General features: G+C 55.5%; 42 protein-coding genes and 1 pseudogene. 18 read left to right on the top strand and 25 right to left on the bottom strand.

The window, feature by feature from the left end:
• Nucleotides 1-68 precede the first annotated feature (68 nt).
• Both H5P30_RS21145 and H5P30_RS21140 read left to right on the top strand, forming a co-directional pair.
• A pseudogene (locus tag H5P30_RS21145) lies at nucleotides 69-1,247 on the top strand (IS4 family transposase).
• Nucleotides 1,248-1,948: 701 nt separating this feature from the next.
• On the top strand, nucleotides 1,949-2,254 hold the full coding sequence (locus H5P30_RS21140; RefSeq protein WP_221774430.1) for a helix-turn-helix domain-containing protein: 306 nt from the start codon (nucleotides 1,949-1,951) through the stop codon (nucleotides 2,252-2,254).
• Between the two features lie 489 nt (nucleotides 2,255-2,743).
• Here H5P30_RS21140 and H5P30_RS21135 read toward each other — a convergent pair whose 3' ends face one another.
• From H5P30_RS21135 to H5P30_RS21120, 4 genes are all read right to left on the bottom strand, one after another.
• Nucleotides 2,744-5,884 (bottom strand): efflux RND transporter permease subunit, encoded by a 3,141-nt coding sequence (locus H5P30_RS21135; protein WP_185694909.1) that lies wholly within the window; start codon nucleotides 5,882-5,884, stop codon nucleotides 2,744-2,746.
• Nucleotides 5,881-7,095 (bottom strand): efflux RND transporter periplasmic adaptor subunit, encoded by a 1,215-nt coding sequence (locus H5P30_RS21130; RefSeq protein ID WP_185694908.1) that lies wholly within the window; start codon nucleotides 7,093-7,095, stop codon nucleotides 5,881-5,883. The genes H5P30_RS21135 and H5P30_RS21130 overlap by 4 nt, the downstream gene beginning before the upstream one ends.
• Nucleotides 7,092-8,540 carry an efflux transporter outer membrane subunit gene (locus tag H5P30_RS21125; protein WP_185694907.1) on the bottom strand — a complete coding sequence of 483 codons (1,449 nt, stop codon included), beginning with the start codon at nucleotides 8,538-8,540 and terminating at the stop codon, nucleotides 7,092-7,094. The genes H5P30_RS21130 and H5P30_RS21125 overlap by 4 nt, the downstream gene beginning before the upstream one ends.
• A gap of 68 nt (nucleotides 8,541-8,608) precedes the next feature.
• Nucleotides 8,609-9,568 carry a transposase gene (locus H5P30_RS21120; RefSeq protein ID WP_185694906.1) on the bottom strand — a complete coding sequence of 320 codons (960 nt, stop codon included), beginning with the start codon at nucleotides 9,566-9,568 and terminating at the stop codon, nucleotides 8,609-8,611.
• A gap of 129 nt (nucleotides 9,569-9,697) precedes the next feature.
• On the opposite strand from H5P30_RS21120, the gene H5P30_RS21115 reads away from it, so the two are divergent.
• The 6 genes from H5P30_RS21115 (at nucleotide 9,698) to H5P30_RS21090 (ending at nucleotide 16,011) form a co-directional block, all read left to right on the top strand.
• Nucleotides 9,698-10,861 (top strand): trans-sulfuration enzyme family protein, encoded by a 1,164-nt coding sequence (locus H5P30_RS21115; protein ID WP_185694905.1) that lies wholly within the window; start codon nucleotides 9,698-9,700, stop codon nucleotides 10,859-10,861.
• 113 nt (nucleotides 10,862-10,974) lie between these two features.
• Complete coding sequence (locus tag H5P30_RS21110; RefSeq protein ID WP_185694904.1) at nucleotides 10,975-11,661, top strand: M14 family metallopeptidase; 687 nt, start codon at nucleotides 10,975-10,977, stop codon at nucleotides 11,659-11,661.
• Nucleotides 11,662-11,703: 42 nt separating this feature from the next.
• On the top strand, nucleotides 11,704-12,615 hold the full coding sequence (locus tag H5P30_RS21105) for a TIGR01777 family oxidoreductase (protein WP_185694903.1): 912 nt from the start codon (nucleotides 11,704-11,706) through the stop codon (nucleotides 12,613-12,615).
• A 15-nt stretch (nucleotides 12,616-12,630) separates the two neighbouring features.
• On the top strand, nucleotides 12,631-13,602 hold the full coding sequence (locus tag H5P30_RS21100; protein ID WP_185694902.1) for an FAD-dependent oxidoreductase: 972 nt from the start codon (nucleotides 12,631-12,633) through the stop codon (nucleotides 13,600-13,602).
• A gap of 4 nt (nucleotides 13,603-13,606) precedes the next feature.
• Nucleotides 13,607-14,500: a DMT family transporter gene (locus H5P30_RS21095; protein WP_185694901.1), complete on the top strand. Its 894-nt coding sequence runs from the start codon at nucleotides 13,607-13,609 to the stop codon at nucleotides 14,498-14,500.
• Nucleotides 14,501-14,523: 23 nt separating this feature from the next.
• Complete coding sequence (locus tag H5P30_RS21090; RefSeq protein ID WP_185694900.1) at nucleotides 14,524-16,011, top strand: phospholipase D-like domain-containing protein; 1,488 nt, start codon at nucleotides 14,524-14,526, stop codon at nucleotides 16,009-16,011.
• A 60-nt stretch (nucleotides 16,012-16,071) separates the two neighbouring features.
• Here H5P30_RS21090 and nadB read toward each other — a convergent pair whose 3' ends face one another.
• Together nadB and panC are read right to left on the bottom strand one after the other, a co-directional pair.
• Nucleotides 16,072-17,676: an L-aspartate oxidase gene (gene nadB, locus H5P30_RS21085; protein WP_185694899.1), complete on the bottom strand. Its 1,605-nt coding sequence runs from the start codon at nucleotides 17,674-17,676 to the stop codon at nucleotides 16,072-16,074.
• A gap of 48 nt (nucleotides 17,677-17,724) precedes the next feature.
• A complete protein-coding gene (gene panC, locus H5P30_RS21080) occupies nucleotides 17,725-18,567 on the bottom strand; it encodes a pantoate--beta-alanine ligase (RefSeq protein ID WP_185694898.1) in 843 nt (280 codons plus the stop codon).
• A gap of 292 nt (nucleotides 18,568-18,859) precedes the next feature.
• Here panC and H5P30_RS21075 point away from each other — a divergent pair, with 292 nt between their 5' ends.
• Nucleotides 18,860-20,110, top strand: a complete 1,251-nt coding sequence (locus H5P30_RS21075; protein WP_185694897.1) for an LL-diaminopimelate aminotransferase — start codon at nucleotides 18,860-18,862, stop codon at nucleotides 20,108-20,110.
• A 109-nt stretch (nucleotides 20,111-20,219) separates the two neighbouring features.
• Here the strand turns inward: H5P30_RS21075 and H5P30_RS21070 are convergent, their stop codons facing one another.
• The 6 genes from H5P30_RS21070 to H5P30_RS21045 all read right to left on the bottom strand — a co-directional run bounded on the left by H5P30_RS21070 (nucleotide 20,220) and on the right by H5P30_RS21045 (nucleotide 27,925).
• A complete protein-coding gene (locus H5P30_RS21070) occupies nucleotides 20,220-22,340 on the bottom strand; it encodes a dynamin family protein (protein ID WP_185694896.1) in 2,121 nt (706 codons plus the stop codon).
• Nucleotides 22,341-22,608: 268 nt separating this feature from the next.
• Nucleotides 22,609-23,769, bottom strand: a complete 1,161-nt coding sequence (locus H5P30_RS21065; RefSeq protein ID WP_185694895.1) for a DegT/DnrJ/EryC1/StrS family aminotransferase — start codon at nucleotides 23,767-23,769, stop codon at nucleotides 22,609-22,611.
• Between the two features lie 2 nt (nucleotides 23,770-23,771).
• Complete coding sequence (locus H5P30_RS21060; RefSeq protein WP_185694894.1) at nucleotides 23,772-24,755, bottom strand: KpsF/GutQ family sugar-phosphate isomerase; 984 nt, start codon at nucleotides 24,753-24,755, stop codon at nucleotides 23,772-23,774.
• The gene (gene ruvX, locus H5P30_RS21055; RefSeq protein ID WP_185694893.1) at nucleotides 24,748-25,230 is read right to left on the bottom strand and encodes a Holliday junction resolvase RuvX; all 483 of its coding nucleotides are present in this window, start codon (nucleotides 25,228-25,230) and stop codon (nucleotides 24,748-24,750) included. The genes H5P30_RS21060 and ruvX overlap by 8 nt, the downstream gene beginning before the upstream one ends.
• A complete protein-coding gene (locus H5P30_RS21050) occupies nucleotides 25,230-26,309 on the bottom strand; it encodes a mannose-1-phosphate guanylyltransferase (protein ID WP_185694892.1) in 1,080 nt (359 codons plus the stop codon). Before H5P30_RS21050 ends, ruvX begins: the two co-directional genes overlap by 1 nt.
• A 182-nt stretch (nucleotides 26,310-26,491) precedes the next feature.
• Nucleotides 26,492-27,925 (bottom strand): excinuclease ABC subunit UvrC, encoded by a 1,434-nt coding sequence (locus H5P30_RS21045; RefSeq protein WP_185694891.1) that lies wholly within the window; start codon nucleotides 27,923-27,925, stop codon nucleotides 26,492-26,494.
• A 137-nt stretch (nucleotides 27,926-28,062) separates the two neighbouring features.
• Here H5P30_RS21045 and H5P30_RS21040 point away from each other — a divergent pair, with 137 nt between their 5' ends.
• A complete protein-coding gene (locus tag H5P30_RS21040) occupies nucleotides 28,063-29,346 on the top strand; it encodes a CinA family nicotinamide mononucleotide deamidase-related protein (RefSeq protein ID WP_185694890.1) in 1,284 nt (427 codons plus the stop codon).
• Between the two features lie 22 nt (nucleotides 29,347-29,368).
• Here H5P30_RS21040 and H5P30_RS21035 read toward each other — a convergent pair whose 3' ends face one another.
• Complete coding sequence (locus H5P30_RS21035; RefSeq protein WP_185694889.1) at nucleotides 29,369-30,328, bottom strand: transposase; 960 nt, start codon at nucleotides 30,326-30,328, stop codon at nucleotides 29,369-29,371.
• Between the two features lie 113 nt (nucleotides 30,329-30,441).
• The gene (gene glgB / locus H5P30_RS21030; protein WP_246460071.1) at nucleotides 30,442-32,661 is read right to left on the bottom strand and encodes a 1,4-alpha-glucan branching protein GlgB; all 2,220 of its coding nucleotides are present in this window, start codon (nucleotides 32,659-32,661) and stop codon (nucleotides 30,442-30,444) included.
• Between the two features lie 118 nt (nucleotides 32,662-32,779).
• Between glgB and H5P30_RS21025 the strand changes: the two genes are divergently transcribed.
• Complete coding sequence (locus H5P30_RS21025; protein ID WP_185694888.1) at nucleotides 32,780-35,074, top strand: LPS-assembly protein LptD; 2,295 nt, start codon at nucleotides 32,780-32,782, stop codon at nucleotides 35,072-35,074.
• 101 nt (nucleotides 35,075-35,175) lie between these two features.
• On the opposite strand, the gene H5P30_RS21020 is transcribed toward H5P30_RS21025, so the two are convergent.
• From H5P30_RS21020 to H5P30_RS20990, 7 genes are all read right to left on the bottom strand, one after another.
• A complete protein-coding gene (locus H5P30_RS21020) occupies nucleotides 35,176-36,408 on the bottom strand; it encodes an ABC transporter permease (protein WP_185694887.1) in 1,233 nt (410 codons plus the stop codon).
• A complete protein-coding gene (locus tag H5P30_RS21015) occupies nucleotides 36,405-37,118 on the bottom strand; it encodes an ABC transporter ATP-binding protein (RefSeq protein ID WP_185694886.1) in 714 nt (237 codons plus the stop codon). The genes H5P30_RS21020 and H5P30_RS21015 overlap by 4 nt, the downstream gene beginning before the upstream one ends.
• Nucleotides 37,118-38,215 carry an efflux RND transporter periplasmic adaptor subunit gene (locus H5P30_RS21010; RefSeq protein ID WP_185694885.1) on the bottom strand — a complete coding sequence of 366 codons (1,098 nt, stop codon included), beginning with the start codon at nucleotides 38,213-38,215 and terminating at the stop codon, nucleotides 37,118-37,120. Before H5P30_RS21010 ends, H5P30_RS21015 begins: the two co-directional genes overlap by 1 nt.
• Entirely contained in the window at nucleotides 38,212-39,795 is a 1,584-nt protein-coding gene (locus H5P30_RS21005) for a TolC family protein (protein WP_185694884.1), read from the bottom strand. The genes H5P30_RS21010 and H5P30_RS21005 overlap by 4 nt, the downstream gene beginning before the upstream one ends.
• 89 nt (nucleotides 39,796-39,884) lie before the next feature.
• Nucleotides 39,885-40,577 (bottom strand): ribonuclease III, encoded by a 693-nt coding sequence (gene rnc, locus H5P30_RS21000; protein WP_185694883.1) that lies wholly within the window; start codon nucleotides 40,575-40,577, stop codon nucleotides 39,885-39,887.
• Nucleotides 40,574-41,368 carry a ParA family protein gene (locus H5P30_RS20995; RefSeq protein ID WP_185694882.1) on the bottom strand — a complete coding sequence of 265 codons (795 nt, stop codon included), beginning with the start codon at nucleotides 41,366-41,368 and terminating at the stop codon, nucleotides 40,574-40,576. Before H5P30_RS20995 ends, rnc begins: the two co-directional genes overlap by 4 nt.
• A gap of 172 nt (nucleotides 41,369-41,540) precedes the next feature.
• Nucleotides 41,541-41,801 (bottom strand): hypothetical protein, encoded by a 261-nt coding sequence (locus H5P30_RS20990; RefSeq protein WP_185694881.1) that lies wholly within the window; start codon nucleotides 41,799-41,801, stop codon nucleotides 41,541-41,543.
• Between the two features lie 124 nt (nucleotides 41,802-41,925).
• Here H5P30_RS20990 and H5P30_RS20985 point away from each other — a divergent pair, with 124 nt between their 5' ends.
• Nucleotides 41,926-42,336 carry a hypothetical protein gene (locus H5P30_RS20985; RefSeq protein ID WP_185694880.1) on the top strand — a complete coding sequence of 137 codons (411 nt, stop codon included), beginning with the start codon at nucleotides 41,926-41,928 and terminating at the stop codon, nucleotides 42,334-42,336.
• Here the strand turns inward: H5P30_RS20985 and H5P30_RS20980 are convergent.
• The 3 genes from H5P30_RS20980 to H5P30_RS20970 are packed head-to-tail and all read right to left on the bottom strand — an operon-like array spanning nucleotide 42,291 to nucleotide 45,868.
• On the bottom strand, nucleotides 42,291-43,052 hold the full coding sequence (locus H5P30_RS20980) for a succinate dehydrogenase/fumarate reductase iron-sulfur subunit (protein ID WP_185694879.1): 762 nt from the start codon (nucleotides 43,050-43,052) through the stop codon (nucleotides 42,291-42,293). The two genes, H5P30_RS20985 and H5P30_RS20980, sit on opposite strands and share 46 nt — an antisense overlap.
• A 20-nt stretch (nucleotides 43,053-43,072) precedes the next feature.
• Nucleotides 43,073-45,052 (bottom strand): fumarate reductase/succinate dehydrogenase flavoprotein subunit, encoded by a 1,980-nt coding sequence (locus tag H5P30_RS20975; RefSeq protein WP_185694878.1) that lies wholly within the window; start codon nucleotides 45,050-45,052, stop codon nucleotides 43,073-43,075.
• Nucleotides 45,053-45,079: 27 nt separating this feature from the next.
• Nucleotides 45,080-45,868 (bottom strand): succinate dehydrogenase cytochrome b subunit, encoded by a 789-nt coding sequence (locus tag H5P30_RS20970; RefSeq protein ID WP_185694877.1) that lies wholly within the window; start codon nucleotides 45,866-45,868, stop codon nucleotides 45,080-45,082.
• A gap of 178 nt (nucleotides 45,869-46,046) precedes the next feature.
• Here H5P30_RS20970 and ilvE point away from each other — a divergent pair, with 178 nt between their 5' ends.
• The 6 genes from ilvE to H5P30_RS20940 all read left to right on the top strand — a co-directional run bounded on the left by ilvE (nucleotide 46,047) and on the right by H5P30_RS20940 (nucleotide 55,721).
• Nucleotides 46,047-46,913 (top strand): branched-chain-amino-acid transaminase, encoded by an 867-nt coding sequence (gene ilvE / locus H5P30_RS20965; RefSeq protein ID WP_185694876.1) that lies wholly within the window; start codon nucleotides 46,047-46,049, stop codon nucleotides 46,911-46,913.
• Between the two features lie 31 nt (nucleotides 46,914-46,944).
• Nucleotides 46,945-47,451 carry a UvrB/UvrC motif-containing protein gene (locus tag H5P30_RS20960; RefSeq protein ID WP_185694875.1) on the top strand — a complete coding sequence of 169 codons (507 nt, stop codon included), beginning with the start codon at nucleotides 46,945-46,947 and terminating at the stop codon, nucleotides 47,449-47,451.
• On the top strand, nucleotides 47,441-48,529 hold the full coding sequence (locus tag H5P30_RS20955) for a protein arginine kinase (RefSeq protein ID WP_185694874.1): 1,089 nt from the start codon (nucleotides 47,441-47,443) through the stop codon (nucleotides 48,527-48,529). Before H5P30_RS20960 ends, H5P30_RS20955 begins: the two co-directional genes overlap by 11 nt.
• A 63-nt stretch (nucleotides 48,530-48,592) precedes the next feature.
• The gene (locus H5P30_RS20950) at nucleotides 48,593-51,079 is read left to right on the top strand and encodes an ATP-dependent Clp protease ATP-binding subunit (RefSeq protein ID WP_185694873.1); all 2,487 of its coding nucleotides are present in this window, start codon (nucleotides 48,593-48,595) and stop codon (nucleotides 51,077-51,079) included.
• 329 nt (nucleotides 51,080-51,408) lie between these two features.
• Entirely contained in the window at nucleotides 51,409-51,963 is a 555-nt protein-coding gene (locus H5P30_RS20945; RefSeq protein WP_185694872.1) for a DUF1439 domain-containing protein, read from the top strand.
• A 581-nt stretch (nucleotides 51,964-52,544) separates the two neighbouring features.
• Complete coding sequence (locus H5P30_RS20940) at nucleotides 52,545-55,721, top strand: S8 family serine peptidase (RefSeq protein WP_185694871.1); 3,177 nt, start codon at nucleotides 52,545-52,547, stop codon at nucleotides 55,719-55,721.
• A 626-nt stretch (nucleotides 55,722-56,347) separates the two neighbouring features.
• On the opposite strand, the gene H5P30_RS20935 is transcribed toward H5P30_RS20940, so the two are convergent.
• Nucleotides 56,348-57,157 (bottom strand): IS256 family transposase (locus H5P30_RS20935; protein WP_185694870.1); only part of this gene is annotated, 810 nt, incomplete at its 5' end.

Below are 57,157 nucleotides of genomic sequence, written 5' to 3'. Positions count from 1 at the left end.
ACAGGATAAAGGTTGTCACGCATTTGAATCGGCTGGCGACCTTCCGTCGCATTCGTTCTCAATAACGGATGAACGCTGGCAGGCTCGTTTTTACTCAGATTACCGATGGCTTGGACCGGAAGGAGTTCGACCGATGCATCAAGCTTTACCCGATGCCCAAGAGCAGTCGCGGATTTACCGCACGCGACCAATTCCTTGCCATGGTCTTTGCCCAGTTGACTTACCGGGAGGGGTTGCGCGAGATCGAGGCTTGTTTGCGCGGGAATCAAAACGCTTACGCGATGGGGTTTCGCGGCAACATTACCCGCACCAATTTGGCATATGCCAACCAATGGAGGGACTGGCGCGTCTACGAAGCCATGGCTCATATCCTCATTCGAAGGACGCGGAGACTTTAGGCAGGCGAGACGAACCCGATGGGTCTCGATGGCATGGTCGTCGCGGTCGATTCGAGCACCATCGATCTTTGCCTGACTCTCTTCCCTTGGGCGGACTTTCGTTCCACGAAAGCGGCGGTAAAGATCCACACGCAGTTCGAACTTCAAGGCTCTATCCCGCTGTTCATCGACGTTACGAAGGGACGGGAACACGATGTGTCTTTCCTCGACCGAATGCCAGTCTCTCCCGGAACGATCTATGTAATGGATCGTGGATACCTCGACTTCGGTCGACTCTTCGGCCTCAGCCAGGCCGGAGCGTTCTTCGTTATCCGTGCCAAACGCAACCTCGACTGCTATGTCCGGGAGTCCCGCAGAGTTGCCAAAATCACAGGTCTGCGCAGCGATCAAACAATCGGTCTGAGCGGAGCCCTGTCCAAGGAACGATATCCCATTGCTTTGCGTCGAGTTCGTTTCTTCGACGAGGAGACTGGCAAGGACTTGGTATTCCTTTCCAACAATTTTTCCATCCCAGCATTGACCGTCGCCTTGGTCTACAAGAGCCGCTGGCAGATCGAACTTTTCTTCAAATGGATCAAACAGAACCTGCGGATCAAGTCCTTCTTCGGAACCTCGGACAATGCCGTCAGAACCCAAATTTGGATCGCCATCTGCACCTATCTTCTCGTCGCCAGTCTCAAAAAGACTCTCTGCCTCGACCACAGTTTGACCCGGATTCTGCAAGTTCTGAGTGTTAACGCTTTTCAGAAAGTTCATATCAATCAGCTATTTACAGAATCCTTCACAAATTTTGACGAAACTCAATTATCTAACCAACTCAACTTCAACGACTTCCTAACTGGACAGTAGTGGTATTTATAAAGTTTTGACAAAGATGAGTGGGCGAAAATTTGTCCTTTTCCAGGTTTTGTGGGGGATGTTCCCATAGTGAGTTGCGGAATTCGTTTAATTTTTAAGATCTGCTCGGTGAGTATAGAAAATGAGAAGAACTCGATTTTTGGATCAGACCCTCCTGGAGCCGACATTTTGAATTTTTGGATGACAGCCAGCCGGGTGGGATCCGTTGACATCGTTCCGTTCTGATTGCGGAGAGTAAGCTCGGAGAAAGATTTTTGGGAAATGGTGAATGTAGGCGAAGAGACACTCTTAAGAATCGACGCCTCTGAGTTCTGACTTTGCCGGGGCGTTTCGGAATAACATTCTCCCTTTCCCTTGGGAATTTGTCTCACTTTAACGCCATTGGAATTTAGAAGCCTTGAAGTCGAGAGAGGCACAGTTGCTGGATTTTGAGGTTTGTTCCATTTTGGGATCATTCCGATTGAAATGCTCTGGAATCTGTTTAGGATAAAGAAGTTCGTTTTTATATTAACTTTACAGGCAGATAGCTACATGCGGAGCGGCTCTGGAAGCTATTGATTTGCAACTAAATGGGGAATTTACCCAAAATAAGCTCCGTATTTAGTTAGAAATAATTGGACATCGGAGCAATTCTGTGGATGTTATGGGGGAATCCCCCACTCAGGGGGATTTGAATTCAACCAGGAAGAACATTGGAACCATCAGAAAAAAAGAACCTAATCGGAGGAAATCTGCGCAGGATGCGCATGGAGCGTGGCTCCACCCAACAAGGACTCGCTTCAGAGTGTGCAGCTAGGGGCTGGGATCTTTCCCGCGCCGGTCTGTCCAAGATTGAAGCCGGAATCCGCCGTGTTAACGATGCGGAGCTACTCCTCCTCTCCGATATCCTCAAGCTTCCCCTTGGCGCTTTCTTCGGTCTTTCCGAAGGTGCAAGTGACCAAGAAAAGGAAGAAGCTGCCACTGCTGCGATCTCTGTCGCCCGCCACGGCCGCGACTAAAAATTCTCAGGCAGTTTTTATTTTTGCGAGACCTCGCTTCGTTGATCGAAGCGGGGTCTCTTTTTTGCTCGGAGAGGAATGGCGATAGCTATTTCTACAGGTTGCGCGGAAATGCGTCGGGAGGTGCTAAAGCATCATCGCCACTCTGGATCTGCCGCAGGACCTCGTCTATCTCGCTTCGTTCTGGAGAGGAATGGCGATAGCCATTTCTTCGGGTTGCGCGGAAGTGCGACGGGAGGCGCTGAAGCATCCTCCCCACTTTGGATCTGCCACAGGACCTCGTCTATTTCGTTTCGTTCTGGAGAGGAATGGCGATAGCCATTTCTTCGGGTTGCGCGGAAGTGTGACGGGAGGTGCTGAAGCATCCTCCCCACTTTGGATCTGTCGCTGGACCTCATCTATTTCGTTTCGCTATGGAGAGGAATGGCGATAGCCATTTCTACGCACAGCCCGTGAAGCACTCGTCGATCAAACCGGTCTACCCTCGACCTATCCTGCCACCTCATTCTCGCGTCGAAACAGGTCCTTGATGTCTTCGAGGATCAGATATGCGGAGGGGACAAGGAAGAGGGTGATGAAGGTGGCGTAGAGGATGCCGAAGGCGAGAGAGGTCGCCATGGGAATCAGGAACTGCGCCTGTAGGTTCGTTTCGAGAAGGATGGGAATGAGTCCCACGAAGGTGGTCAGGGAAGTGAGCAGCACGGGACGGAATCGTTGAGCGCCGGATTCACGGACCGCTTTGAGGAGAGGTTGCCCTTCGCGGACTTGCTGGTTGATGAAATCCACTAAGACGAGGCTGTCGTTGACGACTACCCCGGAGAGGGCCACCAAGCCCAAGAGCGAGAGAACGCTGAAATCCTGACCCGTAATCCAATGTCCTCCGATCGCTCCCACGATGCCGAATGGAATGACAGACATGACGATCAGGGGCTGCGCGTAGGAGCGGAAGGGGACGGCAAGGAGCGCGTAGATGATCAACGCAGCCAGGGCGCCCCCTTCGGCCATCTTGAGTTGGATTTCCTTCTGTTCCCGGTTTTCCCCTTCGATCGATATGTTTACAGTCGGAAAGTTCTTTTCGAGCTCGGGAAAGGTTTTTTCCTGAAGGTCTTTGATTACGTCGTTCACGTTGGTAATCGCATCATCGGCGTCCGCGTAGACGTTGACGGCACGGCGTCGGTCGATACGGGTGATTTCGGAAAATCCTTTGCCCATCTCCAAATCTACTGCGTTGCGCAGTGGCATTGGATCGCCTTGGGCGTTTCGGATCCACATATTTTGCAGAGAAGAGAGTTGATCCCGCGATCCTTCGGGCAGGCGGACCATGATCTTGATTTCATCACGGCCTCGCTGGATACGTTGAACTTCATCCCCGTAAAAGGCCCCACGGACCTGTCGGGCGAGATCGGCTTGGGTGAAGCCGGCGGCTCGAGCCGAGGGGAGGATCTTTAAATTTATTTCGTCCTTACCCTTCTCGTAAGAATCCCGGACGTCGAAGACTCCGGCATAGGAGTTCAGGTCTTCTTTGATTCGGTTGCCGACCGCCTCCAAGTCTTCGAAGCGATTTCCGGTGAGTTGAATGTTGATCGCGAAGCCCGCGGGATTGGCGGCTTCGGCTTGGAAGGTGAGGTCTCGGATCCCCGGAAGCTGGCCAACTTTCTGGCGCCAGCGGTCGGCGAGGTCGGGGGCTGAGATGTCGCGAATTTCTGGATCGACGAGCTCGAGGGCAATTTCTCCTTGCCCGATTTTGTTCGTGCGCGAACCGCTGCCCCCGGGACCTCCGCCCTGGAATTGGGCTCCGCCCCGGGTGATGGAGAGGTGACGAATCGGGTCGCGGAGTCCTTCCTCTTTCAATTCCTCGCGAACCTCCTCGAGGGCTTTATTCAGACGGGCGACGTTGGCTTCCGTCATCGTGTAGGGTGCCCCGTCCGGCATGTTCATCAGCGCGACGATGTAGTCGGAGGGAACGGGGGCGAGAAAGATGGAGCGAACCCATCCGCTGCCGAGAAGTCCGACGGTAAAGAGGAGGGTGGCTATGAATATCGCGGTGGTTAGATACCGCCAGGAAAGGGCGACTTTTAGGAGAGGGCGATAGACATTGTCGATGAACCTCTCCAGGCTGTCGGCAATGAGGAGCTGAACTTTGCGGAGGCGGCCGATTTCTTTGCGCTCGCGCTGACCGACGCGGCAGAGACTCAGGTGATAGGGGAGGACCAGTTTGCTCTGCACGAGCGAAAAAAGCAGGGTCGGAATCACCACCGCCGGGATTCCGTAGAAGAGTTTGCCCATGGTTCCGGGGACAAGAAAGATCGGGCAGAAGGCGACAACGGTCGTCAGAACCGCAAAGGTGACGGGGATCGACACGCGGTGGGTCCCCCGAATTGCGCTGTCGACGCCAGGACCATTCTTTTGGAAATCCGAGAAGACGCTTTCGCCGACGACGATGGCATCATCCACGACAATCCCCAGGACCAGAATGAAGCCAAAGAGGGTCACTAGGTTGATCGTCAACCCGAGCGAGGGCATGATGAGGATGGTTGCCAGGAACGAGATGGGAATTCCGATGCTGACAAAGAGAGCGAGGAGGGGACGGAGAAAGAGCGCGAGGACGGCCAGAACCAGGAGGAACCCGATGACACCGTTGTTGATCAGGAGATTGAGGCGATCCCGGAGATAAATGGAGAAATCACGCCAGACGTCAATTTCCACGCCTTCGGGGAGTTGTAGTTTTTCGGCAGCGACATAGTCGCGAATCTGACGGCTGATGTTGAGCGGGTTCTGGTCTCCGACTTCGAAGACGCGGACCATGGCGGCGCGCTTCCCATTGAACCGGGTCAGCAAGGGGTCGATCGTGAACCCATCCACGAGCGTCGCAACGTCGCGGACCCGGACGATTCCCCCGTCAGGTTGCGAGAGGAGGATGATGTCGCCGATGGCCTTATCGTCTTTGGCCAGGGTGTTGGAGCGGAGGAGGATCTGGCCTTGTTCCGCGCGGATGGAGCCGCCGGGAAGATCGAGAGAGGAACTTCGGAGGATCGCGGAGACGTCCGCGAAGGTGAGTCCAAATTCGCGGAGTCGGGCCTCACTCAATTCGATCGAAATTTCGAAATCCCGGACGCCAGTGACCTCAGCGGAGGAGACTCCGGGAAGGAGAGTGATCTCGTCGCGCACGCGTTCACCGAGAGCTTTGAGGCTCTTCTCGCTCAGGTCCCCGTAAATGGCAATGGTGATGGTGTCTCGCTCGATATCAGGTTGCTCAATGACCGGCTCCTCAGCCTCCTCGGGGAAGTTGTCGATAGCGTCAACTCGGGTTTTGATGCGGTCGAGGAGGCGTTCGGTCGAGTAGCCCCGTTGCACCTCAGCGACCACTACTCCCATGCCCTCTGCTGCAGTCGATGTGACTTTATCAATTCCTTGAAGGTCTTGGATTTCCTCTTCGATGCGGAGACAGATCCCTTCCTCGACGTCCTCCGGAGCTGCGCCGGGATAGGGGACAGATATCACGACGGTGTCGAGGGTGAATTGAGGGAAGAGCTCGAGCTTTATGCTAAGGGCAACGAAAATCCCGCCGACACAGAAGATGATCGCCAGTAGGTTGGCGGCGACTCCGTTTTTAGCAAACCAGGCGATCATGAATCGGAGGAGGGATCGGTTTCCGCGGGCTGAGAAGACTCGGTTTCTTCAGAATTCGAATTGACTGGCCGGACGAGCATTCCCGGTGCGTAGATGTTCAGAGGGGTCAAGCTCACGCGGTCTCCGTCCGTGAGGCCCTCGGTCGCGATGAAATCGTCGGAGGTGATTTGCACGACGGTCACGGTTTGCTCGCGGAGTTGGTCGTTCTCATATACGATGCGGACGCGGTCCTGGCCGACGAGGGCCGCAATCGGAAGACGGTAGGCGGGGTCGAGGGTGATCCCTTCGATTTCAGCCGAGACAAACGAGCCGAAGGGGACGGACTTCTCGCCCGATCCTTGAAGGTCGAGGGGGTCTTCGAAAAGCGCGATTGCATCGCGAAGACGGGTGACTGGATCGGTCGTTCCGGCCAGTCGATCGATCCATCCGGAGACTGTTGTTGATCCGGATCCTTCTCCGAGGCTCAGGGTGACTCGCGGTTTGGTTTCGGGGTCGTCGGCAATTTCCTCGGGTCCATCGGGGAGAGAGAGGTGAAGAATGTCGGCGCGTGCGAGGGGGAGGTGAACTTCGGCGAATTCCGTTCCGTATAAGGTGGCGACGGGGGTTCCCCGGTTGGAAAGAACGTCTCCGACATTGACCAGTGTTTCCACGAGCTGTCCGTTGAAGGGAGCTCGAATTTTTGTCCGGGCGAGGTTTTTCTCGGCAAGCGCGAGGGCGGCCTCGGCTGAATCCACCCGGAGCCGAGCCTGTTCGAGTTGGGGCTCCCGGCGGGCCAGCGGAGATGGATCGGTGACGCCAACCTCCTCCAAGTCGCGAATCGCCTGATCCGCGTCGGCTTGGGCCTGGACCAGAGTGGTCTGCGCTGATCGCAGGTTCGCTTTCGATTCTGAGACAGCCGCTTCGTAATCAGTGGGATCAAGGGTTAGGAGGACTTCTCCTTTCTCTACGAATTTTCCGGTGTCAAACCGTTCGGAGACGCTCGTGATGAGGCCGCCTACTTCGGCCGCGAGGGTGGCCTTCAGTTGCGGCGAAACCGTCCCCTGAGCGTTGACGGTGAGTGTCGTCTCGGAGCCTTTCACCACCAGAATTTCGATCGGGGTCGCAATGACCTCGGATGGACGCGAAGCGGGCTTTGGCTTTGACCAAATCATGAGTGCCGCCACACCGGTGGCGGCGAAGAGAACGAGGAAAGTGAGAAGGGCTTTCTTCATTTTTGAGAAAGAGTTGGAATGGGTTCCACGGCGGGTTCGAACCCTCCACCGAGGGCTGCGTAGAGATCGATGCGGTTGAGAAGGGCGGCGAGTCGGAGGTCGACGGCAATGTTGTAGGCTTCGAAGGCGCGGTTCTGGAGTTCGAGGACGTCGAGGAGCTCGATGAGGCCCCGTTCGTAACGGTCGAATCCGACAGACGCGGCTTCCTGCGCGAGGACTGCCGCTTGTTGCGCTTGTCCGGCGGCGGTGCGGAGATAGGCGTCACTGTCGAGGGTGTCTTCGACCTCGCGGAAAGCGGTCAAGAGGGTGGACTCGAAGTCGGCGATTGCGGCGGCAAGAACAGCTTCGCGGCGTTCGACTTCGGCCCGGAGACGTCCGCCCTGAAAGATGGGCTGGAGGAGATTTCCCGCAAGATTCCACACGGTGAAATTGCTGTCGAGCAAGTCGGAGAGCTCGTTGCTGGCCGTGCCGTAGCTGCCGGAAAGAGAAATGCTGGGGATCAGACTCTTTTCGGCCTCGCTCACGCGAGAGTCCGCGGCCGAGATTTGTAGACTTGCGGCGATCAGGTCGGGGCGGCGGGCAAGGATTTCTGCGGGAAGCGATGAGGGGGGCGGGGTCTGGAGAATGGGTAAATCTTCCGATGGAGTAAATTCTCCGTCGGGGAAGGCTCCTGACAGGGCTTGGACGAGTCGGTAGGCATTGCGCTTTTCCCGTATCCGGGACTGTAGGGTGGCGCGGGAGCTTTCGACTTGGGATCGCGCCAAGCTGAGCTCAAGGCTTCCGAGAAGGCCGCGATTCACCCGGGCCTCGGTAGCGCGTAGGCTCTTTTCAGAGACCTCTAGCTGCTTTCTGGCAATCTTTTGCTGGAGGGTGAGGGCCGTCGCTTGGAACCAGGCGCGAGCGACAGAGGTGGAGAGCGCGAGGCGGGTCGCTGCATATTGGGCCGCCGAAGCCTCTTGATCAAAAATCGCAGCTTGGCGGGCGTCGGCGATTCGTCCCCAGAGATCGACTTCCCACGATAGGTTGAGCCCCAACTCGTAGCGACTGGAGGTTTGGGAAACGACGCTCTCGCCAATCCCGGGGTAGGTCACCTGATTGACTGTTCGAGCTCGGGCTCCGGTGGCTTGCGCGGAAATTTGGGGTAGCCGATCGGCACCGACGATTCGGCTCGTGGCGACCGCCGCGCGCAGTTGAGCCGCGGCGGCTTCGGCGTCAGGATTTTCCTCCAAGGTGGTCGCGATGAGTCTTTCGAGTCGAGGATCCCCGAAGTCCACTACCCACATTTCGGAGTAGTCGGTGATGATTTCACTCGAATCAGATTCTTCGGCCAATCCCGGAATCCGTTTCTCGGCAGCCTCTTGGGCGAGCGGGCGTGGATTCGAGGCACAGCCCCCGCCGACCAATAGAATCAGTATACTAGAGAGGAATGAGACAAGGCGGAGCATGCGAAGAAGGCCAAAACGTAGCCTTTCGATCGTCGATTGTCCAGAGCCCCAATCGGTTCGTGGAGATTCTACTGGAAAAGATTTTTGTGAAGTCCTTGCGCAACCGAAAGACCTCGCCACTGAGCGCCTCTCATGGCTTTCGGAACGGCGGGATGCTTTCTCTCCTTCCCTCGGGCACGAATCTGAGCCTCGACGAATTCCTTGGATCCCAGAACAACGCCATCGCTGAAATAACGAATTCTGCATCGTAATATGGTTGCGAGCGGCAGTTCCCCACGCGTTTCATTCAAGACTCGCAGAGCTTCCTCGCGGTTGAACGAGATCTTCCCATCTTTGGGTCCCGCCCCGGCTCCATAGAGGGTCTGTCGATATCCCGCCAAATCCGGATCGACAAGCGCCAACCCTCTACGTGCCAGTTTGCTCCCTCCCAGAGCCTCCGCATATCCACAGAAACGATAATCCTTCGGATCCTCGACCAATCCCGATCGAACTGCGTTAAGGTCGATATAGGCCGCAACCGTGCGCAAGGCCCAGTGATTTCCCTCGACCAATACACTCTTAAAACGCTCCGACCAAAGAGGGCCAAAACGATCCCGCGATTGATTGAACCATCGGGTGAATCGCTGTTTTAACGTCTTCATAAGCAGGGAGATATCGTGCATCCGATGGGTGAGCGAAAGCCGCAAAGCCTCACTTTCTGGAGTCTGATTCTGTAAATGCCACTCCAATACCTCTGCCCGCATCGGCTGCCAGGGAGTCGGCTCAGGGTAGAGCACGCGAAACCGCCGAACCAACTCCTTATCCGAAATTTCAGTAGATTTAGGGGGCGCCTCCACCAAGAGATGAAAATGATTTTTCATCACCGCATAAGTAATCACCCGGATCCCCGAAAATTCAGCCACTTGCCAAATCATCTTTCGAAGGATTTCCCTTTCTCTCGACCCAAACAAGGCCTCCCCATTTACCGTACGACTCATCAAGTGGTAGTAGGAAGTTTGTTTTTCCGATTTTAGGCGTATCGGCTTCATTTAAACAGATCCTCTCGGAAGATGGATTGGATGTCAAGTAATTTTAGTCAGACAAAAATACTCAGTTGGATGAAGATCTTGGTTATTCCGCTGGTCAGGAGGGGGTTCTAGCGCCTAGAAGAGGGGTTAATGAGTGACCGAAAACAGCATTTGGACACGCGGGCGGTGCACGCGGGGGTTTATAACGATGACACCCACGGCTCCATTACTACGCCGATCTATCCGTCTTCGACCTTTTCCTTCCCGACTCCCGGGGAGCCTCCCCATTTTAATTATGGTCGGGTGGATCATCCTACCCGCGAGGCTTTGCAGCAGAATTTGGCGAGTCTGGAAGGTGGGCATCGGGCTTGGGCTTGCGTGAGTGGGATGGCTGCGATTCAGGCTGTATTGTTTCTTCTAAAATCTGGGGACCACGTGGTTTGTGGGCGGGATGCTTATGCGGGGACGCTTCGATTATTCCTACGGGTTTTGCGCCGATTTGAGATTCAGTTTTCTCTGGTTGAAATGGAAAATGAGGAAGCGGTTCGGGCGGCCGTTCGTCCTGAGACGAAGATGATTTGGATCGAGACGCCGACAAATCCGATGATGCGGGTTGTGGACATCGCGGTCATGACGGCTTTTGCCCGCGAGCGGGGGTTGATCTCGGTGGTGGACAACACTTTTCTGACACCGGTTTTCCAGCGTCCCTTTGAATTGGGGGCGGATATCATTATTCATTCTACGACGAAATACCTGAACGGTCATAGCGATGTGATGGGGGGGGCTGTGATTTGTCGGGATGAGACCTACGCAGATGAGATCGAGTACATTATCGCGTCTGTGGGTTTGGGACAGGGGCCTTTCGATACTTGGCTGGTCCTGCGGGGGGTGAAGACCCTTGGGGCTCGGATGAAGGCTCACCAGGAGAATGCGATCAAAATTGCGGAGTTCCTTTCGGAGCGGGAAGAGATTCGTTCTGTCAATTTCCCCGGTTTGCCCGATTTCCCTCAAAAGGAGGTCGTGGAGCGACAGCAGTCTGGGCCGGGAGGGATGCTTTCTTTTGAGCTGGAAACCGAGAAGGTGGATCCGATTCGCTTTGTGAAAGCGGTACGGATTTTCCAATTGGCCGTTAGTCTTGGGGGAGTTGAGTCCTTGATCGAACTCCCCTTTTCGATGAGTCATTCGTCGATGGAGGAAGAGGAGAAATATTCGGCGGGGTTGAAGCCGGAGTTGGTTCGTCTTTCCCCAGGAATTGAGGCGACGGAGGATTTGATCGAGGATCTGGATCAGGCACTTCGTGCGGCGGCTTTGTGAGCTTGAATCGGGAGAAGGGACGGGAGCAATCGCCTCCGGGAGATTTGTTTTCGGTCCCGGAGTATCTTGAAAGGATTCGCGATCTTGGCGTTTCGGCGGGGTTTTCGGTGGAAATGTTCGCAGAAGTTTCGGGATTTTCTCTCCCAGTCCTGACGCGGAATTTGAACGCTGAGAAATCTCTCTACGTGTCCTCTGGGGTGCATGGGGACGAGCCGGCGGGTCCATTGGCGATTGCTCAAGCTTTGGAGTCCGGGGCGTTCTCTGACGAATTTGGGTGGGTGATCTTTCCCGTCCTCAATCCTACAGGCCTGGTCCGCGGGACTCGTGAGACGGCCGACGGTGTCGACCTCAATCGGGATTACAAGGCTTTCCAAGCGGCTGAGTCTGTCGCGCATTGCCGTTGCCTCGCCGGCTCGGGTTGGAAGTTTCAGGCTGCGCTCGGACTGCACGAAGATTGGGAAGCCCAAGGAGGTTATCTTTACGAGCACAATCCCCGCGCCTATGCCAATCCTTGTCAGGGCTTGCTTTTCAGTATCGAGAGAACGGTCGGGCTCGACGCGAGTGGCGAAATTGATGGTTGGCCTACGACCTCTCCCGGGTTGATTCACCCTCCTAGCAATCCCGAGCTCCGGGATCTTTGGCCTGAGCAGATCTACTTGCTCCAACACCATACGACGATGAGCTACACGCTTGAGACTCCTAGCGAGTTTCCTTTGGAAAAGCGTGTGAACGCTCACGCCGAGGCGCTGAGAATCTTTGGGGATCCACTCCAGTGGATTGAGGATCGTCGACGAACCTGAGGCTTCGATTGCGAAATATTGGTTTTTGATAGATGTAAGGATATGACCGAAGAGGAGAATCAGAGTTGGAAAATCGCAATCACCGGCGGAACGGGAATGATCGGATCCGCAGTCCGGAAATCGCTGGAGAAAGCGGGGCACGAGGTCCGGGTGATCAGTCGTTCCGGTGACGAAGGAACGATTCTTTGGCAGCCGGATGAGGGTAAAATCGACGAAGATGCTCTCACCGGAACGGATGCGGTCATTCATCTGGCCGGTGAGCCGATTGCCCAGCGTTGGACCGGTGAAGTCCGGGAGCGCATCTATTCAAGCCGGGTTCGCTCGACTCGTCTTCTGGTTCGGGCCCTCCGGGATTTACCCACTCCTCCAAAGGTTTTTCTCTCGGCTTCTGGAATCAACTTCTACCCACCAACACCGATGGGTGCCCAATTGGATGAGTCCGCCGGGGAGGGCACGGACTTTCTTTCGCGGGTCTGCCATCACTGGGAGGGAGAGGCGCGAAAGGCCGAGGAATTCATCCCGCGCGTATGCAGGTTGCGGACAGCAGTCGTCCTCTCCCCGGAGGGCGGAGCGTTGGCGAAGCTGCTTCCGATCTTCAAGTCCGGAGTGGGTGGGCGTATCGGCTCAGGAGAGCAACCGTTCCCTTGGATTTCCCTCGAAGATTATACACGGATCTGTCTCCACCTGATTTTTCAGTCCTCCTATTCAGGCGCGGTGAATCTAGTCGCTCCCGACGCGGTGACCAACGAGGAGTTTGTGAAAACTCTGGCCGATGCGCTGGACCGCCCCGCCGTTTTGCCCGTCCCGAAGGTGATGGTGCGGATGGCTTTCGGTGAGATGGGGATCTCGACTTTGTACGAAGGGGTGGATGCGGCTCCGGCGGTTCTTCAGGCGGACTCTTTTGAATTCCGGCACCCCAAATTGGGACCAGCGCTTGCGGAGATCCTCGGGTAGGAGTAGACCTACCCGGTGAGCTTAGAAGGAAAGAACGTTCTCGTCGTCGGGGCAGGAATCTCCGGCTTGATGGTGGCGACCCGATTGCAGCAATCCGGTGCGAAGGTGAAGATCGTTGAGAAAGGGCGAGGCTTTGGCGGCCGGATGGCTACCCGACGGATGGAGGGCGCACGACTCGATCACGGCGCCCAGTTTGTGACCGTGCGATCCGAGGAGTTTGGGAGCTGGATCAAAAAATGGAAGGCGTCCGGTACGATACAGGAATGGTTTCGACGGGCACCCTGGGATTCTTCTCCAGAGGAACATCCTCGATATTGTGGAGTTTCGGGGATGACGGATATCCCGAAAGCATTGGCTGCCGATCTCGATGTGGATCGATCGGTTCGCCTTACTGGGACAGAATGGTCTACGGAAGGGTGGAGGGCTCACTCCGAGTCGGGCGAGATTTACGAATCGGATATTCTGATTTTGACGGCGCCAGTTCCTCAATCGGTCGACCTTCTCCGGGGTTCCGGGATTTCGTTGTCACAGGAGGATTGGGACGGTCTCTGTGGAATCGACTACGATCCCTGTCTCTCGGGCTTGTTGATTCTCGATGGGCCCAGTGGGATCCCTGAGCCGGGAGCGATGAAGCTGCAGGAGGGCTGTCTTGTCTGGATTGGGGACAATTCGCGCAAGGGCATTTCTCCAGATGTGTCGGCGGTAACCGTGCACAGCACTCCGGATTTTGCCAGAAGGTATTGGGACGTCCCGAATGAGGAGCGATTGCCTCTCTTGCAGCAGGCTGCGGAGCCCTACTTGAGTGCGAAAATCGTTTCGGGTGCCGTCCATCGCTGGCGTTTCAATGTGCCTCTGTCGTTCTGGAAGTCTGATTTCTTCTGGGACGAGTCATTTTCGCTCGGGCTCGCAGGGGATGCTTTTGGCGGAGCCAGGGTTGAGGCAGCGGCTCTCTCCGGATGGGCTCTCGGTTCCCATCTCAGAGGGTAGAGTGATGCATCCGCTTCTGTTATTGCCGCTTTTGTCGGCATTCCTGTACGCTCTTTCATCGCTGTTCCTAAAGCGCGGATTTGAAGAGGGTGTCGGATTTATTCGGACTCTGTTCCTCTCAAATCTTGCGATGGGCATTCTGATTCTCGGTCTGCTGCCGTTTCAAACCGAGCCAGTCCATTGGGACCGTATCCATCTCCCATTGATCGCGGCGGTATTCTTTTTTCTCGGGCAGACCTTCACCTTTGTGGCGATTCGAGTCGGTGATGTATCGGTGGTCACCCCGACGATGGGGACAAAAGTGATCTTTGTCGCGATTCTCGCGAGCTTGTTCTTCGGGCACGATTTGTCGTTTGCCGGATGGATGGCTGTGGTTCTGGCAGGCTTCGCGGTGGCTCTACTCGGGATTGGACGTAATGCCGCTGCCGCGGGGAAAGGAGTTTTGCCAGCGATCGGCTGGGCGCTCCTATCATCTATGTTTTTCGCGACCTGCGACAATCTAGTGTCGGCATGGTCCATCGATTTTGGAAGGCCGGCGTTTGTCATGGTGCTCTTTGTTTCGGTGAGCATTTTCTCCTTGGGGCTTATTCCATTTTTCAACGCTCCGCTTCGTTCCGTTTCGCGGAAAGCTTGGCCATGGGTCCTCTGGGGAGCCGGGATTCTTGGGTTGCAAGCGTTGCTTCTCGGGGTGGCATTGACCTACGAAGATCCCACGGTCACCAATACGCTCTACTCTAGTCGTGGCCTCTGGGCGGTGGTTCTTGTTTCGACGATCGGGCTCTGGTTTGGCAATCGAGAGGGCGAGCTGCCCCGATGGATTCTGGCGGCCCGCCTGGGGGGATCGCTCCTTATCCTTGTGGCAATTTACTTGATGCTGTTTGTGGCTGGAGTCGAATAGCCTTCTCGTTCAAGGTTTGGGGGATGCGGTTTTTGCTCCTTCTCTTTCTCATCTTTATCCTGACCGTGGGCCTTCTCGGATTTTATCACATCGCGAAGCCTCTTCCGGATGGTCTTGATTATCGGGGGACCGACCGAATCCTCGGGCCCGAGGAAATCCAATTCTACTCCGATGTGACGGCTCGCACGGAGGGCGGAGAACGGTGGATGCGGCAGGAGATTTTTGAGGAATTGTTTCGTCAGATCCGTGAGGCCGAGGGATTTGTTGTTGCCGATTTCTTTCTGATCAACGAGTTCGCGGGTGGGGTTCCCGAAGGCGCGGACGTGGAGTCTCTTTCGGAGGGGTTGATCGACGCATTGGTCGAGGCTCGAACGAAGAATCCGGAGATGCCGATCATCCTCATTTCGGATCCCCTGAATACTCTTTACGGGGCGGTCGAGCAGCCTCTTTTTGAAACTTTGGGGCGCAACGGCATCGAGGTAGTGTTGACTGATATTCGTCAACTGAGGGACAGCAACCGGGTCTTTTCTCCTTTCTGGCGAACCCTTTTTCAATGGTGGGGAGATCCGAAGGGCGATTTGATTTCCAACCCGATTGGTGAAGGGGAAATCGGTTTGCCGGCGATGTTGGAGTTACTGAATTTTAAGGCGAATCATCGCAAGACGCTGGTGACCGCTGACCGAGAAGGGAATTTGAAAGGTTTTGTGACCTCGGGCAATCCCCACAGTGCCAGCGCACTTCATGGAAACGTGGCGATCGCCTTTGAAGGGGCGCTTGCGGCCGACCTCTTGCGAACCGAGCAAGCGGTTTATCGAATGACGACCGGAAATGAGTTTCCTCAGAAGATCCAGAAATATTTAGAACGTGAATACGGCCCAGTCTCGGGGAATGAAACCAGTCTCTCGGCGGTGATCTTGACCGAAAAGGCGATCAAGCGGGAACTTTTGGATCGAATTGATCGGCTGGAGCGGGCCGATCAGGCCGACCTGGCTCTCTTCTACTTTTCGGATATGGATCTTCGGGCGGCCCTGGCTCGGGCGGTCCAGCGGGGGGCGAAGGTGCGCTTGCTAATGGATCCCAATAAGGATGCTTTCGGCCGCGAGAAAAATGGGATCCCAAACCGCCAGGTGGCGGAGTGGCTTGTGAATCAAGGAGTGGAAGTCCGGTGGTATCTTACGGAGGGCGAGCAGTTCCACTCCAAGATGGCTCTATTTCAATATGGGAAGGTTCAGGATACGCTGGTTCTCGGATCGGCCAACTGGACTCGCAGGAATCTCGACAATCTGAATCTGGAAACCTCGGTGAGCATTACCGGCCCGTCCACGAGCCCGGTCTTCATCAGTGCGGGAGATTATTTCGACTTTGTTTGGACGAATCGATTCCAACGTGGACGGGAAGGGGTTCCTTCAGATCTCGTGACCAGTGCGAAGTTCAGTGAGTATCGCGATTCGTCTCCGTTCCGGAAAATTCTCTACTGGATCATGGAGAAATCCGGCGCGAGCACTTTCTGAGGACACGCAAACCAGGTTTGCTGGGATCGATCGTGGAGGCTTGACTGGTAACCCGATCGATCAGCGAATGATCTTGGTATCGAGGGCTTCCGGGGAAAGAGAAGGGTAGTCGAGAATGTAGTGGAGTCCGCGGCTCTCTTTGCGTTGGAGCGCGCACTGGACCATGAGGTCGGCCACCTGAACCATGTTGCGGAGTTCGAGGAGCATCGGTTCAACCCGGAAGTTCCAGTAGTAGTCGTTGATCTCGCGGGAAAGGAGCTGGATGCGGGCCCGTGCGCGCTCGAGTCGTTTCGTGGTGCGGACGATGCCGACGTAGTCCCACAGGGTGCGTTTGAGCTCGCTCCAGTTGTGGAAGAGAATGACACGCTCGTCCGAGTTGCTGACGTTCCCGTCGACCCAAGGCGGCAGGTTACGGATTTCCTCGGGATGATCGGATAAAAACTGATCAACGGACTCGACCCCCCTGTGGGCGAGAACGAGCGCCTCGAGGAGAGAGTTGCTGGCGAGCCGATTGGCTCCGTGGAGGCCAGTGCAGGCTACCTCGCCACAAGCGTAAAGTCCCTTGAGCGATGTTTCCGCCGTGAGGGAGGTAGCGACTCCTCCGCACAAGTAGTGGGCGGCGGGGACTACGGGGATCAGCTCTTTCTCAATCTGGATCCCGTTCTCCCGGCAATGGGCGTAAATGGTGGGGAAGCGCTCTTCGAGCTCCTCCTTCGATTTGGAGGTGATGTCGAGGAAGACGTGCTCAGCCCCCGAACGTTTCATCTCGGAGTCGATGGCACGGGCGACTACATCGCGTGGAGCGAGATCCTTGCGTGGGTGATAGCGCTCCATGAAGGGTTCGCCGTCACTGTTGCGGAGGATGGCGCCTTCGCCGCGGACCGCTTCGCTGATGAGAAAGCGTTTTCCGTCGCGCGCGAAGAAGGCGGTCGGGTGAAACTGGACGAACTCGAGATTGCGGATTTCGGCTCCGGCGCGGTAGGCCATTGCGACTCCGTCACCAGTGGCGATGTCCGGATTGGTGGTAAATTGGTATACTTGGCCGATCCCTCCTGTGGCGAGGAGAACGGCTGGTGTCCGGAGGGCGAAGACAGAATGGTCGGCTTCATTGAAGCAATAGATGCCGGCAACCCGATTGTCCTCATCGGTCGTGTTGAATCCGAACTTTTTGAGCTTCCGAGTGGTGATCAGGTCGATCGCCATGCAGTGCTCGCGCACCTCGATGTTGGGGTGCTCGTTGATCGCGTGAAGCAGCGCTTGCTCGATGGCGCGTCCAGTGACGTCTTTTACGTGGAGAATACGGCGCTTGGAGTGCCCTCCTTCTTTGCCGAGAGAAACCCGTCCGTCCTCAAGTTGAGAGAAATCCACCCCGATCTCGATCATCTCCTTGATGCGTGCCGGACCCTCTTGGACGATCTGGTTGACGACCTCACGGTTGCAGAGACCATCCCCCGCCTCGAGGGTGTCTTCGACGTGCATCTGGAAATCGTCGGTGCTCGAGGTTACGCAGGCGATCCCGCCTTGAGCGTAGTTGGTGTTCGATTCCGCCCGATTTTTTTTGGTGACGATGCAGACGGAGCGGCCTCGTGAGGCGAGCCCGAGTGCAAAACTCAAACCGGCTATTCCGCTGCCAACGACAACGGCATCAAATTCGAAAGTCTTCAATGTTAGGAGAGAGAATAGGTAGAGAAGGGGTAGAGATCTAGGGGAAGATCACAGTTCAATATTGTCGATGAGTCGGACTTGGTCGAGCCAACAGGCGACAGCGATCAGACACTCCCCGGACTTTACCTCTTTGACGGGCTGCATCATCATCTTATCGACGATGGAGGCATAAATGATGCGGAGTCGTCGGCTCGTTCCCAAGGTGTGGGTGACTTCGGCAATGATCCGATCCACGCTTTGAACTCCGTTGTCCGCGAGGGACTTTCCTTCACTCAGGGCTTTGAAAATCAATCCGGCATCCTTGCGTTGCTCGGGCGTGAGGTACTGATTGCGGGAGCTCTTGGCGAGACCGTCCTCTTCGCGGATCGTCGGTGAGATGGCCAACTCGATCGGCATCTGGAGATCGTCGATCATTTTCCGGATGACGGCGCACTGCTGGGCATCTTTTTGGCCGAAAACAGCGACATCCGGGCGGACGATGTTGAAAAGCTTGGCGCAGATCGTGGTGACCCCGCGGAAATGATTTGGCCGGGAGATGCCGCAGAGACCTTTGCTGACTACATTTTCTTCGACGAAAGTGGAGTAGCTTTTCGGATAGATGTCCTCCTCCGAGGGAGCGAAGACGATGTCGACACCATGTTTTTCGCAGAGGGCCAGATCGTGCTCCAACTCGCGAGGATACTGCTGGAAATCTTCACTGGGCGCAAATTGGGTCGGGTTGACAAAAATCGAAACGATGGTGATGTCGGATTTTTCTTTTGCCGTGTCAATCAGGCTGGCATGGCCTTCGTGAAGAGCTCCCATCGTGGGAACGAGACCGATCAATTGGCCTTTGCTTCGATTGGAAATCGAAGTCGATTGCATTTCGTTAATGGACCGGATGACCTGCATAAGCTGTTGAGAGAAAGGGGAATTTCGTAAGTTTTTCAAACAAAACCGTGCGCGCAGGCCCGTATCCGGCGAAATGACGATTAATTTATGATCCTATAAGAGGGGATGTTGCCGTCAGGAGAGTCCGACTCTCGTGAGGAGTTTGGGTAGTGTAAAAGTAGTCAGGCTAAAATTACTTTACAGATTGACGGGAATGAAATCCTCAAGGTTTGAGGAAAGAAATTGATTTGGACTGGGGGATATTCTCATTCCTCCTTGCTTCGTTTGGATTCTTGCTAAAAAAATTGAAACCATGGAAGAATCTTTCATTCAGTCGCAATTTTCCGATCGGATCGGGGGTCAGAGCTTTGGCAAGGATACTGCCATCTATAAGTTCGAGAAGATTAAACGGGCGAAGCGTGCTGCGGTGAAGGAGCACCCCAAGAAGGCTCTCATTGATATGGGAGTGGGTGAGCCCGACCAAATGGCCTACCCGGAGGTGGTCCAGACTCTGCAACACGAGGCCGCATTGAGCGAGAATCGGGGGTATGCCGACAATGGATCGGAGTCCTTTAAAAAGGTCGCCGCTCATTATATGGAAAAAGTTTTCGGAGTGACCGGTCTCGATACGGAAAACGAGATCCTGCACTCGATCGGCTCAAAGACCGCTCTCTCGATGTTGCCCGCCTGCTTCATCAATCCCGGCGACGTGGTTTTGATGACGACTCCCGGTTATCCCGTTTTGGGGACTCACGCCAAATACTACGGCGGCGAGGTCTACAACATGGAGCTCAAGGAGGAGAATGGATTTTTGCCAGACCTGAAGGCCGTCCCTGCGGATGTTCTCAAGAAGGCCAAGATGATGGTCCTCAACTATCCGAACAACCCGACCGGTGCTTCCGCGACGAAGGAATTTTTTGAAGAGGTAGTCGAGTTTGCGAAAAAGAACGAGATCATCGTCATTCAGGATGCAGCCTATGCGGCTCTCATTTTTGAAGGCGAGCCGCTATCGATTTTGCAGGTCCCGGGAGGGAAGGATGTGGCCATCGAGCTGCATTCGCTCTCAAAGGGTTTCAATATGACCGGTTGGCGCATCGGTTTCGTCGTCGGAAATCCTCTGATCGTTTCGGCTTACGGCCATGTCAAAGATAATTCCGACTCGGGACAGTTCCTGGCGATTCAGAAAGCTGGTGAGGCTGCCTTGTCCCGTCCTTGGATTACTCAGGAGATTTCTGCGAAGTATTCTCGTCGTATGGGCAAACTGGTCGAAGCGCTCCGCTTCTCCGGTTTCGATGCGAAGAAGCCATCGGGTAGTTTCTTCCTCTATGTGAAGGCACCGAAGTCTGCGAAGCCCGAGTCGGGTGGGGATGCCATCGAGTTTGCGACGGGTGAAGACTTTAGCCAGTGGCTGATCCGCAATGAGTTGGTCAGCACCGTGCCTTGGGATGACGTCGGGGCGTATGTCCGCTTCTCCGTGACTTTTGAAGCGCATGGTGAGGAAAATGAGAAACGGGTAATCGACGAGATTCGCAACCGTCTCGCGAAATACGAGTTCTCGTTCTAAGCGATCTTTCGCGTGCAGCCGGAAAAGCTGCTAACAAAAAAAGGGGACAGATTCTGTCCCCTTTTTTGTCGGCGAGAGGCTGGATGCCTCTTCGCCTGTCGTAATTGTTTCAGGATTCCTTCTCTTCCGTTTCGTTGTCGGATTCGTCTTCCGAAACAGCTTCTTCCTTTTCCTCGGAAGAACCCTCCTCTTCGTCTGCCTCGATTTCAAGCGGGGCAGGAGCGAACTCGTTGCGAATGGAATCGAGCTTTTTCCGGAGGGACTCGAAGTCGTTTCGGAGACGGGTGCAGTTCTTTTCGATGATTTCGTGCTGACGCTGCGCCCGGCGGGCGGCCTCGAGTTCTTCGAGCGCCTTTTCGCGATGGTCGTCGAGAAGTTCCTCCAACATCGCTTGGAAACGGCCCACGAAGGACTTCAGGTATTCCAAACCGGCCTGACGCGGGTGGTCCACTAGGTTTGAGATCATCTGCTCCTTGAGATAGTCGGACAGGAATTGGCGGCTATCGTCTCCGAGGCGCTTCTCTTTCTGTTCGGGTGCCAACGGTTTGGACGGAGTTTCGAGATTGCCGAAGAGAGCCTTGCGGACGCGCTTTCTGGTGCGGAGGAGGAGATAGTCGAGAAATGCGCGATTGACGGGAATTTCTTCCGGCGGGATCTTCACCGAAGCGGGTGGTGTCCCTCCCGGAGACTCTGCGGCCTCCATTTCACTGAGAAGACGCCGGTTCAGATCGATCTTCAGCGACATCAGCGCGCTTACTTCGTCCGGAGAAAATTTTGCCCCTGCGTTCGGTTCGGAGAGAAGGCTGCGCATGCGTTGACGGCTCTCATCCATCATCGTCGAAGCCTCGCGTTCCAGAAGAGGTTCGAGGCGATCTTTCTCGAGTTGGAGTAGGCTCTCGTCGGATTCGAACCATCCGTCGATCACGTCGGAGACGCGGGTGGTCAGGCGTTTGAGGTAGCGTTCGGAATCCGATTTGAGGACTTGCTCGTGCTCCTGCATTGCTTCGGCGAAGGACTCGTTCCAATCGATCTCGCGAAGAATATCGACCGCCGCGACTTGATCGTTTGCGGCTTGGACGCGGTTCTCGACGTTCTGCTTCAGGATTTGGAATTGGTCGACGGCCCGGGGACCAAGATGGTTTTCCAATCCTCCTTGCATCCGGTCGACACGACGGAAGGTGTCGGTTTTAAATTCGCGAACGTAGCCGCTTCCGTTGAGATATTCCTCGAGGTCATCGTTCAATGCCTGGAAGCGCTCGTGTCCGGGACCTCCGTCGATTTCTTCGGAGGAGAGGGAATCTTTGCTCAAGACCTTCTGGGCGGAATGGAGGAGGTCGATCGGATAAACCTGAAGGCGGCCTTCCTCGAAGGCATGGCGAATGGTGGTGTTGACCGCCAGTGAGCGGAAAGTCTCGATGACGCGGTCCGGATCGGTGCTTTCGAGGCTGGGGCGCAAGCGTCCGTCTGGCTCGAGATCCTTCTTGGAGTGGTCGGTGTTCACCACCAGGAAGATCCGGCTGAAGTTCGAGAGGAGATCGTTGAACTCGTCGAATACCGGTTCGAGGTAGAGGTTGTCGGCTTTCACGACAAAGATCGCGCAGGCCGCGCGATCTCGGAAGTCGCGGGTCATGCGGTCGTATCCGAACTTCATCTTGGCGAAGAGCCCAGGAGTGTCGACCAGGACGGCTGCTCCTTGGTCGAGTTCCGTTGCGGTCAGGCCGATGTCGACGCGACGGATCGCCTGTTTGAAATGAGCCTCCGGATCAAAGGTTTCGCCGCGGTCTTCCGTTTCCTTGATGGCGCGGGCGAGATCGGTATGGGCGTCGCGAACGACCTGCTGCAGGGTGGAATTGTCCGGAAAGGAAGTGGTGGTCCCATCGTAACGGCGAAGGGAGTATTGGGGAGTTTCGGTGTGGCGGACGTAGACGAGGCACGGGTAGGCCGGGAGGCTTGAGACCTCACTCACGTAGGAGCCGCTGATGGCGTTCATTAGCGTCGACTTTCCGCTTTTGAGCGGTCCGAAGATCAGGAGGTAGGCTTCCTCATTTTCGATTTGCTCAATGATCTTCTTCATTTCCTCGCGGTCGGCTTTGAGACCGTTGAGGAGGTCGCCGAGGTCGAAGGGCTCAGCGGCACGATGGATTTCCGGGAGGGCCTTATCGACCGACTCCTGAAAAGGTTTTAGGGTTTGGGAGAGTGTTGAGCAAAAGTCTCGGATTTCAGTTCTCATAATAGTAGGTAGGTCCCGGGAATTCGGAGGTGGAGATTTTCGATTTCAGAGGGTTCTGGCTCAATGCGCCATGTGCTCTATAGCACACTAGGAGCCAATTCTAATTTCAACTGGAAAACCTGTTTCCTTTTTCGAATGTCACCGAAATTTCTCCGAAATTCCCGGTAATCTCGGGGAAATGGGTGCTCTGCAGACAGATCTCAGAATGGGGAGAGCCGCTCGACGGTGGATTTCTGTGAGCGGTGCGAAAATAATCCGAAAGTGTTGGCTACTGGTTTAGCCAGGAGAGGACTGCCTCGGCAACTTTCTCGCGTTCGTCGGAGGTGAGTTCCGGGAAGATCGGGAGGCTCACGCATTCGTCTGCGACCATTGCGGCGGTCGGGCAGGCGTCGGGCGAATACCGTTCGAAGCACTTTTGCTGGCTCAGTGGGAGGGGATAGTAAATCTCCGTGCCGATCTCGTGCTCCTGAAGGTGATTGCGGAAAGATTCCCGAGCTCCTTCGCCGGGGATGCGGACCGTGAACTGGTTCCAAGTAACCTCGTTGTGAGAATAGGTGAGGGGAAGGATGAGGCGGGCCTCAGGTTGGGTAGCGGTGGCGGTGTCTTCCGTTGGGCTGAAGACCTGTGGATTTTCGCCAAAGGTTTTCAGGTAATACTCTGCATTGGCTTGGCGACCTGCATTGTAGGAGGAGAGGTGGGGAAGCTTGATCCGGAGGAGAGCGGCTTGAATCGCGTCCATGCGGAAGTTTCCACCGGTCTCGGGGTGATAGTATTTAGGCTCCATCCCGTGAACCCGCATGATCTTGGCCCGCCCGAAGTCGATGGGATCAGATGCGAGGACGAGGCCGCCATCACCGAATCCACCGAGATTTTTGGTGGGGAAAAAGCTGATCGCCCCGTAGTCGCCGATGGAGCCGACATAGTCGCCATGGTGCTTGGCGCCGATGGATTGGGCGCAGTCTTCGATTACCCGGAGCCCATGTTTCTGGGCGATGGGCATCAAGCGGGACATGTCTGCTGACTGTCCGAAGAGGTGCACGGGAATGATCGCCCGGGTCTTTTCCGTAATCGCCGCTTCGACCGCTTCGGGAAGGAGATTATAGCTGTAAGGGCAGACGTCTACGAATACGGGGCGGGCTCCGGTGCGGGCGACGCATCCGCCTGTGGCGAAAAACGTGAAATCGGGGAGGATGACTTCGTCGCCAGGTCCGATGCCAGCAGCCATGAGAGCGAGGAGGATCGCGTCTGTGCCCGAGCTGACGGCGAGGGAGTTCACGCTGCCGAGAGCTTGAGCTGCTTCAGCCTCGAGGCCGTCAATTTCGTCGCCCATAATGTAGCGGCCGGAGCGGAGAACGCGTTCGGCGGTAGCGAGCAGCTCATCCATGAGCGCATCATTTTGGCGGGTGAGATCGAAGAGGGGAATGGACATGGTCAGGAGACCGAAGGTTGATAAATGTCGTGAAGACGGATGAGCCCGAGGAGCTTTCGGTCGCTTGGCTCGACTACGGGTAGAACAGAGATTTGAGAGGATCGGGCTTCCATGAGCTCGGCGGCGGTCTGGAGATCCATCGTGGGAGCGGCGCAGACGGGATTGGCGGTCATGCATTCCCCGACTTCGTGCGTGAGGAGGTTTTCGTCCGCTTCAAGCCCCCGGCGGAGGTCCCCGTCGGTGAATATCCCGAGGAGGCAACCATTCAGGTCCACTACGCAGGCGGCTCCGAGTGGTTTGCGGGTCATGGCAAAGAGCACCGACTTCACGGTGGCGTCGGGGCCGACGATGGCAACTTGGTCGGGGTGATGAAGGACCGACTCGACGTTGAGATTGAGGGCCTTACCGAGCTGGCCGGAAGGGTGGAGACTGAGAAAATCGTTGCGGGTGAACCCGCGGGCTTTGACGAGAGCTCCGGCGAGGGCGTCACCGATTGAGAGAGCGAGGATGGCGCTCGAGGTGGGGGCGACTCCCAAGGGGTCGGCCTCCTTTTCCACCGAGGCGTCGAGAACGACATCGACCCAACTGGCCATTGGTGAATTGCGATTGCCGAGGATGCCAATGATCGGGGATCCGGTTTTCTTGATCGCCTGCTCAAGACGTAGAATTTCTTCTGTGGCGCCCGACTTGGAAATTGCCAGAACTGGATCACCGGAAGCGAAGAGGCCGAGGTCGCCGTGAACCGCTTCGGCTGCGTGGAGAAAGACAGCCGGAGTCCCGGTGCTGCGAAAGGTCGCGGCGATTTTCTGCCCGATCTGGCCCGATTTTCCGATTCCAATGATCACAACCTTGCCGGCCGTGCGGAGGATGATCTCGACCGCTTGATTGAACTCGTCGCCCAGTCGTTCGGCACCTGCGTGGATCGCTTGTGCCTCCAGTTCCATTATCTGGCGACCAATGGTCGAGGCTTCGGAGGTTTCAGGCATGGAAATCATGGTCGCAGTTGTCGGGGTCGGGATCAAGCAGGAGTTCAGAAGGAAGCGGTCCGAGGCTGTCCAAATACTCGCGCAGGATGAGGGTCGCGGCCGCGGAGTCCAGCTGGCCGGTCTTGCGTTTGCGACGGGCCTTTTTCAGGTTCCAGTGCTGTCCAGCATCTTGGGAAGAGAGCCGCTCGTCGACGAGATGGACCGGGAGGGGACAGCGTTCGGTCAGGCGATCTCGGAAGCCTTCGACGACTTTCGCCATTTCCCCGGCGGTGCCATCCGGACGAGCCGGGTAGCCGAGGATGATCGCTTTAACCCGTTTTTCTCCGATTACTTTCTCAATATAGTCGAGGCGCGAGTTTTCGTCTCCGTCGATCGCGGCATTGAGGGGGACGGGAACGCGAACTTCATCGGCGTGGGCGAGGCCGATTCGCTTGGTCCCGTAGTCAATGGCTAGCCAGGATTCGGCTTGGTTCATCAAAGATAATTCTTCCCGTCTTTCAGCGCCTCGATCTTTTTCACCAGTTTCTTCACATCCTGGGCGCGGTCTTTCGGGCAGATCAAAGTGGCATCGCCGGTGTGGATCACCATGAGATCGTCGACGCCGACAATTCCGACGAGGTGATCGCCTTCGGAGATGATCAGGTTGTCGCTACTATCCTCCGATACCGTGGTCCCCTTGAGAATGTTGCCGTTCTCATCTTTGGGGAAATGGCGCTCGATCGCGGGCCAGGAGCCCACGTCGTCCCAGTCAAAAGTCGACTGGACCATGACCACATTGTCCGCCTTCTCCATGACGGCGTAGTCGATAGAGATTTTTTCCAGTTGAGGATATTCCCGCGGAAGAATTTCGGTGAGAGCTTCTCCCGAAGAGAGAGCCGAGCGGATCGCGGAAAAGGAAGCATGCAATTCGGAGCAGTGTGTTTCAATCGCACCGAGGATGGTTCCCGGACGCCAGACGAAGATTCCGCCATTCCAAAAATAATTACCTTCGTCGAGGTAGGATTGAGCGGTTTCGAGGTCGGGCTTCTCGACAAACCTTCGGACCGGAAAGACGTTGGACGCTTCTGCGGAATCCGCCTGAATGTAACCGTACCCGGTGGCCGGAAAGGTTGGATCAATCCCCACCGTTGCGATTACAGCGTCTTTTTCCGCAGCCTCGAAGGCCGCAAGCAGGTCCTTGCGGAAAGCCTCGGTATTTTGAATCACATGGTCGGCGGGGAGCATGGCAAAAGCGTGGTCGCCGACACTCTTCTCAACCAAAAGGGCGGCAAGAGCTACGGCTGGAGCTGTGTCGCGTCCCACGGGCTCGGCGACAATTTGCTCGGTGGGGATTTCCGGGCAGATCTCCCGAACCGCTTCGACCTGCTCTTGATTGGTGATCACCCATACTCGCTCAGGTTCGACCAATCCTTTGAGGCGGTCCACAGTTTGGCGGAGCATCGGCGATTCGCCGACAATGGGAAGGAGGTGCTTGGGGCGGGTAAGGCGACTCTGAGGCCAGAATCGTTCCCCCCGACCTCCCGCCATGATGACTGCAGATCTTTTTACTTCCATTGGCCAAAGTCTACGGGGGTGCCTCGAGAGTGGAATCATTTTTCGCTCTTTTTGCCGAGAAATCGACGAGGGCGAATGTTCTCATCGACGCCGATACTTGACCTGATAAAATTAACCAGGTTAAAAATAAGTTGACCGGACTTCGCTATGTGGAATGAGTTAGCATCCGGAGGGAGGAAGGTTTAAGGAGTGGGGGAGTTCCCCGCCGGCCCGCCTTGGGCGCGCTGAAGATGATCGTAGATCTGACGGGCGAAGTTGGGGCCGATTCCGCTGACATTTGAGAGCTCTTCGAGGGTGGCGCTGCGGATTTGATGGATTGATCCGAAGGCTTGGATGAGCGTTTCTCTTCGCTTCGGTCCGAGGCCGGGAATGTCATCGAGAACGGATTCGCGGATTTTTTTCGATCGGAGCTCGGCATTGAAGCCATTCGCGAAGCGGTGCGCTTCGTCGCGGATTCGCTGGAGCAGCCGGATGCCGGGATCGTGGAGGGGGAGGCGTAGGGGTGCCCGCTCGCTGGCGAATATGATGGTCTCTTCCCTTTTCGCCAAGCCGATGAGAGGAGGGGGTTCGAGGTCGAGGATGAGGAAGGCCCGGAGTGCTGCCGTTACCTGGCCTTTACCTCCATCGATGACGACGAGATCTGGAAATTTCTGGCCTTGCTCGGCCATCCGTCGGTAGCGGCGACCTACGACCTCTTCCATGGAGCGGAAGTCATCGTTCCCGTCGAAAGAGCGAATCTTGAAACGCCGGTAGTTCTTCTTTTCGGGGCGACCATCAACAAACCGAACCATGGAGGCTACAGTGAAACTCCCAGAGATGTGGCTGATGTCAAAACACTCTATGGACGTAGGGGGCTCGTCCAGATTGAGGGCTTCGGTGAGGCGTGCGGCCCCGTCTTTGGAAAGGTTGTGTTCAGGAAGGGATCGAGTGAATTTCCGGGTTTGTTGAATGGTTTTGCGAAGGGCCAGGAGGGTGTCGCGGAGAGCCGCAGCTTCCTCAAAACGATGTTCGGCGGCTTTTTCCCGCATTTCCGTTTCCAGGTCTTTGAGCCACTCGCGGCTTTTCCCGTCGAGGAAGGTGCAGGCCTCTTGGACTCTCTCTTGGTATTCCTCAACAGTGAGCTCGTTGGGGTGACCGTAGATTTCGGAGCGTGCGTCGTCATATAGTCGGATCCGTCCATCGGGGAGGTTTTTGGGAGAGGCGTCCGCGAGGATGATGCCAAATTTTTGGCGCATCTGCGAGAGGGTTCGACGGAGGGGGCCGGCGTGGGCAAAGGGGCCGAAGTAGATGGAGCCATCTTGTGTTCGGTTCCGGGAGAGCCGGAATTTGGGAACATCGTTGAAAACGTCGACGCGGATGAGGAGGAAGCGCTTATCGTCAGTGAAATCGGTATTGTAACGAGGGCGATATTCCTTGATCAGCCGACCTTCGAGAAGAATGGCCTCCGCCTCCGAGCGCACCTCGATGGTTTCCAGATCGTGAACCAGAGTGACCATGGTCCGGATCTTCGGTTGGTCGATTTGACGGAAGCGTCCTGGCTGGAAATAGGAAGACACGCGTTTCTTCAGGTCTTTCGCCTTTCCTACATAGATCACCTCGCCAAGGCGGTCCTTCATCAGGTATACACCTGGTGTGTGAGGCAATTGACGAAGAATTTCCTTGATTTTACCTGTCTCTCGAGTTCGCAATTTTTCAGGATCTCTGTAGCTTCCTATTTTGTCAAACGACGGGGAAACCCGCTGCAATTAATTCCATGAGCCATAAATTTTCAGTAGCAGTAGTCAACGTGGGCGATGAGCTTTTGCTCGGGATCCGCGAAAATTCTCACCTAGGATACATCGGGCAACTCGTCTCGAGACGAGGCGGGGATTTGGTTCATGCTCATGTGGTCAGGGACGACGTTGACGAGATTGCGGAGTCGATCGCTGCGTCGATGAAGCTCGCTGATATCGTTTTCGTAACCGGGGGGCTGGGGCCGACAGCAGATGACTTGACCAAGGAAGCAATGGCCAAGGTTCTAGGATCCAAGCTGGTCCATGATTCTTCGGTGGAGAAAGTCATCCGCGAAAAATTTCAGTCTCTAGGTCGGAGCATGTCCGAAAACAACCTGCGGCAATGCCTGCGCCCACCCGAGGCGGAGATCATTGAAAACCGCTGGGGTACCGCGCCGGGGCTCAAGATTCACCGAGAGGAGAGTTTTGTCTACCTCTTGCCAGGACCGCGGTCGGAGCTGCGACCGATGTTGGAAGAAAAAGTTCTTCCAGAGCTGGAGTCCAAAGGTTGCTTGTGTGACTGCTCCTCATGGCTCCAGTTGAGGACCGCGGGTCTAGGGGAGTCGGCGGTGGAGACTCGTTTAGCGTCGATCATGGAGAGCCGTCCTCATGTGCAGTTCGCATTTTGTGCGCATGCGGGGATCGTGGATGTCCGTCTATCGCCCTCCGGCCCAGATACGGGTACGGCGGCTGTCAATCAGGTGGGCGAAGAATGCCGTTTGATGCTCGGAGAGAACTTTTTCGGATTCGGGGATGATTCGTTGGCGAAGATATTGATCCTGCAGCTTCGCTGTTGGGAGAGATCGCTTTCAGTCGCCGAATCTTGTACTGGCGGGCTTCTCGCGAGCTCCTTCACCGATATCCCGGGAGCTTCCAAAGTATTTGCCGGTGGAGTGGTCGCCTACACCAATGCGACGAAGGTGCAAATGTTGGATGTTCCAGAACCGATTCTCCAGCAGCACGGAGCGGTGAGTGCCGAGACAGCAGTAGCCATGGCAACCGGGGCTGCCGAGCGCTTGGGTTCGGACTATGCATTGGCTGTCACCGGATTTGCCGGACCGGATGGAGGAACCGCCGAGAATCCGGTAGGAACGGTTTACGCCGCCCACTTTTCTCCCTCCGGAGTTTGGTCGAAGAGGCTAGTTCTTCCGGGAGATCGGGTCGCTGTGAAAGAAAGGGCGGTCAACGAGACGTTGGACTGGGCCCGCCGCACGCTCAATCGCTACAAGCTCCATGATTTCCTTGCCTGTCCTTGTGAGGAATGAGGAGAGGGCGCTTGCTTTCATCTTAGCTGAATAGCTTTTTTCTTAAGCCATTTCCGACAGAGAGATTTCCCCAGTCGGCTCCCTTCATTGGGTAGGGTCTTCGAGGCAAGACCTTGTTCCCCTCAGGATCGGATTGGCTCCTCGCCTCAACAAACTCGGGAGAGCCGAGGATTTTCCCATCGGTAAAGTAGCGAACGCGGCATCGCAGAACGACGGAGAGAGGCAATTTCCCCTTTTCTTTGGTCAGCACGCGGACGGCTTCTTCTCGGGTGATTGAATGCTTTTCCGATTTTTCACCAGATCCGGCCCCATAGAGGGTTTGGCGATAACCAGCCAGATCCTTATCGACCAGAGAAAGCCCGGAGCGAGCCAATCTCCCGCCTCCAACCGCTTCCCCATAGCCGCAAAATCGATAGTCTTTCGGATCCTCAACGAGACCCGCCCGTACGGCGTTGAGATCGATATAGGCAGCTACAGTTTTCAGTGCCCACCGATCGCCTTCAACGAGAACACTCTTAAATCGCTCTGACCACACCGGACCAAAACGATCCCGGGACTTATTAAACCAGAGGGAAAAACGCTGTTTGAGAGTTTTCATCAGCCAGGAAATGTCATGCATCCTCCCTGTAAGGGCCTTTCGCAGAGCGATCCCTTCCAGGGTGTTTTGATGAAGATGTTCCTCCAAAATCTCTGCTCGCATGGGCTGCCAAGGAGTTGGAGCGGGGTAGAGCCGACGGTAGCGGCGAACAATCTCATCATCCGAAACCCGCACATCGGAGGGAACCTCGACCAGTAGGTGAAAGTGGTTCTTCATGACCGCATAAGTGATGATCCTGACCCCAGAAAACTCAGAAACCTGCCAGATCATTTTCCTCAAAATCTCCCTCTCCCGATTTCCAAACATGTCCTCTCCATTAACGGTACGGCTCATGAGGTGGTAGTATGAGGTTTTTTTTTGGATTTTTAATCTTTTTCTGCGCATGGGTTAGATTCCCAATTTAAACCAGAAACGTCAAACAGATTTAACCAGGTAAAATAATTAACACTGGCAAAAGGATTTTGGCCCTAAAATGTAGAGGATATCTCGGCTCCGGTTTATTGAAGCTGAAAAATGCTTACGGAGAGCGGGGGGAGGGCGATTTCTACGCTGTGGGGTCTGCCGTCCCACAGGGTGGGGTCGGAGTTTATTCCTCCGTTGTTGCCAGCCCCGGTTCCACCGTATTCTGCGGCGTTGGTGTTGATGCACTCTTTCCAGAAGCCTGGATACGGGACTCCTACGCGGTAGGCTTGGTGGTCTACTGGAGTAAAGTTTCCGACGATTAGGAAGCTTCCTTGTTTGCTGTCTGCTAGGCGGACGAAGGTGAGGACGCTGTTTTCGGTGTCATCACAATTGATCCACTGGAAGGATTCGGCGCGGTGGTCGGTTTCGGGCAGGATTGGCTGGTTTTGGTAGAGGAAATTGAGGTCCTTAACCAAGTCTTTGATCCCGTAGTGGTCGATGTATTCGAGGAGATGCCAGTCCAAGGCGCCGTCGTAGCGCCATTCGGAGGATTGGCCGAATTCGCAGCCCATGAAGAGGGTTTTCTTTCCGGGCCATGCCCACATGAGGGCGTAGAGGGCGCGAAGGTTGGCTGCTTTTTCCGGGATGTGCCACATGCCCATTTTCATGAGCATGGAGTTCTTCCCGTGAACTACTTCGTCGTGGGAAAAGGTGAGGACGAAGTGTTCAGAAAAGTTGTAGAGCATTCCGAAGGTGAGCTCGTTCTGGTGCCACTTCCGATGGATGGGATCTTTCGAGAAATAGCTCAGGGTGTCGTGCATCCACCCCATGTTCCATTTGAAATCGAATCCGAGTCCGTGCTCGCTGGTCGGTTGCGATACTCCGCCGAAAGAGGTGGACTCCTCTGCGATTGTCACCGCACCGGGGTAGTAGTTGTGAACGAGATCATTGACGTTGCGGAGGAACTCGATCGCTTCGATATTCTCCCGTCCCCCGTATTGATTGGGGATCCATTGGCCTTCTTCTCGCGAATAATCCAGGTAGAGCATCGAGGCGACGGCATCGACTCGGAGGCCATCGATGTGGAAGCGGTCGAACCAGGAGAGGGCGGAGGCGATGAGAAATGCGCGGACTTCGTGACGCCCATAGTTGAAGATCAGAGTGCCCCAGTCCATGTGCTCTCCCTGACGGGGGTCGGCATGTTCGTAGAGGTGACTGCCGTCGAATTCGGCCAATGCGAAGCTATCCTTCGGGAAGTGTCCGGGGACCCAGTCGATAATGATTCCGATGCCTCTCTGGTGGAGGGTATCGACTAGAAATTGGAAATCCTCGGGAGTGCCAAAGCGGTAGGTGGGGGCAAAGAATCCAGTAACCTGATAGCCCCACGATCCGGAAAACGGATGTTCGGCGAGAGGTAGGAACTCAATGTGGGTGAATCCATTTTCGGCGACGTAGTCTGCGAGTTCGACCGCCATTTCGCGATAGGTCAGCGGGCGATTTCCATCGTCGGCGACTCGCTTCCATGATCCCGGATGAACTTCGTAGATGGAGATTGGTTCCTTTTTCCAGTCCTTGGTGGAGCGTCCCTGCATCCACTCTTGATCGCTCCATTTGTATTGGTTTACGCGGCAGACGATGGAGGCGTTGTGCGGTGGGGCTTCGAAACGGGTGCCATAGGGGTCCGTTTTCAAGCGAAGGCTGCCGTCAGCTCCATGAACTTCGAATTTGTAGGTGGTGCCATCGCCCAATCCGGGGATGAACAGTTCCCAGACTCCGGAACTTCCCAGCGAACGCATGGGGTGATAGCGACCGTCCCATTGATTAAAGTCGCCAACGACCGAAACCCGCTGGGCGCTGGGGGCCCAGACGGCGAAAGCCACTCCGGGAACTCCATCGATAATTTTCTCGTGAGCGCCCAGCTTGTTGTAGATGAAGTGCTCGTTCCCTTGATTGAAGAGGTAAAGGTCCTGTTCGCCGAGGGTGGGCAGGAAAGAGTAGGGGTCGAAGAACTGACGGATCTCTCCGTTGGCTTGTTCAATACGGAGCCGGTAGGGCTTTACCGCTTTGATTTTGTCGGTGAATCCTTCGAAGAATCCGGTCTCATCGACTTTTTTCAGGGCGAAGCGGACCTCGTTTTTTTCCGATTCGACGGTGACGGCCTGGCAGCTCTCGGCATTCTGAAGAAACGCCCGGACGACTACGCCCTCTTTTCCTTCTTTCTTCGCGGGATGCATGCCGAGCTTGGAGTGTGGCTCTCTTTCGCTCGCTTCGATGATTTGGGTCCGTTGAGATTTGGGAAGAGAATATTCTGCCATAGTCTGTGTCTTTTTGGGTTGGAGCTTTCGCGTCTGGTTGGTGCAATGTTCACACGGAATGATCCGCACTTCAACACAATCCCCAGCGATTCGGCGTACTTCTCGAGTAGGTCGTGCTTTGTGGACCTCATTTTTCTTCAGTTTGCTCGGAAGCACCGGATCTTTGGGGGCGGAGGATGGAGTCTCGATGCCGGAAAGTCCGCTGGAGATTCTTTCGTCCGGTAATTTGGATTACGATTTTGAGTCCAACACGATTACGGCGGCCGGTCCGGTTGAGGCAGACTACGGCCCTTATCGGATGAACGCTGGGACGATTTCGTGGGACCGGGAGAACGGAATTATTCGAGCGAACGGAGGGGTTCAGCTGGATAACACTGGCAATGATTTTGATCGAACCCCGAAACGCCGGAGCGGTGATTTTTTCGAGGTCTGGTGGCCTCAGTCTTATACGGAGATCCCTTTCATCATGAGTGCAAACTCCGCGGTCCTGGGGATGGAAAGTCGCTCCGTCTCTGCTCAGGATGGGGTTTCGGTGCGCTTTCCCTATGGACGAATGAACGCGACCTCGCTGAATGTGGCCGCTGGTGAAACCCGCGGTGAGGGGACCTTGGAGGGGCAGAATATTCGGGCGGGAAGTGGCAGTTTTCTGGTTGATGCTGAAAAGGTTGAGGCCGATCAGGATGAAACGAATTTAACCCACGCCGGTGTTTTTCTTTCGGATCCGAATGATTGGGGTCCAAGGGTTTATGCGGATCGGATTCGGCATCGAAGTGGAGAGCAATATATTACCCTCTACGGGGTCACGATCGGAGTCGGCCCGGTTCCGATTCTCTATTTGCCCAAGGCTTGGATGCGTGATTGGGACTTGGGGATCTCTTTTGATCTCGGAGGCGGCTTTAGCGATACGTTGGGGACCTACGGTGAATTTGGGTTGTCCTTCAAAGCGACCGATTTTCTTCGTTTGAGCCCTTCGGTTTCGTACTTTGGGCGACGTGGATGGTTGCTCTCGCCGAATTTCAATTGGAGCGAGGAGTCAGAGTCGGGCGAATATTATACGGATGGATCAGTCCTGGGGGGCTACATCTACGACCAAGGCAGTTCTTCTTTACGAGGGGTGGATCGTTTTGGGAATCCGATCGAGCGTTCCCGTGGTTACGTTTTGGCACAAGGGATGGCGAATCAGCGGAAGGGTTGGAGTTTCGTCAACCAGTTTGAGTTTCGCTCAGACACTGAGGTCTTGCGGGATTTTCGACCCGGTCTTGAAAACCGTTACTTTGCTCCCGAATCCTTTTCGGAAGTGTTGGTGCCACTGGGACCATTTAGTTTCTCGGCTTTGGGTCGATTCCGGACGCTCGACATGAGCGAATCGCTTGAGGCGACGCCGTCGGTCACCTTGGATTTGAATCCTGCGTTTCTGGGAGATACCCCAATCGTTCATGAAGGTTGGGTCAATTTCTCCCAATTGGAACGGGAGGATTATACTGGAGCGGATCAAGCTTCGGCGAGCCGAGGGGAGGCTGCCTACCGCTTGAGTTACACGCTACCGACCGCAAGTTGGCTCACGATAACTCCGGTCGGGGGAGTCCGGGAGCGGGTTTATCAGAATGTTCAGAAATCGGGGGATGATGGCAGCTCGACGCTCTTCGAGCTTGGTTTTGATCTCGGGACCGATTTTTACCGGGAGTGGCCGGTGAAGAGTGAAATCTGGAACATCAATGGCCTGGTTCACCAGACCCGACCGATGATGGGCTACCGTTGGATGCCGCAATCTGGAATGGGAGAGCCGGACATTCCCAATATTTATCCCGATGTCTACACGAGTGGAGTGGATCCTCTTGGATTTTCCAATCTGGTGTATCGGTCCGATAACGGGGCGGAGCAAGTATTGCGAATTGGCTGGGAAAACCGGTTTTTGGCCGGTGATTTTGAGAATCCCTCTCTTCTTCGCGATTTGGGAACCTTTGCGATCTATCAGGATTTTATAGAGAGCCGGGCGGGGGCGGAGAGTCTGCCCGACAACACTATGTTTGCCTTCGCAGCCGATCCGGCTCCGTGGTTGGGGCTCGAACTTTTCACGAGAGTGGAAACGGAGAGGGTGACTCTCATTGAGTTCGTTCCCGGGCTCAGCCTTCGGGATGGCGACCGCTGGGAGAGCACGTGGTATTTTCAATCGTTGCAGCACGAGGTGAACGAACTTCTCTGGGATGCTGAGGTCGCCGTGAATCGCAATAATTGGCTCCTTTTCGAAATGCGATACAGCGGTCAGCGGCAGACGATCACCAAGCAGGCTTATGGATGGCGACATCGGCTGGGAAATGCCTGGTTGCTCGAAGCCAAAATGATTTTCCGCCAGGGGGATACCCGTGAAGGGAATTTTCAGGTGAACTTCGGATTTACGAGCCTCCTCTTCTAGAATTAGCGAAAATTTTCAGTTTCGTGCTATGTCAATAATTTAAAAGTAACCAGGTTAAAAATAGTTTACTGGGAGCGCAGGGCTGAATTTGTAGATGCGGGTTATTCGTAGCGTAGGGCTTCGATGGGATCGAGCCGTGCTGCTTTGAGGGCTGGATAGAGGCCGGAGAAGACCCCGACGGCAGCGCTGAAGGCGAAGCCGAAGATCATTGCGTTGCCCGGGAATAGGTTGATGTTGGCTCCTCCAGGGATGAAGGCAGAGAGGAGTTGGAGGAACCCTACGCTGAGGACGATCCCGAAAATGCCTCCGATGACGCTGATGACGGTGGACTCGACCAGGAACTGGAAGAAGATGTCGGAAGCGCGGGCGCCCACGGCCTTGCGGACGCCGATTTCGCGGATCCGTTCGGAGACGACGGCGAGCATGACGTTCATGATGCCGATCCCACCGACGAGAAGGGAAATGCCAGCGACGCCGCCGAGAGAATAGGTAAAGGAGTTTTCGAGCTTCTCGAATTCTGCGAGCTGTTCTTCCCGGGTTTGGATTTCAAAATCCTCGATGCCGTTATGACGCTGGAGGAGGACATTCTCGACCTGTGGAATGAGATCGCGGAGGTCCTCGTAGCGGGAGACTTTGAGGAGGATCTCGCTGACCGTTTCATCGCCGCGGAATCGTTGGGCCGCGGTGCGGGAGGGAATGAAGACTCGCCAGTTTTTCCAGCGGAGGGCGTTGCGGCCGTTCTGGTCGAATTCAAAGTCCTCGAGGATGCCAATGACGGTGAAGGGCTGATTCTTGATGCGGATTTGCGATCCGAGGGGATCTTCGTCGGGCTCGTAGAGGCGGCGAACGACTTCGGCACCGATGACGGCGACCGGGCGGGCATGAAGATTGTCGAGATCTCCGACAAATCGTCCGCGGGCGATCGGGTAATTCTCGATGAGTTGGATGTCGGAAGTCACTCCCTGGACTCGGTTGCCCATGCGGCGGCTGCCGCGGACGATCCGGGTCCAACCAAATTCAACCTGCGGGGTGACGTACTCGGCGAGAGGTACGGAAGCCTGAATGGCTTCGACATCGGAAAGGCTGAGTCCCGGAGAGAGGAAGGCGATGTGGGATTGGCTCTCCGGAGGTTCTTTGGAAGTAATGGTGACCTTTTCGATCCCTCCCGTTTCTTCAAAAAAGACGGTGAAGTTTCTAATCATACCCTGGACGACCCCGATCATGGCGACGAGGGAGGCCACCCCGAGAATGATCCCGATCATGGAGAGGAAACTGCGGAATTTGTGGCTCCAGACCTCACGAATTCCCTGCTTGGCGATGGTGACTAGGATCATCGTTCGACCTCCTCTTCGGTGACTTTCCCATCGAGTACGCGGATGACTCGGCGAGTCCGCTGGGCGATCGATTCGTCGTGAGTAACGAGGACGAGGGTATTGCCCTCGTCGGCTAGGCGATCAAACAAGTCGAGGATGTTGGCGGCATTGCGGCTGTCGAGGTTCCCGGTTGGCTCGTCGGCAAGGAGAATGCGAGGGCGGTTGATCATGGCACGGGCGATGGCGACCCGCTGGCGTTCTCCTCCGGAGAGTTGAGAGGGGCGGTGATGCACGCGGTGGCTGAGTCCCACGCGATCGAGCATCTCCTTGGCGGTTTTGTCGGGCTGCTCCATCTTGCGGCGGGCGTATTCGACGGGAAGGAGGACGTTCTCAATGACCGAAAGGCGGGAGAGCAAATTGAAGGACTGGAAGACGAATCCGATTTCGGTAGCTCGTAGTTGAGCTTGCTCACCTCGATGGATGCGGCTGACATCGCGATCACCCATAAACATCTTGCCGCCAGTGGGCTGGTCCATGAACCCGAGGATGTGCATAAGCGTACTCTTCCCTGAGCCGGAGGGACCGAGAATGGCGGAATAATCGCCGCGGCAAATCTCGAGGTCGACACCATCGAGGGCACGCACGGTCGTTTCGCCGAGCTCGTACTCCTTCTGGATGGATTCGAGGCGGAGGAGAGTTTCTCCACGAGGTTTGGGATTCGGCCCGCTCATCATTGGATGGGGCGGGTCATGCGTTCCATCCCCGGAGGACGAGTGAGGGAGACCTTTTCGCCCGGTTCGGCCCCGTCGATGATCTGCACATACTCGGTGTCGCTGAGCCCGGTCTTCACCTCCCTGAGATCATAGTCGCCGTCGGGCTGGAGGACTACCAGAGTCTGTTTCCCTCGAATCTTGAACACCGCCGAAATCAGGACGGCTGGCACGTCGGAAACCTTTTCGATGGGGAAGACCAGATTGGCGGTGATCCCGGATCGCAGACGCTCGTCGACGGCGGGAAAAGTGACTTCGACCGGAAATACCCGGACGCTGTTTTCCTCGCTGCCGAAGCGGGAAATTTCTGTGATTTCGCCGTCGATGACCAAGTCGGGGATGGAGTCGAAGCTGATCTTGACGGTGGTATCCTCGTCGATGCGCATGACATCGACCTCGTTGATGGAGGATCGGACTACGAGTTCACTCAAATCATTCACTCTCATGAGAAGAGTGCCTTGGTTGACTGAAGTGGCGCCGACGATCACCTGGCCTTCATTGACATCGAGTGCGGAAATGACGCCTGACTGAGGGGCGAGGATGGTGGCTTTATCGAGATTGTCGCGGGCGGTCTCGACCCGGGTGCGGCGAACCTCGAGGTCTAGCTTCGACAGTTCGAACTCGGTCTGGGCATCCTCGAGTTCGCTGGTGCGGGCAAATTCTTGTTCACTGAGGGTTCGCAAGCGGTTGAAGTTGCGCTCGGCTTGTGCGACTCGGAGCTGATAGGCCTGAAGGTTCCGTTCGGCCTCGGAGAGTTCGTTCTGAAGAGTGCTGCGGTCGAGCTCGATGAGTTTCTGTCCGCGCTCCACGGTATCGCCGGCTTCGACGAGGATGGTGTCGATGCGGCCGCTGATTTCCGAGCGGACCTCGATGGAAATCTTGGGCTCGACGATTCCGGCGGCCTCAATGTTCTGCTCGATGGTGCGGCGAACGACCTCGAAAGAGGGTTGGTCTTTTTTGAGATCTTGGTTCCGCGATTTTTGCCAAGCGTTCCAGAAGTACCAACTGGCTCCCCCCAGGGCAGCGAGAATGATAATGAAAAGGATAGTTTTCTTCATGATTGAGGATCCTCGGGCTGGCTGGAATTCTCGGAAAGATTGCGACCGATGAGGTGCTGAGGGTTGAAACCGTTTTCCTCGAAAATGGTCCCATCGAGCTGGCCAAGCCGGGTGTGGGCGAGGATGGTCGCGAGGGTCGCGTTTACCTCACGCAGGCGCGCATCGTCGAGAAGACGGGCGGCGTCCAGGACATCGCTGATGTCGGACAGTCCTCGCTCGCGGCGGGCTTCTTCGCTCAAGAGAACTTCCTTTCGGAGAAGGACTGTGGCCCGGGCAGTTTTCAGCTGGGCCTTTCCGTTCTCGAGTTGGCGCCAGGCGGTGCGGACTTCCTGGCGCACCAGGGCCTCGGCCTCGGAAATTTGGATTTCGGTTTGTCGGAGTCGTAGAACGGTTTGGCGCTTGCGGGCTTTTTGTTCGGCGAACCCCCAAGGGAAGGAGAGTTCGACTCCGGCCCGCCAACGATAGCCGTCCTGATCCCAAGCGCGGCGGTAGGATTCTCCCAGCTCATCTTCGCGCCCTTGGTAGTCACCGCCCAAGACGAGATCGAGGTTTGGCCGGGTCGTGTTGCTGACGACAACGAGGTCGTAGTAACGCTGGTCCAATTCCTTTTCCAGAGCCCGCCGGGTGGGGTCAAAATTGAGGGCGCCCGTGAGAATGGCGGAAAGGGATTCGGTCTCCACCGGGGGCTCGGGAAGGTCGACGGTGGCGAAGCGGGCGGAAGGGGTTGCGAGGTCCTCTCCGAGGATGAACCGGAGGCGGTCCTTTTCATCGGCGAGCTCTTTCTCAAATCCCAGTCGATTCTCCATGCGGGTGGCCAGTTCGGCTTGGGACTGGAGAATGTCGGAGCGAGTGGCGAGCCCTAGGTCGAATTCCTTCTTCGTGCGGTCGAGAATAGTCTTGGCAAGGTCGATACTGGATTGGCTAAGCTCGAGGCGTCTTTTCGCTGCGGCGACTTGCCAGTAGGCGGTGATGAGGGTGTCGAAAAAGTTCGCGAGAGAGTCTTCGAACTCGATCTGACTCTGGATGTAGCCCGACTCCGCGCTGCGAAGGGGGGCGAGATTGACGTCGCGGCCAAAGTTGCGGAGAAGGGGTTGGCGGATCTCGACGCCGAAGTCGGACCGATAATCCGGATCGAGAAGGGCGTTGGAGGAGTTGGTCTCGTAGCGGTTAAAACCAGTGCCGGCGGTGACTTCGGTTCCCGGGCTGAAACGCTTGGAAATGTTGGCATCGGTCGTCATGTCCTTGTCCTGGGGCTGGGCGGCGCCATCCAGAGTGCTGGAAGCCTGGGCGGATTTGGACTCGGCCCAGGAAACCGAGGCGGAAAGCGTGGGGTCAAAAGTCGACTCGGCGATATTGGTGTCTTCCTGAGCAATGAGGGGATTCAGCGTCTGGACCCGGAGGTTGTAATTGGACTGAAGGCCGATCTGGAGCGCATCTCTGAGGGGCAGCACAAGGCCTTCGTTGGACTTCGTGGTCTCGGGTGCGTCCATCGCCGCTACAGAATCAGCGACGGTTCCGGGATCCGAATAGGCACTGGTAGCCAGAAAGCAGAAGGCGGTGATAAGCCGGGGAAAATGCATGGAAGATCCATCTTGTAGACCTTTTCCCTCTCCACGCAAAGACAATGAAGAATTTATTGCGGATTTTCGCGGAGTGGGTTTTCGAAAGATCAACCCTTCCGGAGTTTTTCGAGCGCTTGCCGGGCGGCTTCGGTTTCGGCTACTTTTTTGGAGGGGCCGGATCCAGTGCCGTAAACTTGGCCGCCGATGCTGACTGTAGATTCGAAAAGGCGTTCGTGGGGTGGGCCGTCGATTTTCACAATCTCGTAGACGGGACGTTCGCCGCACGGGTCGGACTGGGTTTCCTCCTGAAGCGCACCCTTGGGGTTTTCCTCGGTGGAGACGAAGGTCTCGACATCGAAGGAGCGCTCGCCGAAGAGTCGACCGAATACTTGGCGGGAGGCTTCGAGTCCGCCGTCGAGGTAGATGGCCCCGAAGATGGCTTCGAAGGCATCCTCCAGGGCCGCTTTGTTTTCGTGGGTACGATGTTGGCGGGCGATTTCGCCCATTATGAGATGCTCCCCGAGCCCCATTTGGCGGGCAAGATCGGCGAGGGATGGGCCGCGGACGAGGCTGGCGCGAGTGGTGGTCATCTGCCCCTCGGCGGCCGTGGGGTTCTCACGAAAGAGTTTTTCGCTAACGACGAGCTCGAGAACGGCGTCCCCGAGGAATTCGAGGCGTTGGTTGGTCCGCGTGGCAATCCCCTCGGACAAGGCGGAGGGATGAGTAAGGGCTTCTTCGAGGAGACGGGAGTCCTCAAAGCGATAGCCGATGAGTTTCTCGATCTCCTGGGTCTGACTCATTCGCCCTTGGACGGTTTCAGACCGAAGCGGGAGATGAACTCTTGGGCCAGTTTTTCGTAGGCCAGAGCCCCGGAGCTGGACTTTTCATACTCAAAAATCGTTTGCCCGAAACTAGGAGCCTCCGTGAGGCGAATGTTGCGGGGGATGACCGAGGAGAATACTTGATCGCCGAAGTGGGAACGCACCTCGGAGACGACCTGATTGGAAAGGTTGGTGCGGATATCGAACATCGTCATGAGGATGCCAGCGACCTCGAGGTTGCTGTTCACCCCGCCTTCCTTGATCTGCTTTTGCATGCTGAGGATTTCGCCGAGACCTTCCATCGCAAGATATTCGCACTGCAAGGCGACGACGAGATAGTCGGCTGCAGCGAGGGCGTTGAGGGAGAGGACCGTCGAAGAAGGAGGGCAGTCGAGGATGATCGCCCCAAATCCGTATTCCTCGCGGACGGCGTCGATCAGGCCCTTTAGGCGGAAGAGGTAATCCTCATCGCGCGGAAGCTCGACCTCGGTAGCGACCAAGTCACGTTCCGAGCGAATGGCGAAAAGATGTTCCCGGCCAGACTCGACGATCTTCTCCGAGAGGGTGCCTTCCCCCATAAGAGGGCCGTAGGCGCTGGTGCCTTCTTCTTTTTCCAGGCCCAGGCCGCTGGTCGCGTTGGCCTGCGGGTCAAGGTCGATGAGAAGGGTGTCGATCCCGTTCGCGGCCAGACCGGCAGAAAGGTTGACGGCGGACGTCGTTTTACCGACACCCCCCTTTTGATTAGCAATCGCGAATACAGGGCTTTCCATGGAGAAGAGGAGTGTTCGTATCCGCCGCTGGGAAGCAAGAAAAAGTGCGGGAGGTCGGATGTTGAGGTAGCGCTCGATGGCCCATCGAGCATTGCGTTGGATAGGGGCTGGGTTGGCTGGGTAGTTATGGGTTGGTGGATTCGAACTGGGGTGCGGCTTGGGCCAAGCCGCGCTACCGGTCTAGATTTTCCAGGTCCCATACGTAGGGCCAGTCTTCGGGGCGTTTGCAGAGGTTGGCTCGGACTGGATTTTGGCGAATGTAAGAATCCTTTTCTCGGTATTCTTGAAGGGTGCGGATTCGGTGATCAAAGAAGCCATCTTGCCATTGGATTTTCGCAAATCGGGCGAGATAGCGTTTCCAGTTCTTGATCAGAATATCCAAAGGCTGCCGACGACGGTCATAGCGTAATATGGTATGAAGGTGATCTGGCATTAGCAGGAAGAGGGAGACGAACCAGATGTGAGATCTCTGGCGATGGACGACGGATTCGTGGATTTGTTCAGCGATCCGGGAATGGCACAGTTGGTTTTTTCTGGGAGGATCGCAGCAAACCGTGATGAAAAAAGCGGAATCGTCGGGCACCCAAGTCGGAGGAGTGTGGAAAAGACGCTTTCTTTCGAAATCCGGCATTGAGGAAATGCTCTATATGGGGAGCTTGGAGGTCAAAGAGAAAAGTTTTGCCAGGGTTTGGTTGGTGGATTCGAGCTGGGGTGCGGCTTGGGCCAAGCCGCGCTACCTTTGGATGGGTAGCGCTCGATGGCTCATCGAGCATTGCGTGGGATGGGAGCTGGGTTGGTTGGATAGTTATGGGTTGGTGGATTTGAACTGGGGTGCGGCTTGGGCCAAGCCGCGCTACCTGGCAAAAAAAGACCCTCCCCGGTTTCGGGGAGGGTCTTGTGAAAAGATTTCTGTGGGCCGGTTTTATCCGGCTTTGGAGAAGAAGCTGCGGACGGAGGCCAAGGCGTAGTCGCGATTCATCTTGGCGATGACGTCGAGCTTGATCTCCTTCGGGCAGGCTTCCTGGCACTCGCCGTAGTTGGTGCAGTTTCCGAAACCGGCTTCGTCCATGGCGTGAACGACGCCGAGGACGCGGCGGTCGCGCTCGGCCTTCCCTTGCGGGAGGGAGTTGAGGTGGGTGACCTTGGCTCCAGCGAAGAGCATTGCCGATCCGTTCGGGCAGGCGGCGACGCAGGCACCACAGCCGATGCAGGCGGCGGCGTCCATGGCCTTGTCGGCGACCTCTTTGCCGATTGGCGTGAGGTTGGCGTCCTGCGCACTCCCAGTGCGGGCGGTAATGAAGCCGCCGGATTGGATGATACCGTCGAAGGCGGTGCGATCGACAACCAGATCCTTTTGAACAGGGAAGGCCTTGGCGCGCCAGGGCTCAATGGTGATGGTGTCGCCGTCCTTGAAATGACGCATGTGCAGCTGGCAGGCGGTAGTGGCCTTTTCGGGTCCGTGCGGCTGGCCGTTGATGACCATGGAGCACATTCCGCAGATCCCCTCGCGGCAATCGTGGTCGAAGGCTACTGGGGGCTCGCCCTTGTCAACAAGCTGCTCATTAAGGATGTCGAGCATTTCGAGGAACGAAGAGCCTTCCGATACATCGGGCAGTTCGTAGCTCTCGAAGCCGCCAGCGGCGTTGGCGCTCTTTTGTCTCCAGATTTTCAGGTGAAGTTTCATGAGATTCTGTTCCTTTCGAATTACTTGTAGCTGCGGGTGGCGAAGTGGACTTCTTCGTATTCGAGCTTTTCCTTGTGGAGGGAGGGCACTTGATCCTCCCCTTCAAACTTCCAGACGCCGACGAATCCGAACTCATCATCGTGGCGTTTGGCCTCCCCGGAGGAGAGGTATCCCGATTGAACGATTTCGTCATCCTCGGTGTATTGGTGTTCGACTCGGAAGTGACCGCCGCACGATTCTTCGCGCATGAGCGCGTCGCGGCACATCAGTTCGCCGAAATCCATGAAGTCGGCCACGCGTCCGGCGCGCTCGAGCTCCTGGTTGATCTCGTCGGGATCGCCGACCACTTTGAGGTTCGACCAGAACTCCTTCTTGAGGGCCTGAATCTCCCGAATAGCTTCTTCGAGGCCAGCCTTGTCGCGGGCCATTCCGCACTTCGACCAGGTGATGTCCCCGAGTCGCTTGTGGAAGCTGCGCGGGCTTTCCGTTCCCTGAATGGATAAGAGTTTGTCGATCCGGGCGCGGACGGCGGCTTCAGCTTCGTCGAATTCGGGAGCGTCGGCTTTGACCTTACCTGCGGAGGCGAGTCCTTGGCTGCCGAGGTAGTTCCCGACCGTGTAGGGGAGCACGAAGTAACCGTCGGCCAGTCCCTGCATGAGAGCAGAGGCACCGAGGCGATTCGCGCCGTGGTCAGAGAAGTTGGCTTCTCCAGCGACGAACAAGCCGGGTAGGTTGCTTTCGAGATTGTAGTCTACCCAGAGCCCACCCATAGTATAGTGGACGGCGGGGTAAATCATCATCGGAGTGGTGTAGGGATCCTCTCCGGTGATGCACTGATACATGTCGAAGAGGTTCCCATAGCGCTCGGCGATGGTTTCCTTCCCAAAGCGCTCAATGGCGTCGCGGAAGTCGAGGAAGACTCCGAGTCCGGTGGAGGCGATCCCCCGTCCTTCGTCGCAGGCTTCCTTCGCAGCGCGCGAGGAAATGTCACGCGGGGCGAGATTTCCGAAGGAGGGATATTTCCGCTCCAAGTAGTAATCGCGCTCCTCTTCCGGGACGTCGCCAGGGTGAAGTTTCTTTTCGCGAATCTTCTTGGCGGTCTCTGGATCCTTCGGAGCCCAGACGCGCCCGTCATTGCGGAGAGACTCCGACATGAGGGTGAGCTTGGACTGTTGGTCACCGTGAACGGGAATGCAGGTCGGGTGGATCTGCGTGTAGCAAGGGTTGGCGAAACCAGCGCCCTTGCGGTAGGCCCGGAAGGCGGCGGTCACGTTGCAGCCTTGAGCGTTGGTGGAGAGGAAGAAGGCATTGCCGTATCCGCCAGTGGCAAGAACGACGCAGTCGGCGGCGAAGCGCTCGATCTTCCCGTTGACCAGATTCCGGGTGATGATTCCCTTGGCGTGACCGTCGACAAGAACAAGTTCGAGCATCTCGTGGCGGTTGTACATCTTCACCTGACCGAGGCCGATTTGGCGGCTCAGTTGCTGGTAAGCGCCGAGGAGGAGCTGCTGTCCGGTCTGACCGCGGGCGTAAAACGTGCGGCTCACCTGTGCACCCCCGAAGGAGCGGTTGGCGAGGAGACCGCCGTATTCGCGGGCGAAGGGAACCCCTTGGGCGACGCATTGGTCGATGATGTTCCCCGAGACCTCAGCGAGGCGGTAGACGTTGGCTTCGCGAGAGCGGAAGTCGCCTCCCTTAATGGTGTCGTAGAAAAGACGGTAGATGCTGTCCCCGTCGTTCTGGTAATTCTTCGAGGCGTTGATCCCGCCTTGAGCGGCGATGCTGTGGGCGCGGCGCGGGCTGTCCTGATAGCAGAAGCAGCTGACGTTGTAACCCATCTCCGCGAGCGAGGCGGCAGCGGCACCACCGGCGAGGCCGGAGCCTACGATGATGACGTGATACTTCCGGCGGTTGGCCGGATTCACGAGCTTGATGTTCGCCTTGTGGTTGGTCCACTTCTGGGCGAGCGGTCCTTCCGGGATGTTGGCATTTAATTCCATGACGTGTGTTCCTTAGCTTTGCGCAAATTAGTGGTGGGCCGAGTCCGGGTAGGTGACGTGGATCGGAGTCTCTCCGTTCCAGTTCTCGGTGGCCTGACGAACTTCGGAGCCGTAGACGATGTCGGGCCCGCCATACCATGAGATCATCGAAGTGATCGGGATGATGCTGAACCCGGCGAAGATCAGGAGGCCGAAAGCCAGAGCGATGCAGTTCAGTCGGCGGCGCCAGATTTCATTCCGGAATCCGAGCGACTGGAACATGCTGGAAACCCCATGTGAGAGGTGCCAGCAGAGAAGGCCCATGGCGATGATGTAGAATCCCGAGACCCAGACGTTGGAAAAGCCAAGGATGATCATGGCGTAGGCGTCCTGAGTGTCCTTCCCATCCAGATCGTAGCGCAGGTTGTGGAAGGCCGGATCGATGTTCTGCACCGTAAAGTGCATCAGGTGGAAGATGATGAAAGCCAGGACGATCAGCCCCGAGTATTTCATCGTGCGGGCGGCAAAGGAAGCCTGCATGTATTTTTGCTTCTCGTAGGTCTCCGGCCGTGCTCGGCGATTCTCGATAACGAGCATCACGGCCGAAACGATGTGGAGAACGACTGCGGCTAGTAGCACGATGCGTACTACCCAGAGAATCTCCCACGGGAGAATGTGATGCAAAAAGTAGGCGTACTCATTGATCGCCTCTGGCGGGCCAAATACTTGCAAATTCCCCAGCATGTGGCCGAGGACAAATCCGACAAGTATGATACCCGTGATTGCCATCACGAATTTCTTCGCGAGAGAAGTGCGGAATAATCCGATGGGACTCATTTTTTTTCCTTATTCTGTTAATGAAAGCTATTCGGAAGGGTTATATTCGTAAGCGCGAAGTGCAATGACGTTTTCCGTGAACTTTTGGTTCTATAAAAAGTTCTTCCTGACCAAATAAGGTATTCTACTTTGGATTTCGGATGGACACGAAACGACGTCTGCATCATACCGCGAATGAATGAAGGTCTATTTGAATGGTGAATTCGTCGAGAAAGAAGACGCAAAAGTGTCGGTGTTCGACCATGGATTCCTTTACGGTGATGGCGTTTTTGAGGGGATCCGCCTCTACAGTGGAAATATTTTCAAGCTCGAAGAGCATTTGATCCGACTGGAGCAGTCGGCGAAGGCGCTTTTGCTCGATATGCCCGTGACACGGGATGAAATGCGGGAGCTCGTCTGCGAGTCATGCCGAGTCAACGGCCTGACCGACGGCTACATCCGCTTGATTGTGACCCGGGGCGTGGGCTCACTGGGTCTTTCGCCGAAAGGCTGCGGACCTTCGGGGCTGGTGATCATTGCCGACACCATCGAGCTTTTCCCGAAGCGTTTTTACGAGGAAGGGTTGAAGATCGTGACCGTGCCGACGCGTCGTCTCGGAGCGGCGTCGCTCCCGCCGATGGTCAAGTCGCTCAACTACCTGAACAACATTCTCGCCAAGATCGAGGCTCAGGCCAGCGGCCACCTTGAGGCACTGATGCTCAACGATCAGGGCTACGTGGCCGAATGCAGTGGCGACAACGTTTTCATCATCCAGGGCGATACTCTCGTCACCCCGCATACCGCTTCGGGTAGCCTTCGCGGCATCACCCGCGACGCGGTTCTGGAAATTGCCGAGAAGAGTGGCATGAAGGTGGAGAAGAAAAATCTCACCCGCTACGACATCTGGGTTTCCGATGAGTGCTTCGTTTCCGGAACGGCGGCGGAGATTGTTCCGGTCGTCGAAGTCGACGCCCGCGTCATCGGAGACGGGCGCCCTGGGCCGAAGACGCTGAAACTTCTCGAAAAATATAAGGAACAGGTCTCTGGGGACGGCACTCGGATTTGACCCGCGTCAGGATTTCGCTCATCTTTTATAGATGGCGAAACCAAAACAGTGCATCCACTGCGGGAAGCCGGCGACAATCCACCTAACGCAGATTGTAGACGGTGAGATCCGCAAGGTCGATCTGTGCGAGTCCTGTCAATTTAAGGACAGCATGGCCGCGGACTTTGATATCGAGCCGTTCGCCAAACTGGCAGAAGGAGTCGTGGCCGCCGCGCAGAAGCAGTCCGGGGAGGTTCACGCCTGCCCGAAGTGCGGATGCGACGATGGGCAGCTCCAGGAGACGGGCCGTTTTGGATGTCCCGACTGTTATGAAGCCTTTGAACCGATTCTTCCGGACCTGCTGGGCAAAATCCAGCCGGGCCTGATGCATGAAGGGAAGGTGCCCGTCCACGGCATCCGCCGTCAGGCGACCGGGAAGAAAGAAGCTGAATTGAGAAAGCAATTGGAATCGGCGGTCCGCGAGGAACGCTTTGAAGACGCCGCGGTTTACCGCGACCAATTGCGCAAATTGGAGAAAGAAAAAAACGATGGAGCTTAAAATTGAGTCTCTGATTCGGGCCGATTCGGAGCTGACCCATCAGCACACCTCGTCGATCCCGATTATTCTGAGTACCCGCATCCGCCTCGCGCGGAATCTGGCGGGCCACATCTTCCCGAACCAGTCGACCGACGAGAATCGGAACGAAGTCTTTGAAGTTTGTCGTAAGGCCATCGAAGGAGCGGAGGGGATGGATTCGTCCGTTTCCCTGCGGATGGAGGACATCTCGGAGATGGAGCGTAAGATCCTGGTCGAGCGCCACTTGGTCAGCCGGGAGTTGATCGAATCCCAGTCCGGGGCCGGGGTGGTCATCAACGGCGATCAGTCCTGCGCGGTCATGATCAACGAAGAGGACCACCTGCGGATTCAGTCGATGCTGGCAGGATTTCATCTCGATAAAGTCTGGACGACGATCAACGCCCTCGACAACTCACTCGAGGAGACGCTCGATTTTGCCTATTCGGAAGACCTCGGTTTCCTGACCGCCTGCCCCTCGAATGTGGGCACCGGTTTGCGGGCTTCGGTGATGATGCACCTGCCCGGTCTCGTGATCACCAAAAACATGGAAAAAGTCATCCGCGCCGTGAACCAGATCGGGCTCGTCGTCCGCGGTTGGCTCGGGGAGGGTTCCGATGCGTCGGGCAGCATTTTCCAGATTTCCAACCAGCAGACCTTGGGCGAATCCGAGGAGGCCATCTTGAAAAGACTGGCCAACGTTCTCAAGACGGTCCGGGTGCAGGAAGAAAACGCCCGGATGCGCTTGTTGCAGACCGATCGCAACCGGATCCTCGACCGGATCGGGCGCGCTTATGGAATTCTGCGAAACGGGCATCTTTTAAGCTCAGGAGAGGGTATGAGTCTGCTGTCATTGATCCGGCTCGGAACCGATTTTGGAATGTTCCCCAAGGACACGCGCTGTCTGGTGGATCGGCTCTTTATTGAAGCCCAACCCGCTCATGTGCAGTATCTTGCGGAATCCGAAATCGAATCTGCGGCCCGGGACGCACTCCGCGCTTCCTCGGCGCGGCGCAACTTCTCCGCAATCGCTGAACCGGATTATGACGCAGCGCCATCTTGACCCAATGGGACAAAAATCATGTGCCCGTTGACTCTTTGATCACACCGTAATAGAAAGGTATATATGGAGCCGATGAACAATTTTACGCCTCGCGCGCAGCAGGTCCTCGCTCTCGCCCGAAAGGAGGCCGACCGTTTTCACCACACCTACGTTGGTACCGAACACTTATTGCTCGGCCTGATCAACCTGGGTCAAGGCGTAGCGGTCAACGTCCTCCAGAAGCTCGGCTTGAGTTTGGATACCGTTCGCAGCGCTGTGGAAAAGCAGGTGGGTACAGGTCCCGAGACCAAGCCGACCGGCAACATCCCTTACACCCCCCGCGTGAAGCAGGTGCTGGCCCTGGCCAATAAAGAAGCCAAGGCCCTCAACCACAGCTATGTGGGGACCGAGCACATTCTGCTGGGTCTCTTGCGGGAGGGGGACGGAGTCGCCGCGCGCGTACTTCGCTCACTCGACGTCGACATCGAACGCTGCCGGAACGAAATCCTCATCGAGCTCGATCCGAACTTCAGCGAGAACCCGGAAGCGGGCGCCGAAGCAGCAGGGGTCGGCTCGAATCCACAGGAAGAGCGCAAGGAAGTGAAAACGCCGGCGCTCAAGTCCTTCGGTCGTGACCTTACGGAAATGGCGAAGAAAGGGGAACTCGATCCGGTCATTGGCCGCGAGAAGGAGATCCGTCGCGTCATTCAAATCCTCTGCCGGCGCACCAAGAACAACCCGGTCCTCATTGGAGAAGCCGGGGTGGGGAAGACGGCGATCGTCGAAGGCCTCGCCCAGGAAATTTCGCAGGGCGTGGTTCCGGAGATTATCCTCGATAAACGCGTGATCACCCTCGACCTCGCTTTGATGGTTGCGGGCACAAAATATCGCGGTCAGTTCGAGGAGCGGATCAAGGCAGTCATGGACGAAATCCGCAAGTGCGGGAACGTCATCCTCTTCATCGACGAGCTCCACACCATTGTCGGGGCCGGAGCCGCCGAAGGGGCCATGGATGCCTCGAACATCTTCAAGCCAGCCCTCAGCCGTGGCGAGTTGCAGTGCATCGGCGCGACGACGTTGGCCGAATACCGCAAGCACATTGAGAAGGATAGTGCACTCGATCGACGTTTCCAGTCGGTCAAGGTCGATCCTCCCTCGGTCGAAGATTCGATCCAGATCCTCAAGGGCATTCGTTCGAAATACGAAGAGCACCACAAGGTAGAGTTTACCGATGAAGCTCTCGAGATCGCGACCAAGCTCTCGGACCGCTACATCACCGGCCGTTTTCTCCCAGACAAGGCGATCGACGTGATCGACGAGTCGGGCTCGCGCGCCCGCATCAACTCACTGGAGCGTCCTCCGGAGATCGAGGAATACACGGACCGGATTGACGGCGTTTGCACCCAGAAGGAAGAGGCCATCAGCGCTCAGAACTTCGAGGATGCCGCCCGCTTCCGCGATGAGGAAAAACGCCTTCGCAAAGAACGGGAAGAGAAGCTCGAGGCCTGGAAAAAGAGCCGGGAAGAGCAGAAAATCACCGTCAGCGACGACGACATCCTTCATGTGATCTCCGACTGGACCGGCATCCCGCTGACCCGGATGGAGCAGCAGGACAGTGCCAAATTGCTCCACCTCGAGCAGGATCTGCAGTCTCAAGTCATTGGGCAGGATCCGGCCACGGTTGCAATCTCTCGGGCTTTGCGTCGTTCGCGTGCGGATCTCAAGGATCCTCGCCGCCCGATCGGTTCGTTCATGTTCCTCGGGCCGACAGGGGTGGGGAAGACTCACTTGGCCAAGACCTTGGCAGAATCGATGTTCGGCAGCTCAGATGCCATCATTCAGGTGGACATGTCCGAGTATATGGAGAAATTCTCCGTCTCGCGTCTCATCGGCTCGCCTCCCGGCTACGTCGGCTATGAAGAAGGTGGGCAGTTGACGGAAGCGGTTCGCCGCCGTCCGTATTCGGTCATCCTCCTCGACGAAATCGAGAAGGCGCATCCGGATGTGGTTCAGCTCCTCCTCCAAGTCCTGGAAGAAGGTCGCTTGACCGACAGCCTCGGTCGCCGGGTTGATTTCCGGAACACGATTCTCATCATGACTTCGAACGTCGGAGCTGAGATCCTCCAGAAGAATTCCTCCATGGGATTTGGTTCGGAAGACACCATGGCTGATTTCGACAAGGCTCGGGATCGGATTCTCGACGAGACCAAGAGGCTCTTTAAGCCAGAGTTCCTGAATCGTTTGAACGAGTTGATCATCTTCCGTCCACTCGACCGCACCCACATGAAGGGGATCGTCGATCTCGAATTGAAGACCGTGCTGGATCGCCTGAAGGACCGCGGCATCTTCTTCACGCTGACCGACGCCGCTCGCGACTTCCTCCTCGAGGAAGGGTATGACGAGAAATACGGCGCCCGCCCTCTCCGTCGCGCCATTGAGCGTTACATTGAGGATGGATTGGCCGAAGAGATCCTCGGCGGATCGATTAAGCCCGGCGAACCGATTCAGATCGACAAGAATCCAGACCGCAAGGAACTGACATTCCGTCAGGAAACCTCCTCTTCGGTCTAATCGATTCGTCCAGAAACTTTTACAACGGCGTCCTTCGGGGCGCCGTTTTTTTTTAGGGGGAGGTGCGGATCGTGTGGGGATTTGGATGGGTGAGTATACCGATCTAGAAGAAAATGAAGGTGCTCCGGATTGAGAGGACTATGGTTGGAGTCTCTCCAAGTGTGGGTAGAAAAGTCCTTTGAATTTCTGGAGAAGGTGCATGAGCCTTGGCGAAAAGGGATGGCGGGACGTAACGAAATTGTAGGAATTACCCTGAAAAAGGGACTTTTGTGAATAATTCGTGATTCTCAGGACTTGCTCCTTGTGCGGATTTTAGGAAGATTTCGCCTATGGGTAAAAAGCTGACTATCGCTCTCGTTATTCTTATCGTCCTAGGCATCGCCTCCTTCATCTTCCTGAAGACGAAGGGAATCACCGTCTCGATCACCCAACCAATGATCGATAAAGCGTTGGAAACGGCTTTCCCCAAGAGCGATACCTATCTCACTGTTGTCGAGGTGACTTACTCGAATCCAGTGGTTAAGCTCCTGGAGTCCTCCAATCGGATTGAGATTGGGATGGACGCCAAAGTCGGACTCGGCGGAGGCCTTTTGGGCAAGTCCTACTCCGGAAGCGTTCAGCTTTCCTCGGGACTTCGTTATGATTCCGAGACACTCCAGTTCTTCCTCAATGAGCCGACCGTCGATAAAATCGACATCCCCGGTGTTCCCTCGAATCTCTCGGATCAAGTGGTCCAAGCCGTGACCAAGGCCTCACAGCAATTTCTTCAGGACATCCCCGTCTACAAGTTGAATACCGAAGACTTCAAGATCGCTCTGGCTGCTGCCGTTCTCAAAGGATTTGAGATCCGCGACCAAGAGATCCAAGTCACCTTGGGACTCTAAGTCCTAGGAGAAGGGGAAAGGGAAATTTGGAGCGGAACGACGATAGCCGTTTCGAAATCTTGGGCTCCATGCGGGTAGGTTGATTTCTGATGCATCCCCGCCGAGACGCAGCTGAAGCTGCTGTCCTACTGAGACGCTGGATCGGGACGTACCCGCTCAGCTTCAGCTGCGCGGTCTTGCTGGGTGAAGTGGCTCCCTTTGGTTAAGGAACGAATGTGGAGCGGAATGGCGATAGCCGTTTCGAAGTCTTGGGCTCCGTGCGGGAGCGTTGATCTCTGATGCGTTCCCGCCGGGACGCAGCTAAAGCTGCTGTCCTACTAAGACGCTGGATCGGGTTACCCGCTCAGCCTGATGTCTTCGCTCAGTTCTGGCGATTTAGGGGTCGCCCTTGGGGCCACCGATTGAAGGGGATTCGAGGTTCGGGATTAGGTAATTCGTAATTCTCTCGGAATCTGATCGAATAGGACTTCTTATTCTACGTTTGGGAGGGATTAGGTTGTCCTTGTCGATGGGAGGTTTAAGAAAAGTAATATTCTGCTCGCGTTCTTGAGCAGCTCCATTTACGAATTCGGTCTCCTCCTATGAAAAAGAAAATAGTCGCTTTAGTTGCCGCCGCTCTTGTCGTTTCCTTCTTCCTGATTTTTCAATCGAGCAGTCGGGACGAAATTGTCGATCCCTCCGTTTTACAAGGCGTTGGAGATCAGGGACACGATAAAGAGGTTGCGTCGGCGCCATTGGCTTCTCAGGAAAAGTTGACAGCGAATAATGCAAGCATGCCTTCTGCACAGCCAGAGATAGGACCGATGGCAGGGCTCTTGGAAGATGCAGTTTTGCTAGATGCTCGGGATATGCCGACTGACTCTGATGGGCGATTCGTGAGGAAATCCTTATACCGGGTGAAAAACTTTTCCTATCCGAACGTTTTGGTTGAAAGCGTTATGGAAAGTTCGATAGACGGAGAGACGAAAGCGGTTTGGTCGAGCGCTGTCGTTGGTGACCACGCGATGATTCGCCTCCCCGATGGGGCGACGAAAGAAGACCTTCAGGAGTGGATGTCCGTGAATGGATATTATCTTCGAGGCCAATTGTCGACAGCACCGGTTTTTATCGTAGCTACGAGTTCTCCGGCTCTGAACTCTGTCGATTCTATTGTTCGATCATTTGAAGAGGCATTTCTTGCTGGTCAGCCAGATTGGGATCTTCGCGGTGTTGCAGAAGCCGATAATATCGGGTTCTTTTCTGGCACGATTCCAGATGACGAAGATTTTTATATTCAATGGGCGCTCGAAAATACTGGTCAATGGTCTGGCAGTACAGAGGGGGCGGACATCGGAGCAACCATTGCGTGGAATGTCGGCACGGGATCTTCAGATGTTGTCGTTGCGGTTGTTGACAGTGGAGTCCAACTCGACCACCCGGATCTAAAAGAGAATTTATGGACAAATGTCTACGAAATTCCCGGGGACGGTATAGATAATGATCAAAACGGATTTATCGATGACGTAAACGGATGGGATTTTGTTGGAAACTCATGGGATCCTAATTCTTCTTCTACGGCAGTGTTGAAGCCCGACAATGATCCATCTGATCAGAATGGTCATGGAACCCACGTTTCCGGAATTATCGGGGCCAGAGGTAACAATGGTATTGGAATATCGGGTGTCTGTTGGAAAGTCAGCATTATGCCTCTGAAGATCGGAAGTTCGGGCCGTTGGATCTCATTCTCTGCCGCAATTGATGCGACTAATTACGCTGTCAGTAATGGTGCAAAAATGATCAACAATAGTTTTGGTGGTTTTGGCCGTCCTGAGGCAAGAAATCCACCAATTTTGTATGAGGACGCGATACGGGCCGCATCCAATGCAGACGTTCTTTTTATTGCTGCTGCCGGGAATGCTCTCCTCGATGAGCCGCCCGTTGATACCGATCAAGTTCCTTATTATCCTTCTTGCTACGATGTCCCGAATGTCATTTCTGTGGCGGCTAGTGACTACAACGATGACCTCGCTTCCTTTTCAAATTATGGGGCATCTACGGTCGATCTTGCCGCGCCAGGAGATACGATCTATAGCACTTATCCAGAATCCTCCTATGCTTTGATTTCAGGGACCTCAATGGCTGCGCCACAAGTAACGGGTGCGCTAGCGCTTTTGAAATCTGTAAGTTCAGTCAATGGTCAAGGTCTTAAGTCGAGGCTGCTATCCACCGTCGACAAGCTAGGTGCGTTTTCTGGAGCGGTTGCAACTGGCGGACGGCTGAATGTGCAGGCTATGCTTGGTGCAACAGAAGACAGCGACCCCGGGGACACCCCAGTTATTGGAGGTCAGTTTTCAATCACAGATGTGGCTATTTCTGACCCGAAATCAATTTCTCCCTACAATAACGGTGACGGATTTATCAATCCAGGCGAGACCGTGGTGGTGGAGTATACGATTACAAACATTTCGGACACCACTGCCTATGTGATCTATAGTGATATCGAGGCGAGTCCCGAAGAATTGTATACAAATATTCCTATGGGGTTCGATAGCATGAACTTCGGAAATCGTTCGATTGGCAACCTCCAGCCGGGGCAGTCTTACCGAGATAAGAATTTACGTTTCTTTTGCTACGGAAATACGCCTGTGCCATATACAGGAAGCTACTCGATTGTGCTGAAGAGCGGCGGGCCTAGCAGCCGTACTAGCCAATCCTTTTCTTTTTCCGCGACGGCATCGAATACGGTTAATGTTTCGGGAACGGTTGTTTCTTCATATGATCCTTTGCCCAACGCGAGTGTCATCTTGGAAGCAAATGGTGAGCAATTTATGACCACGAGTGATTCTCAAGGTCGCTTTTCGATTCGACTACCCGGGAACACTTATGAGATTTTCGCAAGTGTAAGTGAATTTTATACGGGCATTCCATTTACGATAAATGCGATCAATGGAGCATCTGGTGTTAAACTGAGAGTCCCCGTTTCCAAATTTTCGGTATTTCCAGAATCGATTGAAGTGACCGTCGAGGCTGGCTCTATTTTGACGGATAACAGTCTTTCTTTATACAACTATGGGGTCGCCCCCGGGGAATGGACTGCGATAGTTTCGGCCGGATCGAGTGTTGCGCAAATAGACTCACAGGAGTCCGCGCAATCGGCTGAATCCCTCCCAATTTTCGAGTCCGCAAACTGGCTTTCAGTCAATCCGTCGGGGGGGCTTCTTAACGCTGAGCAGATGGAGGAGATTGAGTTGACATTTTCGCCCGATCCATCCGTTTCCGGGATTTACTATGCATCGTTATTGGTGGTGACGGATGCACCGATTGGTTCAGAATTAACGGTCCCGATTAAGATGACGGTTACCATTCCTTCAGTGAATGGATTTCCTGCCGCAGCCTATGCAAATTGGTTGGATTCTCAGGTGAGGAACTTTGGTGGCCCAGGGAATTATTCTCTAAGCGGATTCGATTATGATGGGGACGGCATCGAAAACATGGTTGATTTCGTTTTGGGAGATCCTAGCGGAACCGAAGGCGTTAGCCTGAAATCGAAAGGGGATGTTCGAGAATTCTCTTTCAATATGCGTGAAGATGTTCCGCTTGAATGCATTCAGGTCCTATATTCGGACGATTTGATCGAGTGGGATGTTGTCGATTCGGATACCAATGTTCAGAACATTGAGGAGTCATTGAATGAAGACGGATCTAAATCTGTGACAGTCGAAATTAGCGGTCAAGACGTTTCAGATTCTCGATTTTACCGGCTGAAAATCACCCCTTGATTCCAGAATAGTGTTTATTCTACAGGGGGTGACGGGCCAATCTGCTGAAGGTAGACTTTTGGCAATTTGATGATCGTCCCGCCGAGGACCCATTGAAGATGCTTTCAGGAGAATGGGGGTAGCATTTTGTCGTAAGACGGATGGCATTAGCTCACCGATCTCAATCGGGGAAGTCATTCCTTCACTGCGAGATATGAATCATGATCCCGGCGTATCAGTCCTTTTACTTACGTCATTGAGAGGGAATAGCAATGTTTAGTCTTGGAGTTGGATAGGAGGTCGGCTCTGCTGGCACTTGCCAACCCATATAGGGACACGTTTCTGATGGCATCGGAACGTCTTGGCCGGGAATTCATTCTTACGGGTCTCATATCGTTCGGATTAGCCATCGCTTCAACGGGGCAGCCTGAAATTGCGAGTGATTTACGAATTGGTAATTTGGAGCGGAATGGCGATAGCCGTTTCGAAGTCTTAGGCGCCGTTCGGGAGCGTTGATTTCTGATGCGTTCCCGTTAGTGTCCAAAATCTTTCGCAAAAAGGTCCAAGTGCCTCAAGGCGTTGGTGATTGTTTTATGATGTTTAGTTGATGTTGATGTCAATAGCCCCCCATGGGGGGCTGGCGATTTTCAGGCGGTTTGTTGAAGTTCGATTTCCTCAAGCTTGGTCATATCCATGTATTTTCGGGTATCTGACCATGATTTTGTGGCGATGTGTCTGAGTCTGGCACAGGCGAGCATGAGAGCGCTTTTCCCGTCCGGGAAGCTTCCGACCACTCGGGTTCTGCGACGTATCTCCTTCATGATCCTTTCGAGCATATTGTTGGTGCGGATGCTGCGGTGGTGCTCTCTGGGGAAACGGTAGTAGGTGAGCGATTCGTCGATTCCCTGAAGCAGGATGCTGGCTGCAGGACCGAGCTTCAAGTCTTCGAGCTTGGCGGCCACGGAGATTGCTTTTTCGCGGGCACTTTGGGCATCTTCCTGGGCATGGATTGCCTTGAGCATAGGGATCACCTCCTCGCGCTTTTGTTTGGGCACTTTGTGTAGGATGTTTTTATGGAAGTGGAAGACACATCGTTGCCATTTGGCTTGCGGATAAAACTCCGGTAAGGCCTCGATCAACCCGGCTGCCTTATCGGAGATCGCCAGATCGATCCGGCGCAGTCCCCGCCCGTATAGGTTGCGAAGCAGGTTCCTCCAGCTCTCCTTGTCTTCGCTCATGCCCTCGCTCACTCCGAGCACCTCGCGGAATCCCATCTCGTTCACTCCGATGGCCACGAGGATACTGACGTTCTCGACCTCGCCTCCCCAAGCCCGCTTGAGCCAAAGGCCGTCCAGGTAGGTATACACGTAGCGATTCCTGAGCGGCCTCTGCCGCCACTCCTCAATACGCTCGTAAATCTTCTGGTTGAGGTTACTGACCGTCGAGGGACTTACCCG

Origin of the sequence: Puniceicoccus vermicola, from assembly GCF_014230055.1 — a bacterium.
Taxonomy (GTDB): Bacteria; Verrucomicrobiota; Verrucomicrobiia; order Opitutales; family Puniceicoccaceae; genus Puniceicoccus; species Puniceicoccus vermicola.
This window is presented reverse-complemented; position numbering and strand designations above follow the sequence as displayed.

What these genes read in the sequence shown, in the direction of transcription:
- H5P30_RS21015 (WP_185694886.1), bottom strand. Translation starts at nt 37,118, where the DNA reads ATGAGCGGGCCGAATCCCAAACCTCGTGGAGAAACTCTCCTCCGCCTC.
- glgB (WP_246460071.1), bottom strand. Translation starts at nt 32,661, where the DNA reads ATGGCAGAATATTCTCTTCCCAAATCTCAACGGACCCAAATCATCGAA.
- H5P30_RS21115 (WP_185694905.1), top strand. Translation starts at nt 9,698, where the DNA reads ATGAGTGACCGAAAACAGCATTTGGACACGCGGGCGGTGCACGCGGGG.
- H5P30_RS21065 (WP_185694895.1), bottom strand. Translation starts at nt 23,769, where the DNA reads ATGTCCATTCCCCTCTTCGATCTCACCCGCCAAAATGATGCGCTCATG.
- H5P30_RS21105 (WP_185694903.1), top strand. Translation starts at nt 11,704, where the DNA reads ATGACCGAAGAGGAGAATCAGAGTTGGAAAATCGCAATCACCGGCGGA.
- H5P30_RS20995 (WP_185694882.1), bottom strand. Translation starts at nt 41,368, where the DNA reads ATGGAAAGCCCTGTATTCGCGATTGCTAATCAAAAGGGGGGTGTCGGT.
- H5P30_RS20985 (WP_185694880.1), top strand. Translation starts at nt 41,926, where the DNA reads ATGAAAAAAGCGGAATCGTCGGGCACCCAAGTCGGAGGAGTGTGGAAA.
- H5P30_RS21020 (WP_185694887.1), bottom strand. Translation starts at nt 36,408, where the DNA reads ATGATCCTAGTCACCATCGCCAAGCAGGGAATTCGTGAGGTCTGGAGC.
- H5P30_RS21120 (WP_185694906.1), bottom strand. Translation starts at nt 9,568, where the DNA reads ATGAAGCCGATACGCCTAAAATCGGAAAAACAAACTTCCTACTACCAC.
- H5P30_RS20960 (WP_185694875.1), top strand. Translation starts at nt 46,945, where the DNA reads ATGGCGAAACCAAAACAGTGCATCCACTGCGGGAAGCCGGCGACAATC.
- H5P30_RS20975 (WP_185694878.1), bottom strand. Translation starts at nt 45,052, where the DNA reads ATGGAATTAAATGCCAACATCCCGGAAGGACCGCTCGCCCAGAAGTGG.
- H5P30_RS20955 (WP_185694874.1), top strand. Translation starts at nt 47,441, where the DNA reads ATGGAGCTTAAAATTGAGTCTCTGATTCGGGCCGATTCGGAGCTGACC.
- H5P30_RS20945 (WP_185694872.1), top strand. Translation starts at nt 51,409, where the DNA reads ATGGGTAAAAAGCTGACTATCGCTCTCGTTATTCTTATCGTCCTAGGC.
- H5P30_RS21110 (WP_185694904.1), top strand. Translation starts at nt 10,975, where the DNA reads ATGTTCGCAGAAGTTTCGGGATTTTCTCTCCCAGTCCTGACGCGGAAT.
- H5P30_RS20940 (WP_185694871.1), top strand. Translation starts at nt 52,545, where the DNA reads ATGAAAAAGAAAATAGTCGCTTTAGTTGCCGCCGCTCTTGTCGTTTCC.
- H5P30_RS20980 (WP_185694879.1), bottom strand. Translation starts at nt 43,052, where the DNA reads ATGAAACTTCACCTGAAAATCTGGAGACAAAAGAGCGCCAACGCCGCT.
- H5P30_RS21060 (WP_185694894.1), bottom strand. Translation starts at nt 24,755, where the DNA reads ATGCCTGAAACCTCCGAAGCCTCGACCATTGGTCGCCAGATAATGGAA.
- H5P30_RS21070 (WP_185694896.1), bottom strand. Translation starts at nt 22,340, where the DNA reads ATGAGAACTGAAATCCGAGACTTTTGCTCAACACTCTCCCAAACCCTA.
- H5P30_RS21005 (WP_185694884.1), bottom strand. Translation starts at nt 39,795, where the DNA reads ATGCATTTTCCCCGGCTTATCACCGCCTTCTGCTTTCTGGCTACCAGT.
- H5P30_RS21075 (WP_185694897.1), top strand. Translation starts at nt 18,860, where the DNA reads ATGGAAGAATCTTTCATTCAGTCGCAATTTTCCGATCGGATCGGGGGT.
- H5P30_RS21095 (WP_185694901.1), top strand. Translation starts at nt 13,607, where the DNA reads ATGCATCCGCTTCTGTTATTGCCGCTTTTGTCGGCATTCCTGTACGCT.
- ilvE (WP_185694876.1), top strand. Translation starts at nt 46,047, where the DNA reads ATGAAGGTCTATTTGAATGGTGAATTCGTCGAGAAAGAAGACGCAAAA.
- H5P30_RS21040 (WP_185694890.1), top strand. Translation starts at nt 28,063, where the DNA reads ATGAGCCATAAATTTTCAGTAGCAGTAGTCAACGTGGGCGATGAGCTT.
- H5P30_RS20950 (WP_185694873.1), top strand. Translation starts at nt 48,593, where the DNA reads ATGGAGCCGATGAACAATTTTACGCCTCGCGCGCAGCAGGTCCTCGCT.
- H5P30_RS21050 (WP_185694892.1), bottom strand. Translation starts at nt 26,309, where the DNA reads ATGGAAGTAAAAAGATCTGCAGTCATCATGGCGGGAGGTCGGGGGGAA.
- H5P30_RS21035 (WP_185694889.1), bottom strand. Translation starts at nt 30,328, where the DNA reads ATGCGCAGAAAAAGATTAAAAATCCAAAAAAAAACCTCATACTACCAC.
- H5P30_RS21090 (WP_185694900.1), top strand. Translation starts at nt 14,524, where the DNA reads ATGCGGTTTTTGCTCCTTCTCTTTCTCATCTTTATCCTGACCGTGGGC.
- panC (WP_185694898.1), bottom strand. Translation starts at nt 18,567, where the DNA reads ATGCAGGTCATCCGGTCCATTAACGAAATGCAATCGACTTCGATTTCC.
- H5P30_RS21125 (WP_185694907.1), bottom strand. Translation starts at nt 8,540, where the DNA reads ATGCTCCGCCTTGTCTCATTCCTCTCTAGTATACTGATTCTATTGGTC.
- H5P30_RS21135 (WP_185694909.1), bottom strand. Translation starts at nt 5,884, where the DNA reads ATGATCGCCTGGTTTGCTAAAAACGGAGTCGCCGCCAACCTACTGGCG.
- ruvX (WP_185694893.1), bottom strand. Translation starts at nt 25,230, where the DNA reads ATGAACCAAGCCGAATCCTGGCTAGCCATTGACTACGGGACCAAGCGA.
- rnc (WP_185694883.1), bottom strand. Translation starts at nt 40,577, where the DNA reads ATGAGTCAGACCCAGGAGATCGAGAAACTCATCGGCTATCGCTTTGAG.
- H5P30_RS21045 (WP_185694891.1), bottom strand. Translation starts at nt 27,925, where the DNA reads ATGAAGGACCGCCTTGGCGAGGTGATCTATGTAGGAAAGGCGAAAGAC.
- H5P30_RS20970 (WP_185694877.1), bottom strand. Translation starts at nt 45,868, where the DNA reads ATGAGTCCCATCGGATTATTCCGCACTTCTCTCGCGAAGAAATTCGTG.
- H5P30_RS21010 (WP_185694885.1), bottom strand. Translation starts at nt 38,215, where the DNA reads ATGAAGAAAACTATCCTTTTCATTATCATTCTCGCTGCCCTGGGGGGA.
- H5P30_RS20990 (WP_185694881.1), bottom strand. Translation starts at nt 41,801, where the DNA reads ATGCCAGATCACCTTCATACCATATTACGCTATGACCGTCGTCGGCAG.
- H5P30_RS21130 (WP_185694908.1), bottom strand. Translation starts at nt 7,095, where the DNA reads ATGAAGAAAGCCCTTCTCACTTTCCTCGTTCTCTTCGCCGCCACCGGT.